At 62.5% G+C, this 55,246-nt stretch carries 57 protein-coding genes, 1 other RNA gene and 1 pseudogene (1 of these 59 cut by a window edge); 17 read left to right on the top strand and 42 right to left on the bottom strand.

Annotated elements, in window-relative coordinates; all coding sequences use genetic code 11:
• From NKJ93_RS15635 to NKJ93_RS15610, 6 genes are all read right to left on the bottom strand, one after another.
• Positions 1-572: the 5' portion of a LysE family translocator gene (locus tag NKJ93_RS15635; RefSeq protein WP_352483004.1), read on the bottom strand. 25 nt of this gene lie to the left of the window's left edge; 572 of the gene's 597 nt are visible here — the first part of the coding sequence; it begins with the start codon at positions 570-572; the stop codon falls past the left edge of the window.
• 31 nt (positions 573-603) lie between these two features.
• On the bottom strand, positions 604-1,176 hold the full coding sequence (gene ilvN / locus NKJ93_RS15630; RefSeq protein WP_023720797.1) for an acetolactate synthase small subunit: 573 nt from the start codon (positions 1,174-1,176) through the stop codon (positions 604-606).
• A gap of 66 nt (positions 1,177-1,242) precedes the next feature.
• Complete coding sequence (locus NKJ93_RS15625) at positions 1,243-3,039, bottom strand: acetolactate synthase 3 large subunit (protein WP_352495182.1); 1,797 nt, start codon at positions 3,037-3,039, stop codon at positions 1,243-1,245.
• A gap of 231 nt (positions 3,040-3,270) precedes the next feature.
• The gene (locus NKJ93_RS15620; RefSeq protein WP_023720799.1) at positions 3,271-3,795 is read right to left on the bottom strand and encodes a GNAT family N-acetyltransferase; all 525 of its coding nucleotides are present in this window, start codon (positions 3,793-3,795) and stop codon (positions 3,271-3,273) included.
• A 61-nt stretch (positions 3,796-3,856) separates the two neighbouring features.
• The gene (locus tag NKJ93_RS15615; protein ID WP_352547049.1) at positions 3,857-4,165 is read right to left on the bottom strand and encodes a hypothetical protein; all 309 of its coding nucleotides are present in this window, start codon (positions 4,163-4,165) and stop codon (positions 3,857-3,859) included.
• 4 nt (positions 4,166-4,169) lie between these two features.
• Positions 4,170-4,736, bottom strand: a complete 567-nt coding sequence (locus tag NKJ93_RS15610) for a helix-turn-helix domain-containing protein (protein ID WP_023720801.1) — start codon at positions 4,734-4,736, stop codon at positions 4,170-4,172.
• A gap of 151 nt (positions 4,737-4,887) precedes the next feature.
• On the opposite strand from NKJ93_RS15610, the gene NKJ93_RS15605 reads away from it, so the two are divergent.
• Entirely contained in the window at positions 4,888-6,717 is a 1,830-nt protein-coding gene (locus NKJ93_RS15605) for an ATP-binding protein (protein ID WP_352515709.1), read from the top strand.
• A gap of 43 nt (positions 6,718-6,760) precedes the next feature.
• On the opposite strand, the gene NKJ93_RS15600 is transcribed toward NKJ93_RS15605, so the two are convergent.
• From NKJ93_RS15600 to miaA, 3 genes are all read right to left on the bottom strand, one after another.
• Positions 6,761-7,147 (bottom strand): ester cyclase, encoded by a 387-nt coding sequence (locus NKJ93_RS15600; protein WP_352495179.1) that lies wholly within the window; start codon positions 7,145-7,147, stop codon positions 6,761-6,763.
• A 145-nt stretch (positions 7,148-7,292) separates the two neighbouring features.
• Entirely contained in the window at positions 7,293-8,087 is a 795-nt protein-coding gene (locus NKJ93_RS15595) for a GGDEF domain-containing protein (protein ID WP_023720804.1), read from the bottom strand.
• 104 nt (positions 8,088-8,191) lie between these two features.
• Positions 8,192-9,160 carry a tRNA (adenosine(37)-N6)-dimethylallyltransferase MiaA gene (miaA, locus tag NKJ93_RS15590; protein WP_352590219.1) on the bottom strand — a complete coding sequence of 323 codons (969 nt, stop codon included), beginning with the start codon at positions 9,158-9,160 and terminating at the stop codon, positions 8,192-8,194.
• On the opposite strand from miaA, the gene serB reads away from it, so the two are divergent.
• Both serB and NKJ93_RS15580 read left to right on the top strand, forming a co-directional pair.
• The gene (gene serB / locus NKJ93_RS15585) at positions 9,150-10,037 is read left to right on the top strand and encodes a phosphoserine phosphatase SerB (protein WP_023720883.1); all 888 of its coding nucleotides are present in this window, start codon (positions 9,150-9,152) and stop codon (positions 10,035-10,037) included. The two genes, miaA and serB, sit on opposite strands and share 11 nt — an antisense overlap.
• Positions 10,034-10,606 (top strand): GNAT family N-acetyltransferase, encoded by a 573-nt coding sequence (locus tag NKJ93_RS15580; protein WP_023720806.1) that lies wholly within the window; start codon positions 10,034-10,036, stop codon positions 10,604-10,606. Before serB ends, NKJ93_RS15580 begins: the two co-directional genes overlap by 4 nt.
• A 47-nt stretch (positions 10,607-10,653) precedes the next feature.
• Here the strand turns inward: NKJ93_RS15580 and NKJ93_RS15575 are convergent, their stop codons facing one another.
• From NKJ93_RS15575 to NKJ93_RS15555, 5 genes are all read right to left on the bottom strand, one after another.
• Positions 10,654-12,171, bottom strand: a complete 1,518-nt coding sequence (locus NKJ93_RS15575) for a DegQ family serine endoprotease (protein ID WP_352590023.1) — start codon at positions 12,169-12,171, stop codon at positions 10,654-10,656.
• 143 nt (positions 12,172-12,314) lie between these two features.
• A complete protein-coding gene (gene hflC, locus NKJ93_RS15570) occupies positions 12,315-13,277 on the bottom strand; it encodes a protease modulator HflC (protein ID WP_023720808.1) in 963 nt (320 codons plus the stop codon).
• Positions 13,277-14,368, bottom strand: coding sequence for an FtsH protease activity modulator HflK (gene hflK / locus NKJ93_RS15565; protein WP_352495176.1), 1,092 nt, complete (start codon positions 14,366-14,368; stop codon positions 13,277-13,279). Before hflK ends, hflC begins: the two co-directional genes overlap by 1 nt.
• Before the next feature lie 160 nt (positions 14,369-14,528).
• The gene (locus NKJ93_RS15560) at positions 14,529-15,047 is read right to left on the bottom strand and encodes a dihydrofolate reductase (protein ID WP_023720810.1); all 519 of its coding nucleotides are present in this window, start codon (positions 15,045-15,047) and stop codon (positions 14,529-14,531) included.
• Positions 15,047-16,057: a DUF4424 domain-containing protein gene (locus NKJ93_RS15555; protein ID WP_352590020.1), complete on the bottom strand. Its 1,011-nt coding sequence runs from the start codon at positions 16,055-16,057 to the stop codon at positions 15,047-15,049. The genes NKJ93_RS15560 and NKJ93_RS15555 overlap by 1 nt, the downstream gene beginning before the upstream one ends.
• Positions 16,058-16,198: 141 nt before the next feature.
• On the opposite strand from NKJ93_RS15555, the gene cobF reads away from it, so the two are divergent.
• A complete protein-coding gene (gene cobF / locus NKJ93_RS15550; RefSeq protein WP_352590017.1) occupies positions 16,199-16,972 on the top strand; it encodes a precorrin-6A synthase (deacetylating) in 774 nt (257 codons plus the stop codon).
• A 33-nt stretch (positions 16,973-17,005) separates the two neighbouring features.
• Here cobF and NKJ93_RS15545 read toward each other — a convergent pair whose 3' ends face one another.
• From NKJ93_RS15545 to NKJ93_RS15520, 6 genes are all read right to left on the bottom strand, one after another.
• Positions 17,006-17,347: a winged helix-turn-helix domain-containing protein gene (locus NKJ93_RS15545; protein ID WP_023676697.1), complete on the bottom strand. Its 342-nt coding sequence runs from the start codon at positions 17,345-17,347 to the stop codon at positions 17,006-17,008.
• A gap of 81 nt (positions 17,348-17,428) precedes the next feature.
• Entirely contained in the window at positions 17,429-18,541 is a 1,113-nt protein-coding gene (modC, locus tag NKJ93_RS15540; RefSeq protein WP_023720813.1) for a molybdenum ABC transporter ATP-binding protein, read from the bottom strand.
• On the bottom strand, positions 18,538-19,242 hold the full coding sequence (gene modB / locus NKJ93_RS15535; protein WP_352495174.1) for a molybdate ABC transporter permease subunit: 705 nt from the start codon (positions 19,240-19,242) through the stop codon (positions 18,538-18,540). The genes modC and modB overlap by 4 nt, the downstream gene beginning before the upstream one ends.
• A 15-nt stretch (positions 19,243-19,257) precedes the next feature.
• Positions 19,258-20,049, bottom strand: coding sequence for a molybdate ABC transporter substrate-binding protein (gene modA, locus NKJ93_RS15530; protein WP_031194508.1), 792 nt, complete (start codon positions 20,047-20,049; stop codon positions 19,258-19,260).
• A 274-nt stretch (positions 20,050-20,323) separates the two neighbouring features.
• Complete coding sequence (locus tag NKJ93_RS15525) at positions 20,324-21,118, bottom strand: thymidylate synthase (RefSeq protein WP_352482986.1); 795 nt, start codon at positions 21,116-21,118, stop codon at positions 20,324-20,326.
• Positions 21,119-21,231: 113 nt separating this feature from the next.
• Positions 21,232-21,543, bottom strand: a complete 312-nt coding sequence (locus tag NKJ93_RS15520) for a DUF2853 family protein (RefSeq protein WP_023676702.1) — start codon at positions 21,541-21,543, stop codon at positions 21,232-21,234.
• A 162-nt stretch (positions 21,544-21,705) separates the two neighbouring features.
• On the opposite strand from NKJ93_RS15520, the gene ssrA reads away from it, so the two are divergent.
• Positions 21,706-22,061: a transfer-messenger RNA gene (gene ssrA / locus NKJ93_RS15515) on the top strand.
• An 82-nt stretch (positions 22,062-22,143) separates the two neighbouring features.
• Here ssrA and NKJ93_RS15510 read toward each other — a convergent pair.
• Positions 22,144-23,940, bottom strand: a complete 1,797-nt coding sequence (locus NKJ93_RS15510) for an acetolactate synthase 3 large subunit (protein WP_352495197.1) — start codon at positions 23,938-23,940, stop codon at positions 22,144-22,146.
• 405 nt (positions 23,941-24,345) lie between these two features.
• On the opposite strand from NKJ93_RS15510, the gene NKJ93_RS15505 reads away from it, so the two are divergent.
• The gene (locus NKJ93_RS15505) at positions 24,346-25,086 is read left to right on the top strand and encodes an SDR family oxidoreductase (protein ID WP_352482982.1); all 741 of its coding nucleotides are present in this window, start codon (positions 24,346-24,348) and stop codon (positions 25,084-25,086) included.
• Positions 25,087-25,152: 66 nt separating this feature from the next.
• On the opposite strand, the pseudogene NKJ93_RS15500 reads toward NKJ93_RS15505, so the two are convergent.
• Positions 25,153-25,974 (bottom strand): annotated as a pseudogene (locus NKJ93_RS15500) (LysR family transcriptional regulator); the annotation flags it as partial.
• A 101-nt stretch (positions 25,975-26,075) separates the two neighbouring features.
• Entirely contained in the window at positions 26,076-27,281 is a 1,206-nt protein-coding gene (locus NKJ93_RS15495; RefSeq protein ID WP_023676705.1) for a multidrug effflux MFS transporter, read from the bottom strand.
• Between the two features lie 167 nt (positions 27,282-27,448).
• Between NKJ93_RS15495 and NKJ93_RS15490 the strand changes: the two genes are divergently transcribed.
• The 4 genes from NKJ93_RS15490 (at position 27,449) to NKJ93_RS15475 (ending at position 29,264) form a co-directional block, all read left to right on the top strand.
• Positions 27,449-28,132 carry a TetR/AcrR family transcriptional regulator gene (locus NKJ93_RS15490; protein ID WP_352495172.1) on the top strand — a complete coding sequence of 228 codons (684 nt, stop codon included), beginning with the start codon at positions 27,449-27,451 and terminating at the stop codon, positions 28,130-28,132.
• 134 nt (positions 28,133-28,266) lie between these two features.
• Positions 28,267-28,803: an SspB family protein gene (locus NKJ93_RS15485; protein ID WP_023676707.1), complete on the top strand. Its 537-nt coding sequence runs from the start codon at positions 28,267-28,269 to the stop codon at positions 28,801-28,803.
• Positions 28,804-28,821: 18 nt separating this feature from the next.
• Positions 28,822-29,025, top strand: coding sequence for a DUF4169 family protein (locus NKJ93_RS15480; protein ID WP_023720822.1), 204 nt, complete (start codon positions 28,822-28,824; stop codon positions 29,023-29,025).
• Between the two features lie 17 nt (positions 29,026-29,042).
• Positions 29,043-29,264: a ribbon-helix-helix domain-containing protein gene (locus NKJ93_RS15475; protein ID WP_023720823.1), complete on the top strand. Its 222-nt coding sequence runs from the start codon at positions 29,043-29,045 to the stop codon at positions 29,262-29,264.
• Between the two features lie 3 nt (positions 29,265-29,267).
• Here the strand turns inward: NKJ93_RS15475 and NKJ93_RS15470 are convergent, their stop codons facing one another.
• Positions 29,268-29,540 carry a CBS domain-containing protein gene (locus NKJ93_RS15470; RefSeq protein ID WP_245278655.1) on the bottom strand — a complete coding sequence of 91 codons (273 nt, stop codon included), beginning with the start codon at positions 29,538-29,540 and terminating at the stop codon, positions 29,268-29,270.
• Here NKJ93_RS15470 and NKJ93_RS15465 point away from each other — a divergent pair.
• Positions 29,424-29,669, top strand: a complete 246-nt coding sequence (locus tag NKJ93_RS15465; protein WP_023720825.1) for a winged helix DNA-binding protein — start codon at positions 29,424-29,426, stop codon at positions 29,667-29,669. The genes NKJ93_RS15470 and NKJ93_RS15465 overlap by 117 nt on opposite strands.
• A gap of 11 nt (positions 29,670-29,680) precedes the next feature.
• On the opposite strand, the gene NKJ93_RS15460 is transcribed toward NKJ93_RS15465, so the two are convergent.
• The 3 genes from NKJ93_RS15460 to NKJ93_RS15450 all read right to left on the bottom strand — a co-directional run bounded on the left by NKJ93_RS15460 (position 29,681) and on the right by NKJ93_RS15450 (position 35,989).
• Positions 29,681-33,835 (bottom strand): AsmA family protein, encoded by a 4,155-nt coding sequence (locus tag NKJ93_RS15460; protein ID WP_352590014.1) that lies wholly within the window; start codon positions 33,833-33,835, stop codon positions 29,681-29,683.
• Between the two features lie 115 nt (positions 33,836-33,950).
• Positions 33,951-34,472: a hypothetical protein gene (locus tag NKJ93_RS15455; protein ID WP_352482975.1), complete on the bottom strand. Its 522-nt coding sequence runs from the start codon at positions 34,470-34,472 to the stop codon at positions 33,951-33,953.
• Between the two features lie 104 nt (positions 34,473-34,576).
• Positions 34,577-35,989, bottom strand: coding sequence for an FAD-binding oxidoreductase (locus NKJ93_RS15450; RefSeq protein ID WP_352590011.1), 1,413 nt, complete (start codon positions 35,987-35,989; stop codon positions 34,577-34,579).
• Between the two features lie 119 nt (positions 35,990-36,108).
• Between NKJ93_RS15450 and NKJ93_RS15445 the strand changes: the two genes are divergently transcribed.
• Positions 36,109-36,594 (top strand): thioesterase family protein, encoded by a 486-nt coding sequence (locus NKJ93_RS15445; protein ID WP_352495168.1) that lies wholly within the window; start codon positions 36,109-36,111, stop codon positions 36,592-36,594.
• 147 nt (positions 36,595-36,741) lie between these two features.
• Positions 36,742-36,939 carry a hypothetical protein gene (locus NKJ93_RS15440; protein WP_023676715.1) on the top strand — a complete coding sequence of 66 codons (198 nt, stop codon included), beginning with the start codon at positions 36,742-36,744 and terminating at the stop codon, positions 36,937-36,939.
• Positions 36,940-37,165: 226 nt separating this feature from the next.
• Here NKJ93_RS15440 and NKJ93_RS15435 read toward each other — a convergent pair whose 3' ends face one another.
• The 7 genes from NKJ93_RS15435 to ettA all read right to left on the bottom strand — a co-directional run bounded on the left by NKJ93_RS15435 (position 37,166) and on the right by ettA (position 42,625).
• Complete coding sequence (locus tag NKJ93_RS15435) at positions 37,166-37,783, bottom strand: MOSC domain-containing protein (RefSeq protein WP_352590008.1); 618 nt, start codon at positions 37,781-37,783, stop codon at positions 37,166-37,168.
• Between the two features lie 141 nt (positions 37,784-37,924).
• Complete coding sequence (locus NKJ93_RS15430; protein WP_352590006.1) at positions 37,925-39,046, bottom strand: beta-ketoacyl-ACP synthase III; 1,122 nt, start codon at positions 39,044-39,046, stop codon at positions 37,925-37,927.
• 121 nt (positions 39,047-39,167) lie between these two features.
• Positions 39,168-39,509: a hypothetical protein gene (locus tag NKJ93_RS15425; RefSeq protein ID WP_352482968.1), complete on the bottom strand. Its 342-nt coding sequence runs from the start codon at positions 39,507-39,509 to the stop codon at positions 39,168-39,170.
• Between the two features lie 108 nt (positions 39,510-39,617).
• Positions 39,618-40,415, bottom strand: a complete 798-nt coding sequence (gene tam, locus NKJ93_RS15420; protein WP_352482967.1) for a trans-aconitate 2-methyltransferase — start codon at positions 40,413-40,415, stop codon at positions 39,618-39,620.
• A gap of 22 nt (positions 40,416-40,437) precedes the next feature.
• Positions 40,438-40,569 carry a type II toxin-antitoxin system RelE family toxin gene (locus tag NKJ93_RS15415; RefSeq protein WP_352482966.1) on the bottom strand — a complete coding sequence of 44 codons (132 nt, stop codon included), beginning with the start codon at positions 40,567-40,569 and terminating at the stop codon, positions 40,438-40,440.
• 98 nt (positions 40,570-40,667) lie between these two features.
• Positions 40,668-40,916 (bottom strand): DUF6290 family protein, encoded by a 249-nt coding sequence (locus NKJ93_RS15410; RefSeq protein WP_352482964.1) that lies wholly within the window; start codon positions 40,914-40,916, stop codon positions 40,668-40,670.
• A 59-nt stretch (positions 40,917-40,975) separates the two neighbouring features.
• Positions 40,976-42,625, bottom strand: coding sequence for an energy-dependent translational throttle protein EttA (ettA, locus tag NKJ93_RS15405; RefSeq protein WP_023720834.1), 1,650 nt, complete (start codon positions 42,623-42,625; stop codon positions 40,976-40,978).
• Positions 42,626-42,867: 242 nt separating this feature from the next.
• Here ettA and NKJ93_RS15400 point away from each other — a divergent pair, with 242 nt between their 5' ends.
• Complete coding sequence (locus NKJ93_RS15400) at positions 42,868-44,163, top strand: GGDEF domain-containing protein (protein ID WP_352482962.1); 1,296 nt, start codon at positions 42,868-42,870, stop codon at positions 44,161-44,163.
• A 28-nt stretch (positions 44,164-44,191) separates the two neighbouring features.
• On the opposite strand, the gene NKJ93_RS15395 is transcribed toward NKJ93_RS15400, so the two are convergent.
• The 4 genes from NKJ93_RS15395 to NKJ93_RS15380 all read right to left on the bottom strand — a co-directional run bounded on the left by NKJ93_RS15395 (position 44,192) and on the right by NKJ93_RS15380 (position 47,244).
• Positions 44,192-44,806, bottom strand: coding sequence for a hypothetical protein (locus NKJ93_RS15395; RefSeq protein WP_352482961.1), 615 nt, complete (start codon positions 44,804-44,806; stop codon positions 44,192-44,194).
• Positions 44,807-44,880: 74 nt separating this feature from the next.
• Positions 44,881-45,894, bottom strand: coding sequence for a ribonuclease T2 family protein (locus tag NKJ93_RS15390; RefSeq protein WP_352482960.1), 1,014 nt, complete (start codon positions 45,892-45,894; stop codon positions 44,881-44,883).
• 118 nt (positions 45,895-46,012) lie between these two features.
• Positions 46,013-46,462 (bottom strand): MarR family winged helix-turn-helix transcriptional regulator, encoded by a 450-nt coding sequence (locus NKJ93_RS15385; RefSeq protein ID WP_352482959.1) that lies wholly within the window; start codon positions 46,460-46,462, stop codon positions 46,013-46,015.
• Positions 46,459-47,244, bottom strand: a complete 786-nt coding sequence (locus tag NKJ93_RS15380; RefSeq protein ID WP_352590003.1) for an alpha/beta fold hydrolase — start codon at positions 47,242-47,244, stop codon at positions 46,459-46,461. Before NKJ93_RS15380 ends, NKJ93_RS15385 begins: the two co-directional genes overlap by 4 nt.
• A gap of 265 nt (positions 47,245-47,509) precedes the next feature.
• Between NKJ93_RS15380 and NKJ93_RS15375 the strand changes: the two genes are divergently transcribed.
• The 3 genes from NKJ93_RS15375 to NKJ93_RS15365 all read left to right on the top strand — a co-directional run bounded on the left by NKJ93_RS15375 (position 47,510) and on the right by NKJ93_RS15365 (position 51,431).
• The gene (locus NKJ93_RS15375) at positions 47,510-48,445 is read left to right on the top strand and encodes an alpha/beta fold hydrolase (protein ID WP_352590000.1); all 936 of its coding nucleotides are present in this window, start codon (positions 47,510-47,512) and stop codon (positions 48,443-48,445) included.
• Positions 48,446-48,609: 164 nt separating this feature from the next.
• The gene (locus tag NKJ93_RS15370; RefSeq protein ID WP_352482956.1) at positions 48,610-49,785 is read left to right on the top strand and encodes a CaiB/BaiF CoA transferase family protein; all 1,176 of its coding nucleotides are present in this window, start codon (positions 48,610-48,612) and stop codon (positions 49,783-49,785) included.
• Positions 49,782-51,431 carry a thiamine pyrophosphate-binding protein gene (locus tag NKJ93_RS15365; RefSeq protein WP_352589997.1) on the top strand — a complete coding sequence of 550 codons (1,650 nt, stop codon included), beginning with the start codon at positions 49,782-49,784 and terminating at the stop codon, positions 51,429-51,431. Before NKJ93_RS15370 ends, NKJ93_RS15365 begins: the two co-directional genes overlap by 4 nt.
• Before the next feature lie 40 nt (positions 51,432-51,471).
• Here NKJ93_RS15365 and NKJ93_RS15360 read toward each other — a convergent pair whose 3' ends face one another.
• From NKJ93_RS15360 to NKJ93_RS15345, 4 genes are all read right to left on the bottom strand, one after another.
• Positions 51,472-51,915, bottom strand: a complete 444-nt coding sequence (locus NKJ93_RS15360; RefSeq protein ID WP_352495157.1) for a CHRD domain-containing protein — start codon at positions 51,913-51,915, stop codon at positions 51,472-51,474.
• Between the two features lie 152 nt (positions 51,916-52,067).
• A complete protein-coding gene (locus NKJ93_RS15355) occupies positions 52,068-53,039 on the bottom strand; it encodes an ABC transporter substrate-binding protein (RefSeq protein WP_023675876.1) in 972 nt (323 codons plus the stop codon).
• A gap of 40 nt (positions 53,040-53,079) precedes the next feature.
• The gene (locus NKJ93_RS15350) at positions 53,080-54,216 is read right to left on the bottom strand and encodes an ABC transporter permease (protein WP_031194513.1); all 1,137 of its coding nucleotides are present in this window, start codon (positions 54,214-54,216) and stop codon (positions 53,080-53,082) included.
• Positions 54,213-55,091, bottom strand: coding sequence for an ABC transporter permease (locus tag NKJ93_RS15345; RefSeq protein WP_352495156.1), 879 nt, complete (start codon positions 55,089-55,091; stop codon positions 54,213-54,215). Before NKJ93_RS15345 ends, NKJ93_RS15350 begins: the two co-directional genes overlap by 4 nt.
• Positions 55,092-55,246 lie beyond the last annotated feature (155 nt).

Genomic DNA, 55,246 nt, shown 5'->3' with positions numbered 1-55,246 from the left:
GCCGCAAGCATCACGCCCATGGCGATGTTGAACCATTTGAGCCGCACCGCATCAGCCAGAAAACCGCGCAGCGCCATGCCGAAACCGGCCCAAGTCGAAATGCTCGGCAGCATGACGACGGCGAAAGCGGCCGCGATCAGCACCACGGACACAAACGGGCGTTCCGGATTGGTATAGACGGCCATGGCCGTAATCGCCATCACCCAGGCCTTAGGATTGACCCACTGGAAAGCCGCAGCCTCGATGAAGCGCATCGGCTGGCCCTTCGCCTCGCCTTCGCCGCCGAGCGAGCGCGACATGGCGATCTTCCAGGCCAGATAAAGCAGGTAGAGGCCGCCGGCGATCTTCAACCCGGTATGCAGCACCGGAAAGGCCGTCAACACGGCCCCAAGCCCGAAGCCTACGGCAAGCAACAGCACGAGGAAGCCGAAGCCGATGCCGAGCATGTGTGGCACGGTCTTGACCAAGCCGAAGTTCACACCCGAGGCCAAAAGCATGAAATTGTTCGGACCCGGCGTGATCGAGGTCACGAAGGCATAAACCAGCAGGGCGAAGAATGCGTCGAAGGTCATGCCGTTCCCCTAATCAATGCGAGCAGGACGATTACATCCCCTGCGGGCCGCGGTTCATCGCCGCCACTCCGGTACGGCAGATTTCGACCAACCCGAGCGGCTTCATGATGGCGATAAACTGATCGAGCTTCGAACCCTTACCGGTGATCTCGAAGATGAAATGCTCGGTGTTGGCGTCGATGACGCTGGCGCGGAATGCATCGGCGAGCCTGAGCGCCTCGACGCGGGATTCGCCGGTGCCGGCGACCTTGACCAGCGCGAGCTCCCGCTCCAGTGGCCGCTCCTGTCCGAATTCCTGCGATCGCACAGTGAGATCGACGACACGATGCACCGGCACGATGCGCTCGAGCTGGTGCTTGATCTGCTCCAGCACGTGCGGCGTGCCGCGCGTCACGATGGTGATGCGCGACAGGTGCTTTTCGTGCTCGGTTTCCGAGACCGTCAGGCTCTCGATGTTGTAGCCACGTCCGGAGAACAGGCCGATGACCCGGGCAAGCACGCCCGGCTCGTTGTCGACGAGGACCGAAAGCGTGTGGTTCTCTGGTTTTTCCGTCTCCTTGGCGATGAAATAGGCGGAGCCGGTCGGTTGCAACTGTGCGTTCATGACATGAATCTCGATTTCAAACTTTTGTGCTAATCTGCTGTTTCCGCACAGCTTCCTTGAACCAGGCTACACCAGTTCCCTGCCCTTGGCGTCGATCGCGTTGGCGACAGCTTCGTCGGTCGCCTCATCAGGCAACAGCATCTCGTTATGCGCCTTGCCGGACGGGATCATCGGGAAGCAGTTGGCGAGCGTCGCCACGCGGCAATCGAACAGGACGGGCTTCTTGACCGCGATCATCTCCTTGATGGCGTCATCGAGCTCGTCCGGCTTGTCGCAGCGAATACCGTGGCCGCCATAGGCTTCGGCGAGCTTGACGAAATCCGGCATCGCCTCGGTATAGGAATGCGACAGCCGGTTGCCGTGCAGCAGCTGCTGCCATTGCCGCACCATGCCCATGTACTGGTTGTTGAGGATGAAGATCTTGATCGGCGCCTCGTGCTGTACCGCCGCGCTCATCTCCTGCATCGTCATCTGCACCGAAGCGTCGCCGGCGATATCGATGACCAGCGCATCCGGGTGCGCGATCTGCACGCCGAGCGCGGCCGGCAGGCCGTAGCCCATCGTGCCCAGCCCGCCGGAGGTCATCCAGCGGTTCGGCTTCTCGAAATGATAGTGCTGCGCCGCCCACATCTGGTGCTGGCCGACTTCGGTGGTGATGTAGGTGTCGAGGTCTTTGGTCAGCGCATAAAGCCGCTGGACGGCATATTGCGGCATGATCACCTCATGGTTCATCTTGTAGGCGAGTGAATCGCGCGCGCGCCATTTGGCGATCTGCTCCCACCACGGGTGAAGCGCCTTCTTGTCGGCCTTGGCGGTTGCCCGCCACAGTCGCACAAGATCCTCCAGCACACGGCCGACATCGCCGATGATCGGCACGTCGGTATGGACGTTCTTGTTGATCGAAGACGGGTCGATGTCGATGTGGATCTTCTTCGAATTCGGCGAAAACGCTGTCAGCCGCCCGGTGATGCGGTCGTCGAAGCGCGCGCCGATGCAGAGCATGACGTCGCAATCGTGCATCGCCATGTTCGCTTCATAGGTGCCGTGCATGCCGAGCATGCCCATCCAGTTCTTGCCCGACGCCGGATAGGCGCCAAGGCCCATCAGCGTCGAGGTGATCGGGAAGCCGGTCAGGTCGACCAGCTCGCGCAGCAGATGGCTCGCCTCCGGGCCGGAATTGATGACGCCGCCGCCCGAATAGATGATCGGCCTCCTGGCGCCGGCCATCAGCTCGACCGCCGCCTTGATCTTCTCCAGGTCGCCCTGGACCTTCGGCTGGTAGCTGGTGCGCGGCGCCGTCTGCGGCGGGACATAGATGCCCTTGGCGAACTGAACGTCCTTAGGGATGTCGACGACGACCGGACCGGGGCGCCCTGTCGTTGCCACATGGAAGGCCTCGTGGATCGTTGCCGCGAGCTGGTTGACGTCCTTCACCAGCCAGTTGTGCTTGGTGCAGGGCCGCGTGATGCCGACCGTGTCGCACTCCTGGAACGCATCCGAGCCGATCAGCGAGGTCGGCACCTGGCCGGTCAGGCAGACCAGCGGGATCGAATCCATCAGCGCATCCTGCAATGGCGTCACCGCGTTTGTCGCGCCCGGCCCGGAGGTCACCAGCATGACGCCGGCCTTGCCGGTCGAGCGCGCATAGCCTTCCGCCGCGTGGCCAGCGCCCTGCTCGTGGCGAACGAGGATGTGCTCGACCTCGTCCTGCTGGAAGATTTCATCGTAGATTGGCAGAACCGCGCCGCCCGGATAGCCGAAAACATGCTTGACGCCATTGTCCTTCAGCGCCTGCACCACCATTTCGGCGCCAGTCATCTCGGTTCTTGGCGTTTCGCGCCGCTCATTCTGTCCACTGCTCATCGGTCTGGTCCCGTACTGTTCGCCATCGGGCGATTGCTGGTCGTTTAGTCGTGTTTCGGGCAATAAAAAAGGCCCCCGAGGGAGCCTGTGTCTTGCGCATGGGAGGTCACCGCCTGGCGGTTACACCGCCTTGCCCACGCGCTTTCCTACGAGAATGAGTGCCGTTTTCATGGTCGCGGACAATAGAATTGGTTTGATGGTGCTGTCAACGGCGAATGTGCGCGGGCCGGATCAGACTGTACCAATGCGCTTCCAGTAGATGAGGGTGCCTGTCAGCCCGCCATGCGGCTTCATCGCATAATCTGGTATTTCGCCGCCCAGCGTGAAGCCGAGCTTTTCATAGAGGCCGGAAGCCCCTTCCTCTTTTGCCGTGTCCAGCACCAACAGCGTGCGGCCTTTCTCCATGGCAACGGCTTCCGCCGCCTCCATCAGGCGGGTTGCGACGCCCTTGCCGCGATAATTGAGGCGGGTCATCAGCTTGGCGATCTCGGCCCGGTGCGGCTGGTTGGGAGGGCAGTCGAGCAGCAAGGTGACGGTGCCGACCAGAGCCTCGCCGTTCCAGGCCCCGAGCACCGCCCTTTCGCCTCTGTTGACCGCCTGAAGCGACTTGTTCCAGAAGGCTGCGGCCATCTCCGGCGCCAAGGGATGCATGAAGCTGACCGAGCCGCCGGCGGCAACCGTGCCGATCAGCAAATCGACCAGCATTTTTTTCGTTCCGGCAGTATTGCTGAGCAGGTTGATTTCTATTGAATCCATGTGGTCTCCTCTGTGTGCAACGGGAACGGCAGTGCATCGAGCGGCAGCATGGCCTGCACCGTTAGCCGAAATGACTGGTCCGCTTCCGCTTCCTGGCTCGGCGGATTTCCCCGATGCGCTCGGCGTCTTCCTCTTGCAGATGTCGCCCGCGTTCCAGCAGTTCGAGCGTGTATTCCTCATAAGTCAGGCCCAGCCGCTCGGCCTTGTCCAGCCGCATCAGCATGATCTCGCGGCTCGGCACTTTCCATGCCTGGGCATGGGCGGTCCGCCAGGCAAGAAAGATATAGGGGTCTCCCTTGCCCCAAGGCGGACCGTCGTAGTCGTCGAGCGGCGGACCGCCATTGTCGGAGCGTTTCGGACGGCGCGCCATCGTCTCAGCTCCTGGCCAATGCAACCAGATAGTCGGCGGCGTCCGGTCCCGGAGCGTGGAAGACGCAATCGGATGGCGCGCCGAGCGCCAGGCAGTCGCCGGGCTCGAGCCTGTGAACGACGTCGCCCTCGATGAATTCAAGCTGCCCGGAGATCAGCCAGATTTGTTGTCTGATGAAGGCATAGGAGGCCGCCGGGAAGCTCACCTTGGCGCCCGCCGGCAGTTGGACCCGGATCAGTTCGAGCGGCATGTCCGAAACCGGCGAAAGGTGCCGCCGCACATAACCCGTAGACGGATCGCGCCAGACCGGCTGGTCACGTTCGCGAAGCAGGCCACCGCCTTGCAACTCCGCCCTTGCGATCAAAGTGGAAAGCGTCATGCCGAACGCGGCCGCAATGCGCACAAGAAGCGCCGCCGTCGGGCTCGTCATGCCGCGCTCGATCGTGCTCAGCATGGCTTTCGAGACATCGGACTGCTCCGCCAGTTCCGCGAGAGACCAGCTGCGAGCCACCCTTTCGGCGTGTATCCTTCTGCCGATAATCGATGAGATATCGTTCGCTATATTATCCATTCATCCACTATAGCGAAATCACGCGCTCCGGCAACGGCCGTTTCGTCCAGTTTTCGCAAACCGCTTAACGTCCGCTAAACCATCCGGCCTCACCCCACCTTAACGCCGTTCGCCTAGGCTCATTGTTTGGGAAAAGGGGATCGGCCTGTCCATGCTCGTCGAACGCGAAACCTCCATTGGTGAACCGACTTTGCTGGAGCGCCGCAGGGCGGAGCAGAACGACAAGCGGATTCTGGGCAATGTCGTGCAATGCGATGGCGCGCGCGCCACCATCAGCGCCTATGCCGACGATATCGAAGGCACGGTCACCGGCCTATGGAGCGTCGGCAAGATGATCTCGATCAATCTCGGTACATCACGAACCGTCGGACTGGTCTACGAAATCGGCAAGTCGGATCGTGCCTGGAGCAGCGAGGGCCAGAATCCGATCGAGGTCAGCATCGAATTGATTGGCGAGGTGCGCGACGGCGCCGAACCCGGCGCCAAGCCGGTATTCGACCGCGGCATCACGACCTATCCGCATATCGGCGCCATTGCCCATCGTATCCGCAGCCGCGACCTACAGGCCGTCTACGATCTCGCCGGGCGTCATTCGATTACCATCGGCACGCTGTCGCAGGACGAGGCCATCGACGCCAATATTGCCATCGACGATACGCTGGCGCGCCATTTCGCCATTGTCGGCACGACCGGGGTCGGCAAATCGACCGCCGTCTCGCTGCTCTTGCGCAAGTCGATCGCCGCCCGGCCCGACCTGCGCGTGCTCATCCTGGATCCACACAACGAGTTCGCCGCGTCCTTGCCCGAATATTGCTTTAGGGTCGATTCGACGACGCTCGACCTGCCTTTCTGGATGTTCAAACTCGAGGAATTCGCCGAGGTGCTGTTTCGCGGCCGCGAGACGGTGCCGGAAGAGGTCGACGCCTTGCGCGATCTCATTCCCGCGGCCAAGAACCTCTATCGCAATCCGAACACCGGCAACTACCTGCGGCGCAGCACCGACGCGCTGACCGCCGACGCGCCGGTACCCTATCGCATTGCCGACCTCATCAAGCTGGTCGACGAACGCATGGGATTGCTGGAAAGCAAGAACGATCGTCCAACCCTCAGGTCACTGAAGACACGTATCGAATCGGCGGCATCCGATCCGCGCTACCGTTTCATGTTCAACTCGCGCCTGATCGAGGACACCATTCACGAGACGATCGGCAACATTTTCCGCGTGCCGCATCACGGCCGCCCGGTGACCTGCTTCGAAATGGCCGGTATGCCGTCCGAGGTGGTCAATTCCGTATGCTCGGTGCTGGCGCGGCTGGCGTTCGACCTGGCGTTGTGGAGCGAAGGCCGCTTGCGGCTGCTCTTCCTGTGCGAGGAAGCGCATCGCTATATGCCGGCCGATCCGCGCCTCGGTTTCGCGCCGACCCGGCACGCGCTGTCGCGCATCGCCAAGGAAGGCCGCAAATATGGCTGTTATCTCGGCGTCGTCACCCAGCGCCCGGGCGAGCTTGATCCGACCATCCTGTCGCAGTGCTCGACGTTCTTCGCCATGCGGCTCGCCAATGAGCAGGACCAGGCGATCATCCGCTCGGCGATCGCCGATTCCTCGGCTTCGACGCTGGCGTTCCTGTCTTCCATGGGGCAGCGCGAGGCCATTGCCTTCGGAGAAGGCGTGGCGACGACGATGCGGATGAAATTCGAAAAACTCTCCGAGGATTTGATCCCCGGCACGGCTAAGCGCGAGGACGCCTTGCCCTCCGAAACCGGCGACGAGGTCGACCTCGTGGCGATCGTCGAACGGCTGCGCAACGTGCCGAAATCACAACAGGCAATGCCTTTCGCGGAAGTCGTCGATCCGGGCCGGCAGGCCGGCGACTCGGACTATCGAAAACCGCCGGCCGCACGCACCCAGCGGAGCGACGATTTCGACTTGCGCTACGGCCTCAAGCCGGCGACCTTCGGGCTACGCCCGCAAAACGAATGAGTCGGCGACTTTTAGGCAGACCTCATCGGTGCGGCCGCAGGTATCAAAGCTGAGCTTCGATGGCTGCCCTGTCTATAACTGACCACACCTGGCGAATTTTCCCTCTCTGAAACTCATAGAATACGTTCTCGGCAAACGAAATTCTCTTCCCGCTTACATCAAGCCCAAGGAACGTTCCCCTTGGCGCGCAGTCGAAGCTTAGCCGGCTCGCTATATAAGGCGGATCGGCAACCAATAGCCGAATGTCGAAATAAAGGTCCGGAATTTCATCGAAGTCTCTCTCCAACATTTCGAGGTACCCGGATAATCCGAGCGGCCGACCGTTGTGGATCACTTCATCATGAACAAACTGCCCCAGAATTGGCCAATCCTGCTTGTTCAGACATGCAATATAGCCTCGGTAAAGATCGGAGAGGTCGGATTTGATCACGGCAACACCTCTATCTCCCACAAGCCTTGCAAGGCGCCGTCTCAGCCTACTTGGCGACGTCGGTCTGCGAGCGCCGGAAGCGCAGAAAACGGCACCAGACGGCCAGCATCCCGAATTTCCAGCATCACGAATTTAATGACGGGATTCAGGCGCAGACGCGGTTGCGGCCTTGCCTCTTTGCCTCATAGAGCTGGCGGTCGGCGCGGCGATAGAACTCCTCGGCGGTTTCCTTGCGGTCCCAGACGGCAAGCCCGACGCTGGTGGTGATTTTCAGTCGGACATTGCCTGTCAGCACCGACATGCTGGCGATCGCCTTGCGGATGCGCTCGGCGAATTTGGATAGCAGCTCGGCGTCCATATTGGGCGTGACCACCGCGAACTCCTCGCCGCCCAGGCGCGCCACCACGTCGTGATAGCGTGTCATGTCCTTGAGACAGTTGGCGACCGCCCGCAACACCTCGTCGCCGACATCGTGGCCGTGGCTGTCGTTGACCTGCTTGAAGTGGTCGAGATCGAGGATCATCAGCCCGACTGGTTTTTCGATGCGGCGAAACTCCTCGAGATATTCTTTCAGCGCATCGTCGAAATAGCGCCGATTCTGCATGCCGGTGAGGCTGTCGGTCAGCGCCGCATGCTCCAGCGTCTCCGAGCGCGCACTGAGTGAAACTGTCATCGCGCGCAGCTTGCCTTCTTCCGTCGCCTGCTTTCGGATCAGCGGATAGATGAAGAAAATGCCGAAGAACAGCGCAGTCGCCAGCAGCACGCCGATCGCAAACAGCAGCTTGTTGAGATAGACGATTTCATCGAGTTCCGAAGGCGTATTGCTAATGTCGGCCGCCAGGGTTTGCAGGAGTCCATAGGCGTAAAGCGTCACCAGGCCGGCGGCCAGGATCACAAAAATAAAGACGAAAAACGCTGATTCCGCCTTGTGGAAATGCATCTGCTCCCCGTTGAAAAGTTCCTATCGATCTTATGGCATGCGGGAGCTTACGGACAGTTAACCTGGACAACTTCAACGCGAAATGTCCCCTCGATGTCGACTTTTCAGGTTGCGCTCGAAGGAGGGGGTGAGATCACCCAGTTGATCCCCTCACCGGGACGCAACCTGTGCCATTCCGGACCCAATTGGTGCCTGAACCAGGTCGCCTGCCGCTTTGCATATTGCCGCGTCGCGATCTTCGCACGCTCGATAGCCTCGGGAAAACTGATGGCGCCGGCCAGCGCGGCCTGAAGCTCGCGAACACCGATTGCCTTCATCGCCGGCAGGTCGGGATCGAGGCCGAGCACTGAAAGCTGCTTCACCTCGTCCAATGCCCCCTTGTCCAGCATGCGGTCGAAGCGGCCATCGATCCGCTCCACCAGCGCCGCCCGCTCCGGCTCGATGACGAAAAAGCGCGCGCTGCTTCTGTCGATCAACGGCTGGCCACGCGCGGCCTGCCAGTCCAGGATGGAACGGCCCGACGCGTCGAGCACCTCCAGCGCCCGCACGATGCGCTGGCCATCCGTCGGCTTCAGCACCATGCCGGCCGCAGAATCCTCGCGCAACAGGATGCGGTGCAATCTCACCGCGCCCTGTTCCTGGAGCTCGTAGCGCCAGCGCTCGCGGATCGACTGCGGAATGTCGGGCATCTCCGAAATACCTTCCGTGAGTGCCCGGAAATAAAGCCCGGTGCCGCCGACGAAAATCACTTGCCGCGCCGAAAGCGTGCCGTCGTCGATCAGCTTCATGACATCACGCAACCAGGCGCCGGTGGAATAGGCGGTGGACGGATCGACGTGTCCATAAAGAAAGTGGGGGACGCGGGCGAGTTCGGCAGGACCAGGCCGCGCCGTCAGCACGTCGAGCACCGAATAGCCTTGCATGGAATCGGTGTTGACGATGACACCGCCATTGCGCTCGGCGAGGTCGAGTGCGAGTGCCGACTTGCCGCTGGCGGTCGGCCCGGCTATCAGGATCGCGTTCTTCACGCGACCTTCGCCCGCCTGTCTGCTGGAATTTTCGATGCCGCTGATCGCCACGCTTCTATCCCATCCCGCCGGCCGCGCATTGACGCCGACGCTAGCGAATATGGCCTCGCGGTTGGTCGGCGCAAGCGCTGTTCGCTGGCTGGCCGAAGGCATCGCCTGCGAGCTCGATTTGCCGGAGACCGCCGAAGCTTCCGAAATAACGGCCCGCCTGCATGCCGCGCTTGCTTCCGAACCCATCGACGTGGCCGTCCAGCCGGCTGAGAACAGGCGCAAGAAGGTCCTGATCGCCGACATGGATTCGACGATGATCGAGCAGGAATGCATCGACGAGCTTGCCGACGAGATCGGCGTCAAGGATCGCGTCGCCGCCATCACGGCGCGATCGATGAACGGTGAGATCGCATTCGAGCCGGCCTTGCGCGAGCGCGTCGCGCTGCTTAAGGGTCTCGATGCCGCAATCATCGACCGCATCATCGACAATCGCCTGACGCTTGCCTCCGGCGGTCGCACGCTCGTCCAGACAATGGCGGCCAACGGCGCCTGGACGGCGCTGATCTCCGGTGGTTTCGACATCTTCACCACCCGCATCGCAGCATTGCTCGGTTTTCACGAAAATCGCGCCAACCGGCTGATCGAGCAGGATCGCCGCTTCACCGGCTTGGTCGCCGAGCCGATCCTCGGCCGCGCCGCCAAGGCCGAAGCCCTTATCGAGATTTCCGCCCGCCTCGGCCTGACGCCTGCCGATGCCATTGCCGTGGGTGATGGCGCCAACGATCTCGACATGATCCGTCTTGCCGGCATCGGCGTCGCCTTGCACGCCAAGCCGGCCGTGGCAGCCGAGGCAAAGATCCGCATCGACCACGGCGACCTCACCGCCTTGCTTTATCTGCAGGGTTATCGCCGGAAAGAATTTATCGAATGACGCCGATCCGCACCGAGCGCCTGATCCTGCGCAACTGGGAAGATCGTGACCGCGAGCTCTTCCATCGCATCAATTCCGACGAGCGCGTCATGGAATTCTTTCCGTTTCGCCGCGACCGCGCCCAGGCTGACGCCAAGATGGAGGAGTTGCGCGCCGCTATCGATCGCAACGGCTTCGGCTTCGCGGCCGCTGAGATCACAGCCACAGGTGAATGCATCGGCTTCGTCGGCATAACCCGAACCGATCATTTGCCCTTCCTGCCGCCCGGCACGATCGAGATCGGCTGGCGGCTGGCACCCGAATTCTGGGGCCGCGGCTATGTCACCGAAGCAGCCGAAGCCTGGCTCACCTATGGCTTTGAAAGACTTGGCCTCCACGAAATCGTGTCCTTCGCCGTCAAGGATAACAGCCGGTCCACTGCCGTCATGGAGCGCCTGAACATGATCGCCGACCCGGCCTCCGACTTCGACCATCCCGGTGTTCCGGACAGCCACACCGCACTCAGGCGACATGTCTTCTACAGGCTGTCACGCACAGACTGGCAAGCAAGAAAAAGGGCGGCCCGCTAGCCGCCCTTTTTCTTTTCAAGATCAGAGTGTTACAGGCTCTTCCGTACTCAATCCATCCGGATTGTCACAAACCTCAGCTCGCCGGTCTTCGACGCCAGCATCAAAAGCGCGTTCTTGCGCCCTTGCTCCTTCAGCGCGCCGATCCGGTCCATGACGTCCTTGGGCGTGGCGACCGATTCCTGCGCGATCTCGGTGATCACCTCGCCCGGCTGGATGCCGCGTTCGGCAGCGGCTGAATCCTTGGTGACGTCGGTCACGACGACGCCGGAGACGTCGGCGGCGATGCCGAATTTCGTGCGCGTCTCGTCGTTGAGCTCGCCGATCGTCATGCCAAGCACGGCAGCCGTCGAAACGGCAGGCGCCTTGTCGGCATCGTCCTGGTCGGTGTTGCCGTTTTCACCGCCGCTGGCAAGCTTTTCGCCGTCCTCGAGTCGGCCGAGCGTCACCTTCACGGTCTGCTCGACCCCCTTGCGCACGATGATCACGTCGACCGCCTTGCCGACCGGGCTTTCCGCCACGACGCGCGGCAGGTCGCGCATTTCATGGATGTCCTTGCCGTCGAACTTGATGATGACGTCGCCGGCCTGGATGGTGCCGTTGTCGACCGGTCCGCCCTTGATGACGCCGGCAACCAGCGCGCCCTTGGCGGTCGCCATGCCCAGGCTTTCGGCAATGTCGTCGGTCACCGGCTGGATGCGCACACCGAGCCAGCCGCGCCGCGTCTCGCCGAACTGGCGAAGCTGGTCGACTACGCCCGAGGCGAGCTGCGACGGAATGGAGAAGCCGATGCCGATCGAGCCTCCCGACGGCGAGATGATTGCCGTGTTGATGCCGATGACCTCGCCGCTGCTGTTGAACAGCGGTCCACCGGAATTGCCGCGGTTGATCGCGGCATCGGTCTGGATGAAGTCGTCATACGGGCCGGAATTGATGTCGCGATTGCGCGCCGAGACGATGCCGACCGTCACCGTGCCGCCGAGACCGAACGGATTGCCGATCGCCATCACCCAGTCGCCGACACGCATCGTGTTGGAATCGCCGAACTTCACCGCTGTCAACTTGTGCCCTTTCGGATCGACCTTCAGCACCGCGACGTCGGTCTTGGTGTCGGTGCCGACCAGCGTCGCCTTGAGCGTCACCCCGTCGGAGAAATTCACCTCGATGTCGTCGGCATCGGCAATGACGTGGTTGTTGGTCACCACGATGCCCTGCTCGGCGTCGACCACAAAGCCGGAGCCCAGCGACTGCACCTTTTGCCCGCCGCCGCCCTTGTCGCCGCCACGGTTCTTGAAGAAATCGTCGAAGAAGTCCTGGAAGGGTGAGCCTTCCGGGAGCTGCGGCATCGGCACGGCGCCCGGACCCTCCGTGCCCTTCACCGTCTGCGAAGTCGAGATGTTGACCACCGCGCCGAGCAGGCCGGCGGCGAGATCGGCAACCGAGGGTGGCCCGTCGGCTGCCACTGTCGGCGTCACGAACGACGGAACGGCAACTGCGCCGACCAGAAGCGCAGTGGCCCCGGCGATGAACGTCCGCCTCGCTGCACGCAGAAGGGTGGTGGATGTCATCGAAAGGCCTCCGGGTGTTCTAAAAAAGCGCTTCGGCAAAAACGCCGCGTCGCGTCATGTTGGCAAGAAATAAGGCACGTTTGCGGCTACGGCTACCGCCAGAGGATAAATCCTCCGTTACGCCGGCTTCCCCTGCACCGGCCCTACTGGCCGGTGCCTGGCTGTGCCGCTGGCGCGGCGGGAGCGGGCGGCGCTGGCGGTGGTGCCGCCGGTGCCGCGAGCGTTTCCTTGCTGTTCGGGTCGCGGAAAAAGCGGAAGAACTCGGAATTCGGCGACAGCACCATCGTCGTTCCGGTGCTGTTCAGCGCCGTGCCATAGGCATTCATCGATCGATAGAAATCGAAGAAGGCCGGATCGCGCTGATAGGCCCCGGCAAACGTCGCGCTGCGCTGGGCTTCACCTTCACCACGCAGGATTTCAGACTCTTTTTGCGCTTCGGCGACGATTTCCACCACTTCGCGGTCGGCGCGGGCCCTGATCCGCTGCGCTGCCTCATTGCCTCGCGCCCTCAGCCGCTCGGCTTCGGCGAGACGTTCGGCCTTCATGCGGTCGAAGGTCTGCTGCGAGACCTCAGCCGTGAGATCGGTGCGGCGGATGCGGACATCCTCGATCTGCAGGCCAAGCGAGGTGGCGTCGGGCCTCAGTTGATCGCGTACCTCGCGCATCATCACGGCGCGCTCTTCCGAGAGTGCCGCCTCGAAGTCGCGCAGGCCGTAGACGCGGCGCAAGGCGGCGTCGAGACGCGTCCTCAGCCGGGCCTCGGCGAGTTCGATCTGGCCGGAGACCGCGGCGCGAAACACGCGCGGATCCGAGATACGATAGGCGATAAAGGCATCGACCTCATAGAACTTGCCGCCCGAAACCTGGACGCGGATGTTGTCGAGGTCGAAGCGCAGGACCCTGTTTTCGATCAGCTGCACGGTGTCGGCATCGAAGAAGGAGAACGGCGCCTTGAAATAGATGCCTGGCTGGTTCTTGACGTCGACGATTTCGCCGAACCTGAGCACCAGCGCCTGCTGGCGCGCATTGACGACGAAGACAGACGAATAGAGCAGGAACAGGATGACCGCGGCGATGACCGCAATGACGGGAAGACGGTTGGCCATCACTGGTTTCCTCCGGCGGCCGGTGCCGGCGCCTTCTGCTGCAATGCGGGCAGCGGCAGGTAGGGAACGACCCCTTGCCCATTGCCTTGCTCGACGATGACCTTGCTCGAATCCTTCAGCACCCTCTCCATTGTTTCCAGGTAAAGCCGCTTGCGCGTCACCTCCGGCGCCTTTGCATATTCGTCATAGACCGAGATGAAGCGCTGCGCCTCGCCTTCGGCCTCCTGCACGACCCGGTTCTTGTAGGCGGCCGCGTCTTCGCGGATCTGCGCGGCAGCGCCGCGCGCCTGGCCGAGCTTCTGGTTGGAATACTGATTGGCCTGCTCGACGAACTTGTCCTCGTCCTGTTCGGCCCGCTGCACCTCGTCGAACGCGTCCGCCACCTCGCGCGGCGGCGCGGCATCCTCGATCGAAATGGCGTTGACGTTGAGGCCGGCCTTGTAGCCGTCCAGCGTCGTCTGGATGATCTCACGCACCGACGCCGCAATTCCTTGCCGGTCGTCGCGGAAAATGTCCTGCGCCGGGCGCCGGCCGACCGCTTCACGCATCGCGCTTTCGGCGACCTGCTGCAGCATGCCGCCGGGGTCGGACACGTCGAACAGATAGGCCTTCGGGTCGGAAACCTGATAGGCCACAGAGAATTGCACGTTGACGATGTTCTGATCGCCGGAAAGCATCAGACCATTGCCGCTGGTGCTGCCGCCACCGATGCTGACAAGCTGCTCGGCGATGTTGGCGGTCTCGACCGTTTCAATGGGCCACCAATGGAAATGCAGGCCAGGCTGCGAGAGTTCCGCCTTCGGCTTGCCGAACCTGAGCTCCACCGCAACTTCGTCGGGCTGCACGGTGTAGACCGCCTTGAACGCCCACAGCACCACCAGCGCCGCAGCAATCAGCCCGAACACCGCCGGGCTCGCGCCACCGCCGCCCGGCAGTGCGCGCCGCAACCTATCCTGCCCACGCCGGATGATATCCTCGAGATCAGGAGGCGAGCCCTGCGGGCCGCTGGGTCCCTTGGGTCCCTGTCCCCAAGGTCCCTGATTGTTGCCGCCGCCCCACGGGCCGCCGCCGCTCTTGTCGTTCCAGGGCATGAATGTCCTTTCGCTTGGAATTCCCTCAAGCGCCGGCTCACCGGCGCAAAATCCAATATTATTCTTCTATAGGGATGCAACGGCACGCTTTCAACGCGATCGGCTGCCGTCACAGTCCGCCTTTGGGTCCATTTAGACCTGTCGCGACGCTTTGTCGTCTTCAATTCACATCGCGGCGCCGCTCGTAAACCGAATAGCGTGTCGCATGGCTGTCCTTCTCACCGGCCTCAACCTCCTGTGAGTAGACTATCCGCCACAGTGCCGGGTCGATCGGCGGGAAATGAGCGTCGCCGTCGACCGCGGCCAGCACATGGGTGACGTGCAGCCGATCGGCCAGCGGCAGCGCCTGAGCATAGATCTCGCCGCCGCCGATGACGCAGATCTCGTCGGCGCCTGCCATGCAGCGCCCGCGCACCGTCGCCAGCGCGATTGCGTCCTCGATCGAGTGCGCGACTTCTACGCCCTCGGCGCGCCATGCCCTGTCCCGCGTCACCACGATGTTGAGCCTGCCCGGCAACGGCCGGCCGATGCCTTCATAGGTCTTGCGGCCCATGATGATAGGCTTGCCCATCGTATCGGCCTTGAACCGCTTGAGATCGGTGGAAAGCCGCCACGGCAACCCACCCTCGCGCCCGATCACGCCGTTCTCGGCGATGGCGACGTAGATCGCGAGGTCCATCAGCCGCCGTTCCCGCCATCGGATGGCTCCAGCAGCAATATGTCAACGTTGCGCTCGGGGTAGAAGTTCTGCGCCTTCATCTCGAACGTCGTCGGTCCGATCTTCCTGACGTTTTCGCCGCAAAACGAGACCAGGTTCTTCGGATCGCCCTTGTCGACGGTCAGCTTGAACGTGCCGATGTTTCCCGACGCCCAGTTGCCGCCCGTGGTCAGGATATAGGCGATGCGGTTCTCGAAATATTTGGGGTAGCCGTCGGGATCGTCCTTGGCTGCCTTGCGCACGGCGTTCTCGAACGTGTCATCCATGCAGTAGCGGGTCTTGTAGGGGGCATACTGGCCCTGGAACTGGCCGTCATAGAAGAAACTGACCGAGGAGGTGCCGCCGACGCTCGGCTTGTAGCGATGCGAGACATGCACCGCCTTGTTGGCCGGAAAGGTCGAGCGCCACCAATAGGTCGAGCGCAATTGCCAGAACGGCGTATAGACGGTCTTCATGCCCGAACCGTCATCGGCAGTGTCTTCGATGATGATGCCGCGGTTGACCCAGTCGTCGGTGACCGCTTGCGGCAGCTTTGCCAGCGCTGCCTTGGCCGCATCGCCGAATGGATAGAAAGGCACGCCCTGCGCCTCCAGGTCGGCGCCGATGTCGATGGCGAGCGCGAACACCTTCTGCTCGAGCTGCGGCTTTGCCGGCACCCCGTCGATCGTCACTTCGAAGCCGAGGAAATTGTCGCTCTGCGCCTCGGGAATCGCCGGTATTTCTTCGGGGTCGCCTTCGATGTCGGGCATCGGAAAGGCGACGATCGCATCGACATCCTTGTCGGTGTTGTTGCGGAAGACGTAATCGACCGTCACCTTTTCCGGCGAGATGTAGAGATCCTCGCTTTCCATCGCCACCGCATCGCTGCGCGACAGGATCAGCCCACCGGTGCCGAGTTCGGCGACCGAATCATTGGCGAGTGCGGGCGTAGCCGAGAGCGCCAAGGCTGCGGTCAGGACGTAACGGAACATGGAAACTCCCCCGGCGAAAATGCCAACATGACTCTAGCCGTTCAATGTGGCGTTTCAAAGCCTTTCGGCAAACGCGCCGGCGCGTGCCGGCTTGTCGTGTCGGTCTAGACACGCCGGTCTCGATCGGGCAGGAGTTCGCTCATGCGCAAGCTTCTTGTCATCGGCATCGGCGCCGGCAATCCGGAGCACATGACGGTCCAGGCCATCAACGGCCTCAATCGGGCCGACGTGCTGTTCATCCCCGACAAGGGCGCGAAGAAGAACGATCTCGCCGAATTGCGCCGCCAGATCTGCGACCGCTTCGTCATCGATCCGAACTCGCGCCGCGTTGAATTCGATGTGCCGGTGCGCGCCGAGCCGGCGCCTTCCTACCGCTCGACCGTCGACGACTGGCACGAGGCGATCGCCGCGATCTATGAAGGCCTGATTCGCGGCGAACTCCCCGAAGATGGCTGCGGCGCCTTCCTGATCTGGGGCGATCCTTCGCTCTATGACAGCGCGCTGCGTATCCTGGAGCGCGTGCGCCTCAGAGGCAATGTCGCGTTCGAACTGGAGGTCATCCCTGGCATCACCGCCATCCAGGCACTCGCAGCCAGTCACAAAATGGCATTGAACCGCATCGGCGACGCCATTTTGATCACCACCGGCCGCCGGCTCGCCGAGGAAGGTCTGCCCGAAAACGCCGGCAGCACCATCGTCATGCTGGACGGCAAATGCGCCTTCAACACGCTGGCCGACAAGGACGTTAGCGTCCACTGGGGCGCCTATCTCGGCACACCCGACGAGATCATCATCTCGGGCCGGATTGGCGACGTCAGCGACGAGATCGTCAGCACTCGTGAGGAGGCCCGCCGGAAAAAGGGCTGGATCATGGACACCTATCTGCTGCGCAAGCCGGGCGAGCCTGAGGAGTGACAGGGATTGAGCGCGGCATGAATTCCGCCGAGTTCACGCAGCATCGATCTCGGCCTGCAGCGCCTCCATATGCGCCGCCGCTGCTGAAGACGCAGCCCGCTCGATGGCGCGGAAGCGGCTGACCACCGCAAGCCCGACCGACGTCAATTGGGCGCCACCGCCTTTCTTGCCGCCCGTCTGTGCCGCAACCAGCGGCTTGCCGAACACGCGGTTCATGTCCTCGACCAGATCCCAAGCGTGCTTGTAGGACATCTCCATGCCGCGCGCCGCGGCCGAAATCGAGCCGAAGGCAGCGATCTGTTCCAGAAGCTCGATCTTGCCCGGCCCGATGCGGCCATCTGGATCGAGATTTATCCGCAAGCTCAGCGACGGCATTTGCTCCTCCGCGGTCGCGCCATTCTACAAGTTCTCCAGCGATACCGCTATTCCAACACGATATAGCGAATCATCGGCCGTTCACCCATCCGCCTCGGCGGGGAGGCCGGCGCCGGTATTTGCCCGGTCGAAGCTCACCGTCTTGACCACCGCGAAGACCTTTCGACCAAGCTGGAGCCCTAGCGTCTGCCGCGACTGTTCAGTGATGCGGGCAAGCACGGTTGCGCCATTGCAGTCGATGCCGATCTCGACCGTAGGCCCTTCGCCCGGCTTTATCGCCATGATCGCGCCCGGGAATATGTTGAGCGCGCTGAGGCCAACCGGCTGCTCGGTGGCGATCATCACGTCGCGGGCGCGGATGCGGACGCGCACCGGCGCACCGACCGGCGTTGCCAGAAGCGGCACACGGATCTCGCCCGCCGCCGAGCCAAGCACGGTCATGCCAAACGCCTCGTCGTGGCGCAGAACCGCGGTATCCAGCACGGCACCGCCCTCGCCGCGCTCTTCGGCCGGCAATAGATCCAGACGCTGCATGATCACTCCGGTTGGACCGGAAGCAGCGACCTTGCCCTGCATCAGTACCACGACGTCGCTCGCCAACCGCGCCACTTCGGCGATCGAGTGGCTGACATAGACGATCGGGATTTTCGTCTCGTCGCGCAGCCGCTCGATATAAGGCAAGATCTCGGCCTTGCGCGCCTCGTCGAGCGACGCCAGCGGCTCGTCCATCAGCAGCAATTTCGGACTGGCAAGCAGCGCCCTGCCGATTGCCACGCGCTGCTTCTCGCCACCGGAGAGTTTTGCCGGCCGCCGGTCGAGCAAATGGCCGATCCCGAGCAGTTCGACCACGCCATTGATATCCGCGTAGCGCTCAGCAGCCGGCGTGAACCAGCGGCCATAGCGCAGATTGCTCGCCACGCTCATATGCGGAAACAGCCGCGCGTCCTGGAACACCATGCCGATCCGCCGCTTGTGCTTCGGCATGAACAAGCCGGCATCGCTATCGACCAGCACACGGCCGTCGGCCGCGATACGGCCTTTGTCCGGGCGGATCAGCCCGGCAATCAGGTTGATCAGCGTCGTCTTTCCGGAGCCGGAAGGCCCGAACAGCGCAGTCAGCCGCCCGGCGCTTTCGAAGCGGGCATTGACGGCGAAATCGCCAAGCCGGTGGCTGATGTCGACCTGAACCGTCATTCGATGTCCATCCGCCGGCCGACGCGTCGCGCCAGCACTTCCGAGGCGACCAGTGCCGCCATCGAGATGACGATCGAGATCAGCGTCAGCCTGAGCGCGCCGGCGTCGCCGCCGGGAACCTGCGTGAAAGTGTAGATCGCCGACGGCAGCGTCTGCGTCTCGTTCGGAATGTTGGAGACGAAGGTGATCGTCGCGCCGAATTCGCCCATCGCCTTGGCGAAGGAGAGGATCGCACCGGCGATCAGGCCGGGCAGGATCAGCGGCAGCGTGATCGTGCCGAACACCCATAATGGATTGGCGCCGAGCGTGCCGGCGGCCGCCTCGATTTTGCGGTCGACCGCTTCGATCGACAGCCGGATCGCCCGCACCATCAGCGGAAAACCCATCACGCCGCAGGCGAGCGCGGCGCCGGTCCAGCGAAAGGAAAAAACGATGCCGAAATGTTCGGCCAGGAAAGCTCCGGCCGGACCGCGCTTGCCGAAAGTCAAAAGCAGCAAATAGCCGGTCACCACCGGCGGGAGGATCAGCGGCAGATGCACCAGCCCGTTGAGCAGCGTCTTGCCCCAGAACTGGCCGCGGGCGAGCACAAGAGCGATCGCTACGCCCGGCGGCAGGCTGGCAATCATCGCCACGGTCGCCACCTTGATGGACAGTCGGACCGCATTCCATTCGTCGGGAGCGAGATCCAGCAGCCAGCTCATGCTCAGGGCCGTTCGTCAGTTGCTCGGCGCAAGCACGGTAAAACCTTGCGCCTTGAAGAGTTCGCCAGCCTTGGCGGATTGCAGGCATTTCAGGAATGCCGGGGTATCCTTGCCCTTCGAATCCGCAAGCTGGGCAACCGGATAGATGATCGGCGGATGTGTATTGTCGGGGAAAGTGCCGACCACCTTCACGCCAGGCTCGGCATGCGCGTCGGTGGCATAGACGATGCCGAGTGCTGCCTCGCCGGTCGACACCAGCTTTAGGGCGGCGCGCACATTCTCGGCCTGCGCCACGTTGCCTTCGACGGAAGACCAGACACCGAGCGATTCGAGCGCCGCCTTGCCGTATTTGCCTGCCGGCACCGCCTTGAAATCGCCCATGGCAAGTTTGCCGTCACCCACGAGCCCGGCAAGATCGAAACCCTTTTCAATCCTGGTTTCAACCTTGGAATCCTGCGGCGCGATCAGCACGATCTGGTTGCCGAGCAATTTCACTTCGGTGTCGGGCTTGGTCAGCTCCTTGTCGGAAAGATATTTCATCCAGTCGAGATCGGCCGAGATGAACACGTCCGCCGGCGCGCCGCTTTCAATCTGCTTGGCCAGCGCCGAGCTCGCCGCGTAGGAAATGGTTGCCGCCTCGCCGACACTGGCCTCGCAGGCCTTGTTGACGGCATCGAGCCCGTCCTTCAGGCTCGCCGCGGCAAACACGACCACCTTGTCATCGGCATGGGCCGCCGGCACCGCGGCCATCAGCATGGCAGCGAGACCCGCGATGGCAATCGTCGTCGAACCTTTGCGCGCCAGCATGAACTCTCCTCGTCTCGGATCGCCCGAAGCCGTCCATCGATATATCCATGTGAACATAACAAGGAAAGGCTCTTTACCAGGCGACGGCATTCTGAGCTGCGGTTTTCTCCGCCTGCGATAACCTCCTTTAGATACAGCGGTATCGAGGTCGAAGAAAATATCGCATGGAATCTGTTGCGCGCACCACAGACGTCGGTCGATCAAGATGGATGCTGACAACGTCCGAGGGCGTAGCCGCAGTAGGCAATTTCGATATGCACAGTCAGGTAGGGTGCTAAACCGCGATCGGCGCCTTGATCGTCGCGTCGGCGAAATAGTTGTCGAGCCGGAAATCCTCGAAGCCGAAGGCAAAGAGATCCTTCACCTCGGGATTGATCCATAGCGTCGGCAACGCCTTGGGCGTACGCCGCAATTGTTCGCGCGCCTGCTCGAAATGGTTCGAGTAAAGATGCGCGTCGCCGAGCGTGTGGATGAAATCGCCGGGTTTCAATCCGGTCACCTGCGCCACCATCAGCGTCAGCAACGCATAGGAAGCGATGTTGAAGGGCACACCGAGAAAGATGTCGGCGGAGCGCTGATAGAGCTGGCAGGAAAGCTTGCCTTCCGAAACATAGAACTGGAATAGGCAGTGGCAGGGCGGCAACGCCATGGCCTCTACCTCGGCAGGGTTCCACGCCGAAACGATCAGCCGCCGCGAGTTAGGATTTTTGCGTATCTCCTTCAGAAGATTCGCAATCTGGTCGATGGCGCCGCCATGGCCGTCCGGCCACGAACGCCATTGCTTGCCATAGACCGGGCCGAGATCGCCATTCTCGTCGGCCCACTCATCCCAGATCGAGACGCCGTGATCGTTGAGATATTTGATGTTGGTGTCGCCGGCCAGGAACCACAAAAGCTCATGGATGATCGACTTGAGGTGCAGCTTCTTGGTGGTGGTGACCGGAAAGCCGCGGGCCAGGTCGAAGCGCATCTGGTAGCCGAATATCGAGCGTGTTCCGGTGCCGGTACGGTCGCCGCGATCTGCGCCGTTTTCCAGCACATGCTTCAGAAGGTCGAGATACTGGCGCATCGGCTCCGGTCCGATTCGGGTTGTCAGCCATCATAGCCGAATGACCGTCGGCCGAACACAGCAAAGCGAGACAATTCCAGCAGAAGCCTCGCCAGCATCAGCGGCGAGTTTGTTCAGAGCGAGCCGAGCATGCCCAGATCCTTGGCGACAAGATAATAGAACGTCACCCGGCTCTTGCTGTTGTCGGCCGCCATCGCCTTGCAGGTCTTTTCGATAGCCGCATCCGCCTTGGCGCCGTCGGTGACACCGAGCTTGCCAGCGACCCAGCTGTTCCTGACGCGCTTCAGTTCCTCCGGGTCGGTGCAGGACACCAGCGAGGAATCGCGGTTCCTGAGCGCGATGCCCAGATGCTTGACGATCTTGGCGACCGCGTCGGCATCCGCCGCCGCATCATATTTTTTTACGTCTGCGAGATAATCGGCCATCGAATTTCCCCTCGTCGGCGCCACGGGATCCGGTCGATGAGGATTGTGGCGCGCTGCCGCAACTGTGCGCTGGGTCTCCTCACCGCCACAAAGCTTCGGTTGAGACCGGCTGCAAGTCAACCCCTTGATGATCCACTTTGACACGGACGAAAGTGGCATTCCGGCCTTTCATTTTCCACCGCCAGTCCCTATATTCGCCTCGTCGGCTCGACCGACTATGGTGATAAACAGGCGATGAAATAAGCCGTTCGGACCCGGGGGCGGTACCCGGCGCCTCCACCAAAAACCGCTGCTCAAGAGCGGCTTTTGCTGGGGGCGAAATAGGATCGACGAAGGTGTAAAGATCGTACTTTTGCCCGGCATTGTACCACCGTTATCGGGCTAAACTTATAGTTGCCAACGACAACTATGCGGAAGCACGTCTCGCCGCGTAAGCGGTGCGATAGCTTCAATTCAAGCCCTAGTGGTTCGCACTTCTAGGCGGGGTTCGGAGGTACCTGGCAACAGAAACCTCCATTTCTTCTTTTTTGATATGTGCAGCTGCAGGCCTCGCCGGCTGGGCTTTTTATGCGCCCTGATACGCTCAAGACGCCGCGGCGTTTATACCAGCCCCTGGCTGACCGCGTCGATCGCACCGGCGAATGTTTCACCAGTAGCCTCATCGGGCAACAGCATCTCATTGTGCCCTCTGCCCGTCCGGATCATCGGAAAACAATTGGCGAGCTTGGCAACACGACAGTCGAGGAGCACCGGCCGGTCCACGTCGATCATTTCCTGTATCGCATCGTCAAGGTCGGCTGGTTTGTCACAGCGCAGACCGACCGCTCCGAACGCCTCGGCCAATTTGACAAAATCGGGCAAGGCCTCGGAATAGGAATGCGCGAGGCGGTTGCCATGAAGGATTTGCTGCCACTGGCGAACCATGCCCATATATCCGTTGTTCAGGATGAATATCTTGATCGGCGCGTCGTACTGGACTGCCGTCGACAGCTCTTTCATGGTCATCTGAACCGACGCGTCGCCGGCGATATCGATGACGAGGCTGTCCGGATGAGCGATCTGCACGCCGAGCGCCGCCGGCAGGCCGTAACCCATCGTCCCCAGGCCGCCCGAACTCATCCAGCGGTTCGGCTTTTCGAAGCCGTAGAATTGGGCCGCCCACATCTGATGCTGGCCGACTTCAGTGGTGATGTATGTGTCGCGATCCTTCGTCAGCTCGTAAAGGCGCTGCACCGCATATTGCGGCATGATCACGTCGTTGTTCATCTCATAGGAGAACGAATTGCATGCGCGCCAGGCGGCGATCTTTCTCCACCAGTCCTGAAGGCGGCTTCCATCCGGTTTCTGAGATAATGCGCGCCATAGACGAACCATGTCACCCAGAACATTGCCGACATCGCCTTGTATGCCGATATCGGCGTGGACGTTCTTGTTGATCGAGGACGGATCTATATCGATATGTATCTTCCTGGAGTTGGGCGAAAAAGCATCCACACGCGAGGTCACGCGGTCATCGAAGCGCGCGCCGATACAGATCATGACGTCGCAATCGTGCATCGCCATGTTCGCCTCATAGGAACCATGCAGACCGACCATCTTGAGCCAGTTCTTGCCGGAGGCGGGGTAAGCTCCAAGGCCCATAAGCGTCGAGGTGACCGGAAAGTCGCTCAGTTGAACCAGCTCCCGGAGCAATGTCGATGCTTTCGGGCCGGAATTGACGATGCCGCCGCCGGCATAAATAACGGGACGGCTGGCATTGGCCATCAGCGCTATCGCCTGGCCGATCTTGTTGATGTCGCCCTGCAGCTTCGGTTGATAATTTTTCAGCGCAGCAACGTCCGAACGCGGCGTGTACATGCCGGACGCAAACAGAACGTCCTTTGGCATGTCGACGAGAACAGGCCCCGGTCGCCCCGACTGGGCGATGTGGAACGCCCTATGGATCGCTGACGCTAAGTCATCGACGTCTTTGACCAAAGAGTTGTGCTTGGTGCAGGATCGCGTGATGCCGATCGTGTCACATTCCTGAAAGGCATCGGAGCCGATCAATGTTGTCGGCACTTGTCCGGACAGACAGACGATCGGCACTGAATCCATCAGTGCGTCCTGCAGGGGCGTCACGGCATTCGTCGTGCCTGGGCCTGACGTGACCAGCATCACGCCGACCTTGCCCGTGGACCGGGCATAACCCTCGGCGGCATGGCCGGCGCCCTGTTCGTGGCGCACAAGGATATGCTTGAGATCGTCCTGCTGGAATATCTCGTCATAGATCGGCAAAATAGCCGCGCCGGGATAGCCGAAAATATGCTCCACACCATTGTCTTTGAGTGCGCGGAGAACGATCTCCGCTCCTGTCATGCGGTTGCTCGTATCCTGAATGGAATTATCGCTTGTCATGGTTCTGTCCCGTAGCGTGATGAGGATGGGTTGACGGGGCATCGCCGAAATCGGGCGTAAGAAGAATTTCGGGCATAAAAAAAGGCCCCGTCAGGAGCCTGTTTGTCGCGCACGGGTGGCTGTCGCCGGATGGTTACACCATCCTGCCCATGCGCTTTCCTACCACTGCAAGAACCATAGCGATCTTCATGATCATCGCTGCTAACACAGAAAATCGCGCATCGTCAACGTCTCAGGCTAAGGCGTCTCAGGCCAAGGCGAAAACCCAAGGGCTTCCCTTCATCGGAATTTCCGATGGCAGCATTCGTATCTTCCCGTTTCCCTTCTCCCCTGCCTTTGTCGAACAAGGCTTCAGTTTCTCGCCGCGTGTCGGTCACGCCCCGCGAGCTACCTGATGGAGAAAAGATGAACCAGGAAACCACACCAACACCCGAACGCATCCTGATCGTTGGCGGCAGTTCCGGCATGGGACTGTCGCTTGCCGAACAGCAGCTTGCTGCCGGCGCCGAGGTTACGATCGTCGGCCGCTCCGAGGACCGGTTGTCGGCCGCACGGCAGCACTTGCCTCACCCGGAAAGGCTGAGGACGATCGCAGCCGACGTCACAAGCGAGGACGAGGTCCAGCGCCTGTTCGAGGACGTCGGTACGCTCGACCACATCGTCTCGACCGCCGCAGACATCATCGGCGTCTATGTGTTGCTTCCCGAGATGGACGTCTCGATAGCGCGGAAAGTGATGGATTCCAAAGTCGTCGCGCCGCTTCTTCTCGCCAAACACGGCGCGCCTCATCTGACGCCCAGGGGGTCGATCACGCTGACCTCGGGCATCGCCGCCTATCGTCCGGCGGCGAAAGGCTCGGTGGTGGCAGCCGTTAATGGGGCCCTTGGCTCACTCGCCTACGCGCTTGCCGTCGAACTGGCGCCGATCCGCGTCAATGTCGTCTCGCCGGGCTGGGTCGACACGCCGATTTGGGATGCCGTCGTCGGCAGCGGAAAGACGGCTGCGCTGGACGCCATGGCAAAGCGTCTGCTCGTCGGCCGGATCGGCCGGGCAGCCGACGTTGCCCAAGCTATCACGTCCCTGATGCATAACGGCTTCATCACCGGAACCGTGCTTCATGTCGATGGTGGCCAGCGATTGGTCTAGTGATGGCCAGACCTCGCGAACCATTGCGAGGAACAGTTGCAAGACCGGCGCTTGAATGCGCCGGTGGCGCCATACCATGGTGACCGGCGTCACCGGGCTGCTTCCGACCCAAGGCAGCACGACGATATTGGCGTCAGCCGCAGAACCCACGAGACGCGGGACCAGCGCGCATCCAAGACCGGCTGCAACAAGGCCCCGTATCGCGCCCATGCTGGCGAACTCGCCGACCAGTTTTGGACGGTCAGGCAACGTTGCGGCAAACGTTTCGTCGAACATCCGCCTGTAGACGCAACCGGGCTGGGTGACGAGGAAGGCCTCGTCAGCCAGATCGTCGGGCGTTATGGCAGAATATCCGGCCAACCGGTGATTTGCCGGCATTATGATGACGAGCTCTTCTTCTGCCACCTGCTCGCTTCGCAGCTCCGGCGCCGCCGCCGGGGCGGCCCCGAAATGCAAAGACACGTCCAGCGCCCCGCTGGCCACGCCGGCACGCAACCGGCTGCTATCGCCCGCCTGGAGGTTCAGTTCCACGTCTGGATAGCGCCGGTGGAATTCGCTCAGCAAGGCTGGCAAGCGCGTAACGCAAAGCGTCTCCAGGCCGCCGACCGTCAGGCGACCGGCAACCGTACCGCTCGCGTCGGCGACAGCGGAACGGGCTTCGTCCGCAAGGTCGAGGAGATCGTTTGCGTAGTCCAGCAGGCGCTGTCCTGCCGCCGTCAGCTTCAAGCCACGCCGTGACCTGTCGAACAGCGACGTGCCCAGATCGGCTTCCAGCGCCTGGATCTGTTCGGTCACGCTCGATTGGGCAAGATGAACCCGCTCGGAGGCGCGCGTGATGTTCAAGGTGGTGGCGACCGCCACGAAGGTCTTGAGATGTCTAAGCTGCATGTCTTGAACCCGTCATATAGGCAAAGGCTGCTTTGAACCGGGACCGCAAACGTGAAAAGGCCGGGAACATCGCCCGGCCTTTTTGTCTCGATAGGTGAAGCTTACTCCGCCGGCGCTTCCGCAACGTCCCGGCTGCGGCCGAGCGTTATCTTGGCCAGTGTGAAGGAGATCGCCGCGCACAGCGTGATGCCCGCCACCATTGGCAGCGGCGTGCCGTCAAAGAACACGCCGGCGACACCCATGGCGACCGCGCCGATGGCGAAGTGCAGCGTGCCCATCAGCGCCGACGCCGTGCCGGCGATCTCACCATGCTCTTCCATGGCCAGCACCGACGTCGTCGGGATAACCAGGCCGAGGAAACCGTAGCCGATGAACAGCAGCGCCGCCATTACGTCGAGCCGGTCGACACCCGATGCCATCACCGCAAACAGCACCACCATCGTCGTCGCATAGCCGGTCACGGCGACGCGCACCACGCGCTGCAGCCCGAACCGCTCCGATAGCAACCCTGTCAGCTGCGACATGCCGATGAAGGCAACCGCATTGATCGAGAAGAACACGCTGTAAACCGAAGGGGACAGGCCATAATGGTCGATCAGGATGAAGGACGAGCTCGACAGATAGACAAAGAAGCTCGCAATGCCGAAGCCGGCGATGGCCGTCAGGCCAAGGAAGTTGCGGTCGCCCATCAGGAAGCGGTAGCCGGAAAGTGCCGTCCCGAAGGACGAACCGGCGCGCTCTTCGACCGGCCGCGTCTCCTTGAGAGAGGTCGCCAGCAGGATGGTGGCGAGCACGGCCGCGCCCGTCACCGTCCAGAACACGGCGCGCCAGCCGAAGTTCTCGATGATCTGGCTACCGGTCAGCGGCGCCAGGATCGGCGACACCGAAAACACCAGCATCAGCAGCGACATCAACTTGGCGGCCTCGGTGCCGGTATGCAGGTCGCGAACGATCGCGCGCGGCACGGCCATGCCGGCGCTGGCGCCGAGCCCTTGCAGGAAACGGAAGGCGATCAGCCATTCGATCGAGGGAGCCAGCGCCGAGCCGACGCCGCCGACCATGAACAGCGCCAGGCCGCCGTAGAGCGGCAGCTTGCGGCCGACCATGTCGGAGATCGGTCCGACGACGATCTGGCCGAAGCCCATGGAAAGAAAGAAGATCAGCAGGCTCATCTGCACCGCGGCAGTGCCGGCATGCAGATCCTCGCCTATTGACGGCAGGGCCGGAAGATACATGTCGATGGCAAACGGGCCGATCGCGGACAATAGGCCGAGCACGACCGCAATGCGGAGGAATTTGGCGTTCATGATAGCAGGCTCTTTCGAATTCTGGTTGCCGCCGAGGACCGGCGCGTAACCCTAGGACGTTCCATCCCATGGAGTTCCGACTCTTCTGCGGAACGAAACTCCCTTCGTGCAGTCCACAAATTTAGACAGGCTTGTCTAATTCGTCAACCACCTCTATATAGTTTTGCATGAAGGCCAACGTTTCTCCTGACATTTTCCCGCCACGGGGCCATGAGGCCAAGCGGATGTCGATTGTCGATGCCGCCACCTCGGTCTTCTGCCGCGAAAGCTTCGCCGGTGCCAATATCGACATGATTGCCGCCGAGGCCGGCGTCTCCCGCCAGACCATCTACAATCATCACGGCGACAAGGAAAAACTCTTCGTTGCCATCGTCCGCGACCTCACCGAACGTTGCAACGCCGGCATCTTTGCCACGATTTCCACTTTTCCCGATCAGCCGAAGGATCTCGAAGCCGACCTCATCGCCTTTGCTGTGCGGATGAATCACAACTGCATCTGCAACCGCGACGGCAAATTCCTGCGCAAGCTGATCCAGACCGAGGGCGGGCGCTATCCCGAGTTGTTCGCCGAATGGCGCGAAGAAGGACCGGGCAGGACATGGCCGGCGATCGCCGCCCGTTTCGCCCGCCTCGCTCATGCCGGCTTCCTTGATATCGACGATCCCGATGTCGCAGCGCGCCAGTTCATGGCGCTTGCCAATGCCGAGTTGCAGACGACGTTCATGCTCGGCGGCGCACCAACCGAGGACGAGGTGGTGCAGTCAGCGACAAATGGCGTGCGCACCTTCCTGCGCGCCTTCGGCAAGCGGCAGCCTGTGGCTCGTAAGCAGGGCGCGCTCGCCAGCGCTTGACGGTCAAAGCCGTTTGACGATCAAATCGTCGCCAATGGGCTTCGCTTCCGCACGCAGGCGATCTATATCCGGTTTACGCCGCGCTCAAGCTTGATTACAGCTATCAGGACGATTCAACGGAAGCCGACAGCCACATGGCCGACGACCACATCCGCTACGACATTTTGGCCCAGGAGGCGTTGCGCGGCGTCATGCGCAAGGTCCTGGCCGAGGTCGCGCGCACCGGTCTCCCAGGCAACCATCACTTCTTCATCACATTTCTCACCGGCGCGCCGGGCGTGCGCGTATCTTCGCGGCTGCGCGAACGCTATCCCGAACAGATGACCATCGTTATTCAGTTCCAATATTGGGACCTGAAGGTGAGCGACACCGGCTTCGAGGTCGGGCTGTCGTTTTCCGACGTGCCGGAGAAACTGGAAATCCCGTTCTCGGCCGTACGCGGCTTTTACGATCCGTCCGTCAACTTCGAGCTCGAATTCGACGTCAAGACGGATACCCCGGCTGAACAGGAGACAAAGGCCAAGCCTGCTCCCGAGCCGCTGGCCATCGTCGCCGAGAAAAAGCCTGAGACGAAGAAGAAAACCGCTGAGGCGGAAAAGAAGCCTGCCGCGGCCGACGCCGGCGCCAAGGGGGCCGACGTGGTGTCGCTCGACGCCTTCCGCAAGAAGTGACCCGACGGGCGGCGTGACATGGCCGAGATCGTCAATCTCCGTCAGGCACGCAAGCAGAAGGCGCGAGCCGAGAAGGAGCGCCTGGCCGAACAGAACCGGGCGCTGCATGGCCGTTCCAAAACCAGCCGGGATCGCGACCGCCTGATCGCCGACAAGGCCGACAAATTCGTCGCCAGTCATCGCCGGGAAAAATCGGGCGATTCGGACAAATCCGATGCTTGAAGTGTGAGGGCGGTCGCGTGAGCCCGGTCGAAAAGCGCTCGGTCACCATTCGCGGCCACCGCACCAGCTATTCGCTCGAAAAGCCTTTTTACGACGACCTGGTCGCCATCGCGGCCGCGCGAAAATTGACGCTCGCCGCGCTTGTCGCCGAAATCGACGAGAGCCGCCCGCGCGATGCGAACCTCTCCTCGGCGCTCAGGCTCTATGTGCTGGACTGGGCCAAGCGCCGCAAGTTGTAGCCTTCAGGCAACGCTATTTTGTTTCCTGCGCCGGATACGGAAGCCCAGCAAAGCCGAGCGGTCGCGTTCTTCGGCCTGCTTCTTCGATCTGACACGCATCAGGTCCTTCCAGCCGACATAGCCCACCAGCCGCGCATTTTCTCGCGTGACGACGGGCAAATGGGACACGTTCGCCATCAGCAGCTTGTCGGAGGGGCCCTCGAGATACTCATCCGGATAGGCAACCGTCTTTGCGAAGCCGGGCTCGTCGCGAGGGACCACTACGAGGAGGACCACCGCCGCGTGCTGCTGCGGCTGACCGACCGCGCCGACGACAGTCTCGCCGATCTGTCAGCCGCTCATCTCGACGAACTCGGGCGGATCGAGCCGATGCTGAAGCGCTTGCTTGCTGGACGCGGCGCATAAGGGATGCGCCGTCACCCGCCATTCAGCGATTTTAGCAGATCGTCGATCGACGAGGGATCGAACTTGAGCTTTGGCGGGGGCGGCACTGAGGGTGGCACGTTATTTGCGGCCGGTGGCGCACGTTCTGCTTTCTGCGCTTGCTCCGCCGCGGCCTTGCGTTCGGCGTCGAGCTTTGCCTTCTCTTCCGAGGCGATCCGCAACGCCTCTTCCGCCCTCTGGCGTTGCTGTTCTTCGGCCTGCGCTGCTTCCTCGGCAGCCTGTTGCGCCGCCTCGGCTTTGGCTTCGGCATCCGCTTTGGCCTTTGCAGCCGCCTCGGCTTTCGCCCTGGCCTCGGCTTCGGCCTTCGCCGCTGCATCCGCTTTCGCCTTGGCTACAGCCTGCGCCCTGGCCTCCGCTTCGGCTTGGGCCTGCGCCTCAGCTTCGGCCTTTGCCTTGGCGTCCGCTTCAGCCTTCGCCTTGGCTTCAGCCTGCGCCCTGGCCTCCGCTTCGGCTTGGGCCTGAGCCTCGGCTTCGGCCTGTGCCTTAGCGTCCGCTTCAGCCTTCGCCTTGGCTTCAGCCTGCGCCCTCGCCTCCGCTTCGGCTTGGGCCTGCGCCTCAGCTTCGGCCTTTGCCTTGGCGTCGGCCTCGGCCTTCAGCCGCGCTGCTTCCTGTTGCCTGCGCAGTTCCTCCGCCGCTCTTTCACGCTCGGTTTGCAGGGCAGCGTAGTAGCGCACCTCACGCCGCAGCCTTTGTTTCTCGAGCAGCGCGGCTTGCATGGCTTCGACCCGCTGCTGCTCCTTTTCCAGCGCACGCTGGGTCAGGAACTGTGCCAGTGGCTCGCTGTCGAACTGCCGTTTGATGGCGCCGAACGGACCGTCGACGCTGAAATTCAAAATTGGTTCGGAGCCGACCAGCGCCTCGTCGCCGGGTCGGTAGGCGATCTCGCCCTTGGCATCGACGGTGCTGGTATTCAGATCGGCGGTGATGTCGGCGGACAGCGTCGCGCCCGGGCTTTCGAATTTGACCGGTGGCGCCCTCAGCGTGCCGCCGGCGATGGTGAAGGCAATATCGGTGTCCTGCGCCGGAAAACTTCCCGCCGCGGCGATCTGCGGCACGAAGCCGGCAGTCTTCGACGCGTCGATATCGCGCCCTATCGCGTCGGCCTTGGCGATGAATGCGCCAAAGGCATCGGGATTGAAGCCGGCAATAGTCATGCCCTTCAGCGTCGCCGTGCCGGAACCGGACAGCGCCGCGACCATCGCGTCGACCGATTTGCCGCTGGTCGAAAGCGCCGTCGAGAAATCGCCGCTTCCGCTGAAACCGGCCTCCGGCAGCACGGCTGCCAGATCGGAGCCGGCGAGTTTCATCTGACCGGAGAAAAGCCCGGTGCCGTCATTGTTCTTGAGCTCGAACAGGCCACTCAACTCGCCGCCGAGGAATTTTGCCTTGAGGTCGGAAACACGAATGCCCTCCTGGTCGAGCTGCAGCGAAAGCGCAGCGTCATAGGCGGTGGCAAGCGGGCCGGCGGCAAGCGACGCCGCCGTCAGATCGAGATCGGCGGTAAATGGCAAACTGGATTTCTGGCTGAACGGTGCCGTCGGCCAGGCCCCGTCATTGACGAGGAAGGCCTGGTCGCCGAACAGCATCATCGCCATCGGATCGAGGTCCAGCTCGTCCAGCGACAGCGCGCCGGCAAGATGCGGCAGCCCCTCCTTGACGTCGATATTTACGTCACCGGAAACCGCCGCTTCGTTGACGGCGCCGTTGAGGCCGCTCAGCACCAAAAGACCATTGCCGTAGTCGGCATCGGCAGCAAGCGACGTCGACATGCCGGTCCCCATGCCAGGCAGGCCGACGCCGGTCGTCATCAGCCATGGCTCGATGTCGGCCGTTTCCAGGCTGACCTTGCCCTTGGCGGCCGCGCCCTGAGGCGTGTCGGCAACTGTCCCGTCGAAACCAGCTTTGAAGTCGTTGCCGGCCAGGCTGAAGCGTGTCGCCAGGCCGCCGCCAAGTGTGCCTTTGGCCGAGACGTCGGTGGTCGCCTCGCCGAGCATGCCGAGTGGCAGCGCCGGCAACCCGTAAAGCGCCAGAAGTGCGGTGGCGTCGGCGTTCCGGGCATTGAAGGTCAACGTCACCGGCGCTTCGAGGGGCCGGTCGAGCGCCCCTTTGCCGGACAGCGACGCCGAAAAGGCCGAACCACCGGCCCTGCCCTGTGCGCTCATTGCCAGTCCAGTCGTACCGTCGCCATTGTCTGCGGCACTCGTGACGGCGTCGATACGCGCATCCTGGAACAGCTCCGGATAGGCAGCGGCGCGCGCCGCCAGCCCCTTCAGCACCGCATTGTCCGGATAATGCCGGACGGCGACGTCGATCAGCGGCTTGAGGTCGACGGCGACCACCGAGGCGTCGAGCTTGCCGGTCGGGCTCGCTGGGAAGTCCTTGATCCGGCCGGTGGCGCTGATAGAGGCGCCGGCAAGTCCGCCGACCGACAGGCGGTCGATCTCAAGCAGCCCGTCGCGCAATCTAAGCGCGGTGTCGACGCTATCGGCGGTCAACCCACCTGCGCTGACCGGCCCGGCCTTGATCTGGAAATCGAGGTCGCGGTCGGAAAAGCGGTTGGCGCCCTTGTCGCTGACGAAGATCGAGGCGAAGGCGGCGAGCCCATCGACGTCGAGTTCGCCACCTTCCAGTTGCATCAGCACCGATGGCCTTGTGTCTTCGGGCTGGGTGGAATCGATGCGGCCGGAGAACTTCGCCTTGCCGAGGATGAGTTCGAGATCGCTGAAGGCCTGGTGTTTTTCACTCAAATCTACTTTTGCCTTGAAGCCAGCGGCCGGCAAGCGGCGGATCGCCTCGTCGACGTCCTTCGACAGCCAGGCGGCAAAGCCGGAGGGCTGCGCCACGGCCAGAAGCAGCGATCCGGTGAATCCAAAATGATCCTCGACGCTGACCATGCCATTGGCTTCCAGCTTGGCGCGGCCGGGCAGCGTGGCGGCCAGCGATTTTACCGCCCAGCCGCCCTCGGCCGGTTCGGCGGACAGATGCACGTCGCGAATCGTCGTGTCGCCTGCCACCACCGCCGGCAGTTTCACCTCGACCGTGCCCGGTATGGTCGGCTTCGGCAGATCGAGCAGCGCCTGCTCCAGCGCCGCCACCCGCTCGGACAGCGTCAATCCGGCACTGGCCGCCGCCCCCACTGCCTCGTCGAACTGCACCTGCGCGCCATTGGCCTCGATCGAGAAATGCGGCTTCAGCCCAAGGTCGACCGCAGCCTTGCCATCGGCGGTGTAGGGATTGTCGAGCGGTCCGGTCTCGAAGCGGAATTCGTCGACGCCGAGCTCCTGGTGGTCGAGCGAAAACTTGCCGTTCAGCCTGAACCCCGGATCCGGCTTGCCGGCGCTGACTTTCACTGCCTCGCCGTCGGTGCCGCGCAACTGCGCTACAGTCTGGTCTGCGCCCGATATCTTGAACTGGCCCGAATAGACCGCGGCGCCCTCGACGAGGCCCACATTGCCGTCGGTCTCGATGACCAGCGGATAGTCATCCGGACCGGCTTTGAGCCTGAGCCGCATTTGCCCGTCCGGTTCAGCCTTGCCGGTGGAAACGGCGATCGTGGTCCGCAACCCGTCCAGCAACAGGGAGCCGTCCATCCGCCAGGGGCCGCCCAGCGACTTGGCCGAGATCGTCGAGTTGATCTCGGAAATAAGATGGCTACGGCCGCCGGCGGCGTGGCTGAGCGCGATCTGTCCTTCCGTCACCGTCAGCTTCTCGATGGAGATCTGGCCGGGATCGAACGGCGAGGACGGCCGTATCGTCCAGTCGACCGTGCCGTTGGCGGCGATGTCGATCGTCGCCTTCGGCCGCACCAGGCGCATGTCGAAGATCAGCACCTCGCCGCGCAGGAATGGCGCGAGTTCTGCATCCATCGAAAAGGTTTCGACGGTCATCGCCGGCTGGCCGTTGGGGCCACCGGCGACGGCGACGTTGGAAAAGGTCACCGAGGGAAACGGCAGCAGCCTTGCCGTTGCATCGCCTCGCACGGTCACCTTGCGGCCAAGAACGGCGCTCGCCTCCCGCTCGAAATCGGCACGGTAACCCGTCCAATCGACAAAGTAAGGCACCACCAGCGCCGCACACAGCACCAGCACGAGAAGCCCACCGAAGATCACGAACAGGCGTGCGAGCATGAACTCCGAAGCGGTTGATTGAAAATCAGCCGCACTCTACCCGCATCAGCGTGTCGATAAAGAGGCAATTCCCGCCAGACAGGCGTCCAGAGCAAAAGAAGGCGGCCAAGAAAACTCAGCGCGCGTCGCGCTTTGCCTGCGCCACCTTTGCCGCCTGCCGCTGCCGGCCGAGTTCCATCGGCCGGATCAGATTCTCGGGCCGCCGGCTCACGATCGCGCGCATGCCTTTGTGCGCGGTGCGCGTGTTGAACTCGGGACCGTCTGCCGCAGCGCCCTGCTTCATGGACAGCGCCTTGCGTGCATTCTCGACCAGCGAAACACGCGCTGCCAACTGGCGGCGGCGTTCGGCCTCGCCATTGAGCCGCCGCATGGTCATCGCCAGAACCGCCAGCTTCAACTGCGAACCTTCATCGGCCTTCGAGGCGCCGGCGCCCTTTGGCGCACCCTTGCCGCGCATTTCGCGGCGGCGGCGATGCGCCTCGGTCTGGGCCTTGTCGCGCCGCTCCCTTAGGAGCTTGACCAGGCTGGCGAGTTCGGCGTCGGCAAGATGCTGCACTGCTGGATGGTGCGACTTCTCGACGAGAGCATGTTCGTCGGCGCTCAGCGCCCGAGCCTCTTCCTTGCGTGAAATCGCCAGGACACCATTCCTCCGTCTGTGACGCCTGCCTGCCTCTCAGGTGCTTGGAGTCTCGATCCAAATGGTGGTGCGGTCAAGCCAGGGACCATCTGGATCTTCTTCCACTATTCGGCCGGCAATATCTTGCCCGGGTTCATGATATTCAGCGGGTCGAGCGCCTGCTTGATCGTGCGCATGATGTCGACGCCATGACCGAGCTCATGCCGCAGGAAGCCGATCTTGCCCTGCCCTATGCCATGCTCACCAGTGCAGGTGCCGTCCATGGCGATGGCGCGCATATTGAGCCGCGCCACGAATTTTTCCGCCAATGCGATCTCCTTCGGGTCGTCCACGTCCATCAGCACCAATACATGGAAATTGCCGTCGCCGGCATGGCCGACGATCGGTGCGATCAGGCCCATCTCGGCGATATCCGCCTCGGTCTCGGTGACACATTCGGCAAAGCGCGAGATCGGCACGCAGACATCGGTCGACAGGCCCTTGGCGCCCGGCCGCAGCGTCAGCGATGACCAGTAGGCATCGTGCCTGGCTTTCCACAATTTTGTCCGCTCTTCGGCGATGCTGGTCCACAGGAACGGGCCGCCGCCATTTTCCTCGGCGATCATGCCGAAAGTCTCGGCCTGTTCGGCGACGCTGGCATCGCTGCCGTGGAACTCGACGAACAGGCAGGGGCTCTCCGGATAGTCGAGCTTCGAATAGGTCTTCATCGCTCGCATCTGCAGCGCATTGACCAATTCGATGCGCGCCACCGGAATGCCCATCTGGATGGTCGCGATCACCGCGTTGCAGGCCGCCTCGACGCTGGGAAACGGGCAGACGCCGCCCGAAATCGCCTGCGGAATGCCCTGCAGCTTCAAGGTCAGCTGGGTGATGATGCCAAGCGTACCTTCCGAGCCGATCAGCAGCCGCGTCAGATCATAGCCGGCCGAGCTTTTCTTGGCGCGCTTTCCGGTCGTCACCGCTTCGCCGTCGGCCATCACCGCCGTCAGTGACAGGACGTTGTCGCGCATCGTGCCGTAGCGCACGGCGTTGGTGCCAGACGCCCGTGTCGCCGCCATGCCGCCGAGCGAAGCGTTGGCGCCCGGATCGATCGGAAAGAACAGGCCGGTGTCGCGCAGGTGCCGGTTGAGGTCCTCGCGCGTCACGCCGGGCTCGACGATGCAATCGAGGTCCTGCGGATTGACCGCGATGATGCGGTTCATGCGTGACGTATCGAGCGAGATGCCGCCGCCCGGCGCATTGGTGTGACCTTCGAGCGAAGAGCCGACGCCAAAGGCGATCACCGGCACGCGATGTGCCGCGCAGGCACGCACGATCTCCTGCACCTCCTCCGTCGTCTCGGCAAAGGCGACGCCGTCCGGCGCCTGCGTCGGGATATAGGTCGTGGTGTGCGCGTGCTGGGCGCGGATCGCCTGGCCGGTCTGGAATCGCTCGCCGAGCCGCTGCTTGAGGATGCCGAGCACGGCGGCAATGCCTTCCTCGTTGCGTTCGACCGGGTTGAGGTCGCTTAGAGCCATCGATTCCTCCGCGAATGGACCAGCGTCCACCCTTGTTCTGCATCTAGGGATGCGTAGTCTCACCGACCACGCTCTGTCCAGTCCACGCTCATCCCGGCATGACGAGAAGGAAGTTTCCGATGCCCATCCCCGCCCCTTTCGTCTCTCGCGCCATGGACATCGAGAAGGCCTGGATCGACTACAACGGCCATCTGAACATGGCCTATTACAACGTGCTGTTCGACCGTTGCTCCGACGAAGCCTTCGAGATGATGGGAATGGGGATGGACTATGTGAGGGAACGGCGGCTGACCATCTACACCGCGGAAGTCCATGTCTGCTACGTCCAGGAGCTGCATCTCGACCACAAGGTCACGGTCTCGTTCCAGCTCCTCGACCATGACGACAAGCGGCTGAGGGCCTATCAGGAAATCCGCCATGTCGACGGCTGGCTTGCCGCCACGTCCGAAACGCTGTCGCTGCATGTCGACATGGCTGGCCCGAAGGTGGCGCCCTTCCCCGCCGACGTCCTTGCCAGGGTGGAAGCGATGCGCGCCGCCCATGCCGCCCTGCCGATGCCGGAGCGCGCCGGCCGCTCGATCGGTATTCGTCGTAAGCCGGCTTGAACCGCAACCCAACCGCCGTTAACCTTACCGAGGTTTTAACGTGAACAAGCCGAATTGAGACGTTGAACGACTCAGCGCGGCGTTGGAAAACCATCCGCATCGAGTTGCGATACGGGCGGCGGAGCAGCAGCGGTTCGGGGAACGTGCATGAAAACCGACATCAAGGTCGAGGCGGACAGGCTGGCGGCTGACCCACGCATCACCGACTATGATTTCTGGCGCTCGCTGAAGAACCTCAACAACGAGATCTTCCACATCGCCAACAACAACGAGCCGATCCCCTTCGCCATGATCCGCTGGCGCGCCATCCTTAAGCAGGCGCGGATGAAACGCGGCCACGCCTGAAACTGTTATGATAACACCGAGCTTGCGGCACAAGAATACAGCGTTGCTTACGACAACGAATGGTCGCCAGGCAGCAAGCCACCGAATTCCGGCATCTATCGTTGCAAGAATTGCGGTGAAGAAATTGCGGCGAACAAAGAAAACGGCCAAACAAGGCGATGGATTGGAAGCTGTTTCAGCAGCCAACTACAAACAGACAATCCCTGATCCTCTAAGATTTTAGTCTTCAGGCCCGGTAAATCCACTGTTCTGGCACGCGCACCGAAATCTCCTCGCCGGCCGTGATCGTGCCGGGCTTCTCGACCCAGGCGACGAGGCCGCGCAAACGCTTCGCCGCTTTCGCGAACAGCAGCGCGCCGGCCTCGTGATCGGCCATCCCGGCATTTTCGGCGACCGATCGCCCGGCGATGCGGCAAGGCCCGTTCTGCGCGTCGATCTTGACAGTCGCGCCGCCTTTGAAGAACAGCAGCGCGCCGGACGGCAGCATCGAGAGGTGCGGCAGGCCTTCGATCAGGAGATTGGCGCCGATCCATTCCGGCTTGATCTCGGCGATGCCCATCCGTTCGGCAACGATTGCCAGTTCGTCCGCCGCGACGATCGACAATTGCCGTTCGTTGCGCATTTCGGTGCCGCGCGGATACCAGGGTTCCCGTCCGCCGGAGCGCCGCGTCGTGCCGGCGTGGAAATCGCCTTCAATGCCGTCGAAGCCAAGCTGCAACTCATCCACCGCCCGTGTCTCGAAATGATCGAATGGTGCGAGATAGAGCGAGGCCACCCTGGCGGTGAGCTTTCGCGCCGGGACGATCTCGACCGGAGTTTCGGCTTCGGGAAAAAGATCCAGCATGGGTTCGTTCCTCGCGTGATACGCGCAATTAGCCGCGGTCAGCTCATCGGGTCCAGTCGAAAGCGCTGATGCTCCGATCAAGCGGACTGATGCGACTCTGCTCGGCGCGTTCCGATGCTGGTTCCGTTCGCGCCGAAATGGTCAAAGCATGCGCAATAGCGCGCCGCCGATCGAGTAGCCGGCGCCGAAGGCGCAGAGCAGGCCGTAGTCGCCGGCCTTCATGTCGGCATGGTTCTCCGACAGGGCGATGATGGCACCGGCGGCGGCAGTATTACCGAGGCGCTCCAGCACCATCGGCGCGCGGTCATGGTCGACGTCATGGCCGAACGACAATTTCAGGATCATGGCATTCATCCGCGCATTCGCCTGATGCAGCCAGAAGCGCCGGATCGCTTGCGGTGTCAGCCCGTGTTCGGCCAGGAATTCGACGATGAACTTGTGGCCGGCGACGGTGACTTCCTTGAACACCTTGTTGCCGATCTGCTTGATCAGATTGCCTTCCAGATCGATCATGTACGGATCGTCCTGGGTGGCGCGGGTATAGTAACCGAGATTGGTGCGGATGCTGTTCGACATCTGCGTCCAGGCACGCGTGTCGAGCACCTCGAAACGCCCCGACCGCTTCTCGCCCTGGGCGAGCCCTTCGACGATCATCGACACGGACGCGTCGCCGAAGATGAAATGCGTCTGCCGGTCGCGAAAATTGAGGTGGCCCGTGATGATCTCCGGCGTCGTCACCAGTACGCGTTTATGCGCCCCTGCCCGCACCAGATTGACCGCAATGTGCAATGCGACCGCCGCCGAAGAGCAGCCAAGCCCCATGTCGAAGCCGGCGCCTCTCCTGCCCAGCGCCTGCTGCATTTCGATGGCGATAGCCGGATAGGGCCGCTGATGGTGCGAGGCCGAGCAGATCACCAGGTCGATATCCCCAGGCTTCAGCCCGGCATGATCGAGCGCCTTGCTGGCCGAGGCGATGCCGAACTCGGCCTCCAGCGACAGCGCATCGTCGGGCCGCGCCGGGAAGCGCGGCGCCATGCGGGTCGGGTCGAGGATGCCTTCCCGTTCGATGACATGGCGGGTCTGGACGCCCGAGGCGTGGACGATGAAGGCACTGTCCGATTTCTGCAGCAGCGGCTCGCCCGAGACCTCGCGCCGGACGTTCTCCATGTCCACCCAAGTGTTGAAGCTGGCGACGAGCTCCTCATTGGTGATCGACGCTTCGGGGATTTCAACGCCGATGCCGCTGATGATGACGCGATGCATTTCCAGTTCGTCCCGTGCGCAGGCGTTGCGGCTTCATGTCGACGCCGCAAAAGCTCGGCGCAACCTCTTTTTGCACCTAGCCAGTTTATGCCGGCTTAAATCAAGTCCCTGGAACGGGTCTTTACCAGGCGCAGAGCTTGGTATTGGTCTGCGGGTTGTTCCAGCAGGCACCGTCATCATTGCTGCGCACGAATTGTCCGGGCAGCGGCACGTTGCGCTGGCCGAGATTGACATAGCCGTAGGCAAAACCCGGGTCGTCGATCTCCAGGACGTAAGTCGGATAGCCCGGCGCCGAGATGCGAAAGCTGCCGGCATCATCCAGCGCCCGATAGCTGCAGGAGAAATACCCGTCATCGCTGGTGAAGCAGCGCGCTCGCTTGGCCTGCGCCGATATCGAAAGGCAAGCACAGCGGCCGCACAAATGCTGCCGCCGAAAATGAGCGTTTTCAGTGTCATCATCCACCCCCCATGGCCCATGAGGGCCGCCATCCCTGCCCCAGCGAGATGCGCATGACGGCGAAAGCCGGTCAAGCATCCGCTGCTGGCTGTTTTTGGGTGTAGCTAAGAGTTTCTAAGCAGAACGCCGCGCCACGATGAAGACACGGGGAAAGCGCAGCAACACCTTGCCGCTTGCCGTTTTCGGATAGGCTTCGGCGATCCTGGCCGTGTAGCGCTTCAGGAAAAGCTGCCGCTCGCCTTCGTCGAGCGGATCGAGGAACGGCTTCAGCCCCGTCGACTTCACCCATTCGACGATCGCCTCGGCATCGGCCAGCGGATGGTTGTAGATCGTGTGCCAGATATCGAGCCGATCCGAGAATGGCGACAAAAGGTCGTAATAGAACGCGACAGGCGGCAGCGGCGCGCGGGCCGCACGCTCGAACTTTTCAGTGAACGGCATCTCGGCCGCGGTCTCCCGCATCAGCCGGTGCGAAGGCTCGCCCATATTGTCCGGCATCTGCACGGCAAGCGCGCCGCCGGGCGCCAAAAATCCTATCAGCCGCTGGAAGACAGCCGGATGCTCCGGTAGCCACTGAAACACTGCATTGGCGAAGATCACGTCGACCGGTTCGGCCGGCTGCCACGTCGCCGCGTCCGCCAAGGCAAAGGTGACGCCGGGCAGGCGCGCCTTCGCCTTCTCGATCATGTCGGGCGAGGTATCGAAGCCGCTGATCTGTGCCTGCGGCCAGCGCTCGACCAGCAATTCGGTCGAATTGCCCGGCCCACAGCCAATGTCCACCACCCGGCGCGGTTCCGGCACTGGCACCTGCGCTAGGAGGTCGCGCGCCGGCCGCGTGCGCTCATCCTCGAATTTCAGGTAGAGTGCGGCGGACCAGTCGGGTTTTGCCTTTACCGCTATGCTGTTATTCATCGATAGATCTCGCGACGGTTGCCTATCTCCCGATCAGCACGACGAGCCGGCTGTCCTGAAACTGGGCAATGATTCTGTAGTCGCCGACGCGAAACCGCCAAGCTTCCTTGGTCCCAGTCAGCCGTTTGGCGAGTGCTCTTGGATTGGGGTGCACAGAAACTCTTTGATACAGGAATTCTAGGACACGGCGCTAGTCCTTCGGTGAAAGCCCTTCAATGTCTTTTTCGGCTCGCGTAAACTCGACCTGCCAACTCATTCAGCGGCAGGTTTCTTGTGCCGCTCCTCGACTTCGCGAAGTTCAAGCTTCCGGATCACCTCTTCCAACGGAATGCGTACGCCGTCGTCATCCCTCAGGCGTTCCTCCGCAATCCTGGCATCCTGCCAATCCTCAATGGTTTCGAGGATCGTTTCAACTGCGACCTGATCGATCGTACGGCCGCTGGCCTTGGCAATATCGGCCAGCAGCTTCTCGGCTTTTTGCGGCAATTTGACCGTGATCATGGGCAACTCCATCCGATCAATTTAGGCCAAACGACGATCGCCCGCAACGGATCGAGACCCTACCTCGTCAGCCGCTTATACGTCATGCGGTGCGGATTGACGGCATCGGGCCCGAGTCTACGGATCTTGTCCTGCTCGTAATCCTCGAAATTGCCTTCGAACCATTCGACATGGCTGTCGCCCTCGAAGGCGAGGATGTGCGTCGCCAGACGATCGAGGAACATGCGATCGTGCGAGATGATGACGGCGCAGCCGGCGAAGCTCTCGAGCGCGTCTTCAAGTGCGGCCAGCGTTTCGGTATCGAGATCGTTGGTCGGCTCGTCGAGCAGCAGCACATTGCCGCCGGTCTTCAGCATCTTTGCCAGATGCACGCGGTTGCGCTGTCCGCCGGACAGGTTGCCGACCTTCTGCTGCTGATCGCCGCCGCGGAAATTGAACGACGCGCAATAGGCGCGGGTGTTGGCTTCGAACTTGCCGAGCTTGACCACTTCGGCGCCGCCCGAGATCTCTTCCCAGACGGTCTTGGTCGGGTCGAGTGCGTCGCGGCTCTGGTCGACATAACCGAGCTTGACCGTCTCGCCGACGCGGATGGTGCCGGCATCGGGCTTTTCCTGGCCGGTGATCATGCGGAACAGCGTCGTCTTGCCGGCGCCGTTCGGGCCAATGACGCCGACGATGCCGCCGGGCGGCAGCTTGAATTCGAGATCGTCGATCAAAAGCGTGTCGCCAAAGCCCTTCGACAGGTCCTCGACCTCGATCACCACATTGCCGAGCCGCTCGCCATGCGGAATGACGATCTGCGTATCGCTCGGACGCCGCTTGTCGGCCGCATCCAGCAGATCCTGGAACGCCTGGATACGGGCCTTCGACTTGGTCTGCCGGGCTTTCGGGCTGGACTGGATCCACTCGCGCTCGCGGCCGATCGCCCGCTGGCGCGCATCGTCCTCGCGGCCTTCCTGCTTGAGCCGCTTGGCCTTGGCTTCGAGATATTTGGTGTAGTTGCCTTCGTACGGGATACCGCGGCCGCGATCGAGCTCGAGGATCCAGCCGGTGACATTGTCGAGGAAGTAGCGGTCGTGGGTGATGATCATCACCGCGCCCGGATAGGCGCGCAGATGCTTTTCCAGCCACGCCGTCGTCTCGGCGTCGAGATGGTTGGTCGGCTCGTCGAGCAGCAGAAGGTCGGGCTGGCGCAGCAAGAGCTGGCAGAGCGCGACGCGACGGCGTTCGCCGCCCGACAGCTTGGTGACATCGGCCTCCTTGGGCGGGCAGCCGAGTGCCTCCATCGCCATCTCGACCTGCTGCTCGAGATCCCACAGATTGAGCCGGTCCATCTCGTCTTGCAGCTTGGCCGACTCGTCCGCCGTCTCGTCGGAATAGTTCATCATCAATTCGTTGTAGCGCTCGATGATGGCGGTCTTGGCGGCAACGCCTTCCATGACGTTTTCGAACACATTCTTGTTCGGATCGAGCGCCGGCTCCTGCGCCAGGTAACCGACGGTAGCACCCTCGGCCAGCCAGGCCTCGCCGCTCCACTCCTTGTCGATGCCGGCCATGATCTTGAGAATCGTCGACTTGCCGGCGCCGTTGGGACCGAGGATGCCGATCTTGGCGTCCGGGTAGAAGGACAGATGGATGTTCTCGAGCACCTTCTTGGTGCCGTAGGCCTTGTTGAGGCCGGCCATGTGATAGATGAACTGGCGTGCCACGCGCGCTTTCCCTGAAAAGTCGACTGATGTCGGATTGAATGGAAGTTGGGGGCTATGTAAGCGATGCGGCCCCGAACGGCAAACAGTTTTGGTCCCAGGCGGAGTTGGTCGCACCGCGAACGCTTAGCCGCTTCATTTCGTGCCGGCGCCCGGGCGAAAGCTCCGGTTAACCATTCCGCGTCAAAACAGTGTTTGGATGGGAAATCGCTGGCAGCCGCGATTTCGGGGAGAGAGATCGGGCCGTGTTGAACAGTTTCCTGCTTTTTGCCGAAGCGGTTCTCTATTTCGGCATCATGGTCACGCTTTTCCGGTTCAGGGGCCGCATCGGCCTCGGTGTCTTTGTTTGCGCCATTGGCGTCATGCATTTCCTGGAAACCTATCTCGCCAGCGTCTTCTACGTCGCGCTGCCGTTCGGCATGGTATCGCCGGGTTCGGCCGTGCTGTTTTCCGGCAAGCTGGTCATGCTGCTCCTGCTCTACATCAAGGAGGACGCGGCAACTGTCCGGCAGCCGATTTACGGCCTGCTGCTCGGCAATGCCCTGATGATCGGGCTCGTGCTGATCCTGCGCCTGCATGACATCGCACCGCTGCCCGACGGCAAGCTTCCCGACATCGGCTTCATCGACGAGATGGGCTGGCTGATGGTGTGGGGCACGACGCTGCTGTTCGTCGACGCCATCCTGATCATCCTGCTCTATGAAAAGCTCGGCAAATATCTGCGCAAGGCGCTTTTCACCCGCATCCTGGTCTCCGTCGCCTGCGTGCTCACCTTCGACCAGGCAGGCTTTTTCACGGCGCTGCATTTCGTCACCGGTGCGCCGGTCGCGGTGTTCTTCGGCGGCTGGTTCGCCAAGATGGCAGCGGCCCTGGTCTACAGCACCATGCTGGTCGCCTATATCAGGTGGTTCGAGGCGCGGCAGGTGCCGGCGCCGCGCGGGCTTTCCGACATTTTCGACACGCTGACCTATCGCGAGCGCTATGAGGCGCTGGTCGAGCATGTCGGTCGCGACGGCCTCACCGGCCTCCTGCACAGGGGGCGCTTCGACAGCGATGGCGAGGCCGCCGTCGCCGCCAGCCTGCGGACTGCCAGGCCGCTCAGCCTGCTGATCATCGATGTCGACCACTTCAAATCGATCAATGACCGCTTCGGCCACGCCGAGGGAGACAAGGTGCTGAAAGCCCTGGCGATTTTGCTTGGCGAACTTGTCGGGACCGAAGATCAATTGTTCAGGATCGGCGGTGAGGAATTCGCCATCCTCTGCTGGCGTCCACAGCCGCTCGCCAGACTGCTGGGCGAAACCGTCAGGCAAGCGGTCAAGACGTCTGCGAGCACCAGCCGGTTCGACATCACCGTCAGCGCCGGCATCTCGACGGTCAGCGAGACGACGCGTTGCCTTGCCGATCTCTTTGCGCTGGCCGACCAGCGTCTCTACAAGGCCAAATCGACCGGACGCGATCGCGTTGTCGGCGAACCGGGTGGCAACGAAGCAGACGGGCGCAACACATGGAACAGGCCGGAGCGCAGCGCCGGCGCGTAACTCTCACTCTGGTCTCGGATTGGCGCAATCAGGATTGTTTGCGCCGCTGCCATGCGCCGATCGCAACCGAAACCGCCATCAACCCGATCGCCAGCCATTTCATTGCCGCGATGACCGGGCCGGCATCGATGTCGTAGGCGATGAACAGAAGAATGCCCGGCACCAGCAGGCCGCAAAGCACGAGCGTGATCCGGTTGATCTGCCATGACACTTTTGCCGCAAGCATCTGGTCGCCGGGCACGGCGACAAGCGCGGCCCGCATTGCCTTCGGCGCGACCAGCGCGGTCGAGAGACGCAGCGAAATCGGCAAGCCGATGCCGATGATCAGCAAGGCGCATGCCGCCAGGAGCAGCGAAAACTTGAGCGCACTGGTTTCGGGTGGTACCGGGAACAGCAGCGTCGCCAGCGGCAGGAAGACACAGAAGATCCCGAGCGCGGCGATGGCGATGAAGATCGCCGCGTTGACCAGCGTGAACAATTGGTAGGTGCCGCCGCCGATCGGTTTGGCCAGCGTGGTCATGCGCGCCCACTCCACTTCGGTGTAGGAAAAGCCCGGCCATTCCATATGGCCGTCTCGGATCGCCGTCATGCCCCTGGCCCAGAACGCCAGCCGCGCCAGCGCCCCGTTCGTCATGCCACTCATCGCCACCCCCTACGAATGTGTGCCTTCAAGACCATACCACCCCCGGCGCAAGGCGACAGTCGCGTTCGGCCTGTCTACTGGAACCCGACGGCGTCGACGGTACCCTTCGGACAACCCACCTTGGCTGTCGGTGCCGAGGCAAGCAGCAGCGCACCGAGCGAAGAGTTCGAAGCGATCGGGCCGGCCAGGCCGAGCGTCAGCTCGTCGATCAGCCGCCTGCCGCTCGAGGGATCGACCACGCAGGATACGCGGACCCGGTCGCCCGCGCCTTTGCCGAAGGCGCTGTCGAAGGTGCTGCGGATCTGATCGGATGTCAGCTGCTTGCCGACGTTCCTGGTGAAGAGATCGCGCACCGGCGACGCGTTCACCGCTTGCATCAGGTTCAAAGCGTCGGAGAAATACTCCTGCTGGCTCTTGCCGTAGCAGGTGCCGTGCTTGATCCATTCATGCCTTTCGAGGGCGGATGCGGTGCCCGGCATCACCTGGTCGAGTTCCGATCGCGTATTCGGGTCCAGCGTGACCGGCGGCAAATCCCGCCAATGTGCCGGATCGTCGTTCGCCTTGTCGCTTGCCGCGACCTGGCAATAGAAATTTCCATTCGGTTGCGGCCACAACCCATGCAAGGTGAAGTGGGTCGCATCGAAACCGGCGGCGGTCTGCGCCCGGCATTCGGTCTTGCTGGATTTGGTCTCACAGAAAGCCGGCTGCCAGCTCAGCGCGAAGACATATTCCGGCTTTCCGGACGCCGATGGCTTGTTCGGCTCGGCAGGCGCCGGTGCAGCCGGTATCGTCGACGCGCTGCCGCCCGAAACGTGACCGCAGCTGATCTTAACCCAGCGGCGCTCCGGATCGGCGCCCGGAACGCGGATGAGATAGTGCGTGGGCGCGTCCTTGTTGCCGGCCAGCAGATCGTAACTCTGGCCAGCCGCGGTCGAGACGTTGCGGGGATTCTTGCCGCTCTTGATCGCCTGCGTTGCCGGACAGGCGGCATCGGCGACGAAAGAGCCGGTCATCTTCACATCGGCCCGCGCCGCGCTTGCGCCAGCAAACGCAAGAAACACCGCCCCCCATATCGCCCAAATCCGCATTCCGGCACTCCTCGTATTCACGCCGCAAGCTAGAACTTGCGACATGTCAGAATTACGATTTCTTTCGTCGGCCGTAAAAACAATCGCCAGCGCATTGAGACGGTTCCCGTGTGGTCGATCAGGATCCGCCCGCCTCCACGCGTTCTGTCAAGGTGCGCAGCAGATCAAGCGAGGCTTTTAGCGCGTCGGCGTCCATACCCTCCGAAACGCGGTTCGCCCAAACATGCTGGCGTGTGCCGATATTCTTGACCGCTGCCCGGCCGGCATCGGTTATCGACAACAGCTTGGCGCGGCGATGCGCTGGGTTGTCGGCATAGGCGGCAAGCCCCTCCGCAGCCAGTATGTCGGCCAGCCGCTGTACGCTCTGACGGGCGAGACCCATGTCGCGGGCGACGTCGGCCACGGATTTCGGCTCCTTCAAAACCGCACCCAAAACCTGCCAGCGCGCTGCCGTCAGCCCGGTTGGAGCGGCCAGCCGGTCGGCCGCATCCAGAAAACTGCCGTTCATCCTGAACACGGCAAGCACGAGTTCCGTGAACACATTTGCCGCTTCGGTCCTGGTCGTCATTTCTGGCCGGCCTCGATGGTCGCGACGAAATTATTAACGGCTTCGGCTACGACCTCGGGCTTGTCAAGCATCACCCAATGGCCGCTGCCCGCCACGATCTGGCGCGGAATGTCCGTGCGCAGCCGGTAGAGCGCGGCTGGAGTGTCACTGGCCTCGGTAGCCAATACGAACATAGGCCCGCGATACGCATTGAGTGCCGGCTCCGGGTTCCATTCGGCCAGTGCCTTGCCGACACCTGCCCTCGCCGCCGGATCGACCACTGCCACATCGGCCAGAACACGCTGGCGAACAGCCGCGTTAGGGCCGGCAATCGACGTGTAATAGGCGTTCAGGACATCGCGGCCTTGCGGACCGGCCAGATCGCGGACAAAGCCGTCGCGAATCGCCTGCGGCAGCGCACGAGGATTGGTCGCCGGGTCGACGAGCAAGACACCTGCGGCCCGGTCGGCATGGCTGGCGGCATAAGCGAGCGCCACACCACCGCCGCCGCTGTGCGCGACAATGAGAAACCGCTTCAGGCCAAACGCGTCGGCCACGGCACCGACATCCATTGCACGGCCGTCATAGCCATAGTCACCGTCCTGCGCCGGCGCGGAGGCGCCATGGCCGCGAAAATCGAAGGCTACCGCCTCGCGGCCTTCGACGGAGAGCTGCATCACCCGGTCCCAGTGGGAAGCGCGGCTGCAATCTCCATGCAGGAACAGGATCGGCAGGCCATTGCCGGCGTTGATCCTATAAGTGGCAAGCTGGCCTTGCGGGCCTGGAACGGTGGACGTCATCATGGGTCATCTCCCTGGTTTCCTGACTGAACGCAGCAATCCCTGGCAACAGGGTGGCCGTCGTGAAGGCGAAGCCCGCCAGCAAGATTGCACGCCGCGAAATGGCCCCGGTGGTTTTCATAGTCATACCCCCAATCTGCTGGCCAATTGACAGTATGCTGTCATGTAATCATATTGACAGCATACTGTCAACTAGCGTCGAATGGGTACCCTACGTCTCTTGACGTCGATCGCTGCGTCGCCCAACAGTCGCCGACGGGAGCGAGACATGCCATTTGACAAGCAGAGGATGCTGGCATCGCCGACCGGCGCCGAGCTCAACCTTTATGTGAAACACGCCACAGGCCAGCCGCGCGCCATTGTCCAGATCAATCACGGGTTGGCCGAGCACGCGGCGCGCTATGCCCGCTTCGCCGATTTCCTCGGCGCGCGCGGCTACCAGGTCTACGCGCACGACCACCGTGGCCACGGCGTCACCAAGGCGCCCGACGCGCCACCTGGCAGGTTCGCCGATGCGGATGGAGGTGCCAAGGTCATCGCCGATGTCGCTGCCGTCCATGATCTGATCGCCAGGGAACAGCCCGGCCTGCCGGTCATCGCCTTCGGTCACTCCTTGGGCGCGTCGGTCGCTCTGAACTTTGTCCTCCGCAACTCGGCGCGCATCCATGCCGCCGCGATCTGGAACGGCAATTTCTCTGCCGGACTGCTCGGCCAAATCGCGCTGGGCATGCTTGCCTGGGAAAAGTTCCGGCTTGGCTCAGACGTGCCGTCGCGCATGCTGCCCCGGCTGACGTTCCGGGCTTGGGGCAAGGCAGTGCCCGATCGCCGGACGCCCTTCGACTGGCTGTCGCGCGATGCCGCCGAAGTCGAGAAATACATCGCCGACCCGCTCTGCGGCTGGGACGCATCGGTGTCGATGTGGCAGGACATCGTCAAGATGACGCTGCATTGCGGCCGCGACCGCAATTTTTCCGGCGTGCGGCGCGACCTGTTCGTCAATCTGGTCGGGGGCGAGCAGGATCCGGCCTCGGACGGCGGCAAGGCGGTCAGCCATCTCGCCGGCCGGATGCACATGCTGGGCTTTTCGAATCTCGTTTCAAAGGTTTACGCCGAAACCCGCCACGAGAGCCTGAACGAGGTCAATCGAGACATCATCATGGAGGATTTTGCCGCTTGGGCCGATCGCGTGCTGAGGGCGCCTTGATACTTGGCCCATTGCAAGGGCCGTGACAGCGGCACCCGGGATTGATAGTGGGATGTCGCCCAAAGCATGCCCTTGGGCTCGACCCGAGGGTGCGCAGCGGTTTTGGGATAACGACATGCACAAAAAACATCTAAGCCTGCGCTTTCGGCCAACCACGGTGATCCATGACTGAGCCTCCGCTCAAAGGCATCCGCGTCATCGAACTCGCACGCATCCTCGCCGGGCCATGGGCCGGGCAGCTGCTTGCTGACCTCGGCGCCGACGTGATCAAGGTCGAGAGCCCGGACAGCGGCGACGACACCCGCAAATGGGGACCGCCCTTCGTCATCGGCCATGATGGCGAGAACCTTTCGGCCGCTTATTACCATTCCTGCAACCGCGGCAAGCGCTCCATCGCCATCGACTTCTCGACGCCCGAGGGCGCCGAGACGGTGCGCCGGCTGGTCGCGACCTCGGAAGTGCTGATCGAAAACTTCAAGGTCGGCGGACTTAAGAAATACGGCCTCGACTATGACAGCCTGAGGAAAATCAACCCACGGCTGATCTATTGCTCGATCACCGGTTTTGGCCAGTCGGGACCGTATGCGCCGCGCGCCGGTTATGATTTCATCATCCAGGGCATGGCCGGCATGATGTCGATCACCGGCGAAGCCGGCCGCGAACCGCAGAAGGCGGGCGTGGCTATTTCAGATGTCTTCACCGGGCTTTATTCGGTCGTTGCCATCCAGGCGGCACTTCGCCACGCCGAGAAGACCGGCGAAGGCCAGCATATCGACATGGCGCTCTACGACACCCAGATCTCAACGCTCGGCAACCAGAACCTCAACTATCTCGTCTCCGGACAATCGCCGGTGCAGATGGGCAATGCGCATATGAACATCGCGCCCTACGAGGTGGTGCCGGTGAAAGATGGCCACATCATCCTGGCGGTCGGCAATGACGGCCAATTCGCAAAGTTTTGCGCTGCCGTCGGCCTCGATGAGCTGGCTTCGAACCCTGACTTCGCCACCAATCCCGCCCGCGTCGCCAACCGGGCAAAGCTGCGCGAGCACATGGTCGAGGCGCTGAAGGTCTTCGATCGCGACCCGCTGCTGGCCAGGCTGGAGACAGCCGGCGTGCCGGCCAGCCCGATCAACAATATCGGCCAGATGTTTGCCGACCCGCAGACCATCGCGCGCGGCATGCGGCTCGACCTCGATGACGGCCATGGCAATCTCTTGCCCTCGGTGCGCGCGCCGATGGTCATGTCCGGCACGCCGCTGGTCTATGAACGGCCGTCGCCGCGTCTCGGCGAACACACCGAAGAAATCCTTGCCGAACTGGAGAGGTCAGGAAAATGAAGACCGGCGGACAACTCATCGTCGATGCGCTCGAAGCCAACGGAACGGACCGTATCTATTGCGTGCCCGGCGAATCCTATCTGGCGGTGCTCGACGCGCTGCATGATTCGCCAATCCGCACCATCGTCTGCCGCCAGGAGGGCGGTGCCGCAATGATGGCCGACTGCCATGGCCGCCTGACCGGCAGGCCCGGCATCTGCTTCGTCACCCGCGGCCCAGGCGCCACCAATGCCTCGGCCGGCATCCACATCGCCATGCAGGATTCGGTCCCCCTCATCCTGTTCATCGGCCAGGTCGCCAGCCACGCCAAGGGGCGCGAGGCCTTCCAGGAGGTCGACTATGTCAGGTTCTTCGGCGATATCGCCAAATGGGTGGTCGAGATCGACGACGCCGCGCGCATCCCCGAATTCGTCACACGGGCATTTGCAGTGGCGACGTCCGGCCGCCCGGGCCCGGTCGTCATCTCGCTGCCCGAGGACATGCTGACCAGCTTTGCCGAGGCACCGGAAGCCCGGCATTACACCCCTGTCGAGACGCGGCCTGGCGAAGCCGAGCTCGACGCGCTGGACGAGCTGCTCAACAAGGCAAAGCGGCCGTTCGTCATCCTTGGCGGTACGCGCTGGGATGCGCAGGCCGTTGCACGGATGCGGACGATAGCCGAAGCCTGGTCGCTGCCGGTCGGCTGCTCCTTCCGCCGCCAGATGCTGTTCGACCATCTCCACGCGAACTATGCCGGCGATGTCGGCATCGGCATCAATCCCAAAGTGGCAACCGCCATCAAGCAGGCCGACCTTGTGCTGCTGATCGGCGGCCGCATGGGCGAGATGCCGTCATCCGACTACACGCTGCTGAAGAGCCCCTACCCCGACCAGACGCTGGTCCATATCCATGCCGACGCCGGCGAGCTCGGCCGCGTCTACCGGCCGGCGCTGGCGATCAATACCTCGCCTGCCGCTTTCGTCGAAGCCTTTGCCAAACGCAAGCCGGCCGCAACGCCGGTGTGGGCGGCGGAGGCAGCGAAGCTGCACACCGCCTATCTCGACTGGTCGACGCCTCCGGAGAGCGGCCCCGGCGCCGTGCAGATGGGGCCGATCATGAATTATCTCGAAACGATGCTGCCGGACGACGCCATCCTCACCAATGGCGCCGGCAACTACGCCACCTGGGTGCATCGCTACCATCGCTTCCGGCGTTTCGGCACGCAGGCAGCACCCACATCCGGCTCGATGGGTTACGGCACGCCGGCGGCCGTCGCCGCCAAACAGCTTTTCCCCGACCGCGACGTGATCGCCTTTGCCGGTGACGGCTGTTTCCTGATGAACGGGCAGGAATTCGCCACCGCCGTGCAATACGGGCTGCCGATCATCGTCATAGTCGTCAACAACGGCATTTACGGCACCATCCGCATGCATCAGGAGCGCGAATATCCGGGCCGTGTCGTCGCCACCGATCTGAAAAACCCCGACTTTGCTGCTTTGGCCCGTGCCTATGGCGGCCATGGCGAGACGGTGGAAAAGACCGCCGACTTCGCGGCGGCCTTCGAGCGCGCCCGTGCTAGCGGCAAGCCGTCGATCGTCGAGATCAGGCTCGACCCCGAAGCCATCACGCCGACCCGCACGATGACCCAGATTCGCGACAAGGCCTGACAAACAGGGTGGTTGCCCTGTTTTTGTCGTCTTGATGTGCCTATTTGACCTTTTCGATCTGGCCGCGGATCTCGCCGTCGGCGTGGGCCGCGGTGTGGATGTTGACGTAATATTTGCCCGCCTCAAGATCGGTGGCCTGGGCATCGGTCAATGTCGCCGAACCCTTGATCGGGCTCTTCAGCTTGCCTTCGAACGGCACCACTGGATCGGCGTTTTGACCCTCTGCCGCCGGGCCGTGAATGTGTGCGGCCTTCGCCGGCCCGCTGAGGCCGGAATATCTCACCGTCCAGCTGAGTTTCTTGGTGGCGGTGTTGAATCTGAGCGTGGCGGTGCCCTTGCCCTTCGTGGTGACGGGCGGGTTCTGCTGAGCACCATCGAGCGTCGCCGTCATCTTTATAGTTTCGGCCAGGGCCGGTGAAGCAGAGAAGATGGCTGCAGAAATGGCCAGCGCCGAAAGCATCGGCGTGAAGGACTGGATGCGCATGGAAACCTCCGTTGTGACACCCTTGAGGCGGATGCACCGGCACAACGATTTTGCGAGCGGATGTTTCCACCGGTAACGTTCATTTTACATCCCACTAAAAAGGGGCGGTCGCCCGCCCCTTTCGGTTTCCAACGGAGCCGGTTTGACAGCCCCTATTTGATGGCCTTGTCGGTGATCGCGGTCGTGTAGGCGCCGGTAGGCTCCTTGCTGATGATCTTCTGGTCGAGCAGCGCCTTCGCGGTGCGCTCGTACGTCGCCGGATCGAGCTTGCCATCGGCATTGTCGATCAGCTTGGCGACTTCGCCCATCATCCGCTTCTGGTGGTTCTCGTCCTGGCCGCCATTGTCCATGACGATGCCGGCCGCCTCGTCGGAATTGTCGACGGCGTATTTCCAACCCTTCATCGAAGCGCGCACGAAACGCACCATCTTGTCCTCGAAGGCCGGATCCTTGAGCTTGTCCTCCAATGCATAGAGCCCGTCTTCGAGCAGATCGTTGCCCATGGCGGAATAGTTGAAGACAGTCAGCTCTTCCGGCTTGTAGCCGGCGTCGATGAGCTGCCAGTATTCGTTATAGGTCATGACCGAAATGCAATCCGCCTGCTTCTGGATCAGCGGCTGCACGTCAAAGCTCTGCTTGAGCACGGTGACGCCGTCCGGCCCGCCGTCGGTCTTGAGGCCAAGCTTGTTCATCCAGGCATAGAACGGATACTCGTTGCCGAAGAACCAGACGCCGAGCGTGTGGCCCTTGAAGTCGGCTTCCGTCTTGATCGGGCCGTCCTTCGGGCAGACCAGCTCCATGCCGGCCTTCTTGAACGGCTGGGCGATGTTGACCAGCGGCACGCCCTTTTCGCGTGCAGCCAGCGCGCCGCCCATCCAATCGACGATGACGTCGGCGCCGCCGCCGGCAATGACCTGCTCGGGTGCGATGTCCGGGCCGCCGGGCTTGATGTCGACGTCGAGGCCTTCGGCGTCATAGAAGCCCTTGGCCTTGGCGACATAATAGCCGGCGAACTGTGCCTGCGTGACCCATTTCAGCTGCAGCGTCACCTTATCCGCGGCCATCGCCTGAAACGCGGCAAGCGACATCGCGCCGGCCAGCATCGAAACAACAAGTCTTTTCATGTTTTTACCCTCTGAAGTTAGCGCCCTAAACCCACCGCCCCTATCCACCACGGACAGAGGGATGCCAAAACGTGATTGCTCTCTCGAAAAGAGCGACCACGCCATAAAAGACCGAACCCGCAAGTGCTGCAACTGCGATTTCGGCCCACACCATGTCGATGTTCATCCGCCCGACTTCCGTCGAAATGCGGAATCCCATGCCGACCACCGGCGTGCCGAAGAACTCGGCGACGATGGCGCCGATCAGCGCCAGCGTCGAATTGATCTTCAACGCATTGAAGATGAACGGTGCCGCCGCCGGCAGCCGCAGCTTGAACAGCGTCTGCCAGTAGCTCGAGGCATAGGTGCGCATCAGGTCGCGCTCCATATGGCCGGAGGCGGTAAGCCCGGCGACGGTGTTCACCAGCATCGGGAAGAAGGTCATGATTATGACCACGGCTGCCTTGGATTGCCAGTCGAAGCCGAACCACATGACCATGATCGGCGCGACGCCGATGATCGGCAGCGCCGACACCATATTGCCGATCGGCAAAAGCCCGCGCCGCAGGAACGGCACACGGTCGGCGGCGATGGCAACGAGGAAGCCGGCGCTGCTGCCCACGACATAGCCGAAGATCACCGCCTTGAAGATGGTCTGCCTGACATCGGCCCCCAGCACCGGCAGCGAGCCGACGATGCGTGCACCGATGGCGCTTGGCGGCGGCAACAGGATGAAGGGAATGCCGGCGCCACGCGTCACCGCCTCCCAGATGATCAGGATCCAAGCGCCGAAGATGGCTGGAATGATCAGGCGCAACGCGGTTGACGCCCAGCGCGACGTCGGGCGAACCGACGACAAGACCGTTACGCAGCGCCAGGCCAAAAACCACGCCGCGACGAGCAGCAGATAGAAGGAGCCACGAGCGCTGCCCTCATTGCCGGTTATGCCGGCGAGCAACATCCACGCCGCGCCGTGAGCGCCAAGGAACAGCAACACCACCCCGATCATCGGTGGAAAGTTGTCGGCCTCGATTGCCATGAGCAGCAAAATGAAAATCAAAACCGTAGTCGCCATGCCGTAACCGGGCGTAGCACTGACGAGCGGCCAAAGAAGCAGCGCGCCGACAAGCAGGATAAGCGCGGCATATCCTTGCCAGGATCGGGGGGTGATTGAGGAAAGGCTCAGGAGCGAGCTCATGCCGGCCTCCCGCCCATGGCGCGGTCAACAAGGCGCCCAGCAATGCCGACCAGCATAACCAGCAGCGCCGCCACCACCGAGCCGGCGACCAGCGCCGACCAGATGTCGATCGTCTGGCTGTAGTAGGCGCCGGCGAGCAATTTGGCCCCGATGCCGGCGATGGCGCCGGTCGGCAGCTCGCCGACAATGGCGCCGACGAGGCTGGCGGCCACCGCCACCTTCATCGAGGTGAACAGGAACGGCACCGAGGCCGGCACCCGCAATTTCCAGAAGGTCTGCGAGGGACTGGCATTATAGGTATGCATCAGGTCGAGATGGGTGAGCTCGGGCGAGCGCAGCCCCTTCACCATGCCAACCGCCACCGGGAAGAACGACAGATAGGTCGAGATCAGCGCTTTCGGGATCAGCCCGGTGATGCCGACCGCCGCCAGCACGACAATGATCATCGGCGCCACCGCCAGGATCGGAATGGTCTGCGAGGCGATGATCCACGGCATCATGCTGCGGTCGAGCGTCGCCACATGCACGATGCCGACGGCGATGACGATGCCGAGCGCCGTGCCGAAGGCAAAGCCGAGCAGCGTCGACGACAGCGTCACCCAGGCATTGTAGACAAGGCTGCGGTTCGAGGTGATGCTGCGCAAAAAGGTGTTTTCGAAAAAATTCACCGCCACCTGGTGTGGCGCCGGTAGCGTCGGCTTCGGTTGTGCCAGCGTCTTGCCGATGAATTCCACAATGCCCGGTGTCAAATTGGCGCGGCGGTCGAGATCGCGCTGGAACGGCGCGTTGAGGACAACGGCCATGACGTACCAGACGACGACCACGCCCAGGAGGATCGAGGTCACGGGAACGATCTTGTCGCGAAACGAGTCCATCTAGCGATCCTCGGGCGCTTGGCGCCCTCCTCTCCCCAACGGGGAGAGGGTGGCCGGAGCGAAGCGGAGGCCGGGTGAGGGGGTAGAAATCTTTCCGTCGAGGCAAGCCAATATCGTATCAAGGACCGCTCGACGTTCGGCCAGAACTTCATGGT

Origin of the sequence: Mesorhizobium sp. M0028 (assembly GCF_040323855.1) — a bacterium.
In the GTDB taxonomy this organism is placed as follows: domain Bacteria; phylum Pseudomonadota; class Alphaproteobacteria; order Rhizobiales; family Rhizobiaceae; genus Mesorhizobium.
The sequence above is the reverse complement of the archived record's forward strand: the minus strand, read 5'-3'. Positions and strand labels throughout refer to the sequence as shown.

What these genes read in the sequence shown, in the direction of transcription:
- NKJ93_RS15625 (WP_352495182.1), bottom strand. Translation starts at nt 3,039, where the DNA reads ATGAGCAGTGGACAGAATGAGCGGCGCGAAACGCCAAGAACCGAGATG.
- modB (WP_352495174.1), bottom strand. Translation starts at nt 19,242, where the DNA reads ATGAGCTGGCTGCTGGATCTCGCTCCCGACGAATGGAATGCGGTCCGA.
- NKJ93_RS15380 (WP_352590003.1), bottom strand. Translation starts at nt 47,244, where the DNA reads ATGATGACGTCCACCGTTCCAGGCCCGCAAGGCCAGCTTGCCACTTAT.
- NKJ93_RS15495 (WP_023676705.1), bottom strand. Translation starts at nt 27,281, where the DNA reads ATGAACGCCAAATTCCTCCGCATTGCGGTCGTGCTCGGCCTATTGTCC.
- NKJ93_RS15525 (WP_352482986.1), bottom strand. Translation starts at nt 21,118, where the DNA reads ATGCGCCAGTATCTCGACCTTCTGAAGCATGTGCTGGAAAACGGCGCA.
- NKJ93_RS15460 (WP_352590014.1), bottom strand. Translation starts at nt 33,835, where the DNA reads ATGCTCGCACGCCTGTTCGTGATCTTCGGTGGGCTTCTCGTGCTGGTG.
- NKJ93_RS15595 (WP_023720804.1), bottom strand. Translation starts at nt 8,087, where the DNA reads ATGCATTTCCACAAGGCGGAATCAGCGTTTTTCGTCTTTATTTTTGTG.
- NKJ93_RS15545 (WP_023676697.1), bottom strand. Translation starts at nt 17,347, where the DNA reads ATGCCGTCGCTGAGCTTGCGGATAAATCTCGATCCAGATGGCCGCATC.
- NKJ93_RS15520 (WP_023676702.1), bottom strand. Translation starts at nt 21,543, where the DNA reads ATGGCCGATTATCTCGCAGACGTAAAAAAATATGATGCGGCGGCGGAT.
- hflK (WP_352495176.1), bottom strand. Translation starts at nt 14,368, where the DNA reads ATGCCCTGGAACGACAAGAGCGGCGGCGGCCCGTGGGGCGGCGGCAAC.
- tam (WP_352482967.1), bottom strand. Translation starts at nt 40,415, where the DNA reads ATGAATAACAGCATAGCGGTAAAGGCAAAACCCGACTGGTCCGCCGCA.
- NKJ93_RS15485 (WP_023676707.1), top strand. Translation starts at nt 28,267, where the DNA reads ATGGCCGACGACCACATCCGCTACGACATTTTGGCCCAGGAGGCGTTG.
- NKJ93_RS15615 (WP_352547049.1), bottom strand. Translation starts at nt 4,165, where the DNA reads ATGGCGCGCCGTCCGAAACGCTCCGACAATGGCGGTCCGCCGCTCGAC.
- NKJ93_RS15560 (WP_023720810.1), bottom strand. Translation starts at nt 15,047, where the DNA reads ATGGACCTCGCGATCTACGTCGCCATCGCCGAGAACGGCGTGATCGGG.
- NKJ93_RS15480 (WP_023720822.1), top strand. Translation starts at nt 28,822, where the DNA reads ATGGCCGAGATCGTCAATCTCCGTCAGGCACGCAAGCAGAAGGCGCGA.
- serB (WP_023720883.1), top strand. Translation starts at nt 9,150, where the DNA reads ATGCCGCTGATCGCCACGCTTCTATCCCATCCCGCCGGCCGCGCATTG.
- NKJ93_RS15575 (WP_352590023.1), bottom strand. Translation starts at nt 12,171, where the DNA reads ATGACATCCACCACCCTTCTGCGTGCAGCGAGGCGGACGTTCATCGCC.
- NKJ93_RS15390 (WP_352482960.1), bottom strand. Translation starts at nt 45,894, where the DNA reads ATGCGGATTTGGGCGATATGGGGGGCGGTGTTTCTTGCGTTTGCTGGC.
- NKJ93_RS15610 (WP_023720801.1), bottom strand. Translation starts at nt 4,736, where the DNA reads ATGGATAATATAGCGAACGATATCTCATCGATTATCGGCAGAAGGATA.
- modC (WP_023720813.1), bottom strand. Translation starts at nt 18,541, where the DNA reads ATGACGGTTCAGGTCGACATCAGCCACCGGCTTGGCGATTTCGCCGTC.
- cobF (WP_352590017.1), top strand. Translation starts at nt 16,199, where the DNA reads ATGCGCAAGCTTCTTGTCATCGGCATCGGCGCCGGCAATCCGGAGCAC.
- NKJ93_RS15350 (WP_031194513.1), bottom strand. Translation starts at nt 54,216, where the DNA reads ATGAGCTCGCTCCTGAGCCTTTCCTCAATCACCCCCCGATCCTGGCAA.
- NKJ93_RS15450 (WP_352590011.1), bottom strand. Translation starts at nt 35,989, where the DNA reads ATGGCTCTAAGCGACCTCAACCCGGTCGAACGCAACGAGGAAGGCATT.
- NKJ93_RS15510 (WP_352495197.1), bottom strand. Translation starts at nt 23,940, where the DNA reads ATGACAAGCGATAATTCCATTCAGGATACGAGCAACCGCATGACAGGA.
- NKJ93_RS15605 (WP_352515709.1), top strand. Translation starts at nt 4,888, where the DNA reads ATGCTCGTCGAACGCGAAACCTCCATTGGTGAACCGACTTTGCTGGAG.
- NKJ93_RS15365 (WP_352589997.1), top strand. Translation starts at nt 49,782, where the DNA reads ATGAAGACCGGCGGACAACTCATCGTCGATGCGCTCGAAGCCAACGGA.
- NKJ93_RS15440 (WP_023676715.1), top strand. Translation starts at nt 36,742, where the DNA reads ATGAAAACCGACATCAAGGTCGAGGCGGACAGGCTGGCGGCTGACCCA.
- NKJ93_RS15375 (WP_352590000.1), top strand. Translation starts at nt 47,510, where the DNA reads ATGCCATTTGACAAGCAGAGGATGCTGGCATCGCCGACCGGCGCCGAG.
- NKJ93_RS15385 (WP_352482959.1), bottom strand. Translation starts at nt 46,462, where the DNA reads ATGACGACCAGGACCGAAGCGGCAAATGTGTTCACGGAACTCGTGCTT.
- NKJ93_RS15555 (WP_352590020.1), bottom strand. Translation starts at nt 16,057, where the DNA reads ATGTTCCGTTACGTCCTGACCGCAGCCTTGGCGCTCTCGGCTACGCCC.
- ilvN (WP_023720797.1), bottom strand. Translation starts at nt 1,176, where the DNA reads ATGAACGCACAGTTGCAACCGACCGGCTCCGCCTATTTCATCGCCAAG.
- NKJ93_RS15580 (WP_023720806.1), top strand. Translation starts at nt 10,034, where the DNA reads ATGACGCCGATCCGCACCGAGCGCCTGATCCTGCGCAACTGGGAAGAT.
- NKJ93_RS15430 (WP_352590006.1), bottom strand. Translation starts at nt 39,046, where the DNA reads ATGCATCGCGTCATCATCAGCGGCATCGGCGTTGAAATCCCCGAAGCG.
- NKJ93_RS15345 (WP_352495156.1), bottom strand. Translation starts at nt 55,091, where the DNA reads ATGGACTCGTTTCGCGACAAGATCGTTCCCGTGACCTCGATCCTCCTG.
- NKJ93_RS15435 (WP_352590008.1), bottom strand. Translation starts at nt 37,783, where the DNA reads ATGCTGGATCTTTTTCCCGAAGCCGAAACTCCGGTCGAGATCGTCCCG.
- NKJ93_RS15355 (WP_023675876.1), bottom strand. Translation starts at nt 53,039, where the DNA reads ATGAAAAGACTTGTTGTTTCGATGCTGGCCGGCGCGATGTCGCTTGCC.
- NKJ93_RS15395 (WP_352482961.1), bottom strand. Translation starts at nt 44,806, where the DNA reads ATGAGTGGCATGACGAACGGGGCGCTGGCGCGGCTGGCGTTCTGGGCC.
- NKJ93_RS15620 (WP_023720799.1), bottom strand. Translation starts at nt 3,795, where the DNA reads ATGGATTCAATAGAAATCAACCTGCTCAGCAATACTGCCGGAACGAAA.
- NKJ93_RS15505 (WP_352482982.1), top strand. Translation starts at nt 24,346, where the DNA reads ATGAACCAGGAAACCACACCAACACCCGAACGCATCCTGATCGTTGGC.
- modA (WP_031194508.1), bottom strand. Translation starts at nt 20,049, where the DNA reads ATGCTGGCGCGCAAAGGTTCGACGACGATTGCCATCGCGGGTCTCGCT.
- NKJ93_RS15465 (WP_023720825.1), top strand. Translation starts at nt 29,424, where the DNA reads ATGGGACACGTTCGCCATCAGCAGCTTGTCGGAGGGGCCCTCGAGATA.
- NKJ93_RS15445 (WP_352495168.1), top strand. Translation starts at nt 36,109, where the DNA reads ATGCCCATCCCCGCCCCTTTCGTCTCTCGCGCCATGGACATCGAGAAG.
- NKJ93_RS15360 (WP_352495157.1), bottom strand. Translation starts at nt 51,915, where the DNA reads ATGCGCATCCAGTCCTTCACGCCGATGCTTTCGGCGCTGGCCATTTCT.
- NKJ93_RS15490 (WP_352495172.1), top strand. Translation starts at nt 27,449, where the DNA reads ATGAAGGCCAACGTTTCTCCTGACATTTTCCCGCCACGGGGCCATGAG.
- NKJ93_RS15410 (WP_352482964.1), bottom strand. Translation starts at nt 40,916, where the DNA reads ATGATCACGGTCAAATTGCCGCAAAAAGCCGAGAAGCTGCTGGCCGAT.
- NKJ93_RS15370 (WP_352482956.1), top strand. Translation starts at nt 48,610, where the DNA reads ATGACTGAGCCTCCGCTCAAAGGCATCCGCGTCATCGAACTCGCACGC.
- hflC (WP_023720808.1), bottom strand. Translation starts at nt 13,277, where the DNA reads ATGGCCAACCGTCTTCCCGTCATTGCGGTCATCGCCGCGGTCATCCTG.